Genomic DNA, 45,288 nt, shown 5'->3' with positions numbered 1-45,288 from the left:
ATAAGCCGGACTTCTATGCTGCTTATAACAATTGGGGAGCTACTTTAAGTGACTTGGCCAAAACAAAATCCGGAAGCGAGGCTGAAGAACTGTACGACAAAGCCTTTGAAAAATTTCAGCAAGCGATTAAGTATGGAGGGGGTTCCTATAATTTGGCATGTCTGTATGCCTTAAGAAATAGGAAGGAGGAAGCGCTGAAGTATTTGGATCATGCGCTCTCAAGAGGGAAAGTCTCGGTAAAATTGGTGGAGGAAGATAACGATTGGGATGCCTTTCGGGAAGATCCGGACTTTAAGCATCTTCTCTCTCAATATAAGGGAAAGTAGGGGGCGATGCTTGCTAGGACCACTACAGAGCAAAAAGAGTGTGAGGGGTAAGGCTACCTATATCGGATAATTCGTAGTCAACTTCTCCCTAAGCCCTTGCATAAAAAGAGTCGGTATATCTCTCCATTTGGAGAAATATACCGACTTATTACTTCTGCTCTGCCCTTTGAGTTCCGCACCCAAAGGGAGAGAGAGGTGCCCTATTAAAGAGCGATTTTCTTCACGATACGCTTGCCCTCTTGGCTTACTACTACGATGTAGTGTCCACGGTCGAGGTTGAGGGTGATCGCTTCGTGAGCGTTAGCTCCTACAAGCATCTTGCCTTCGAGATTGTAAATAAGTACCTGAGCACTATTGAGACCTGAGATGCTGAGCGCCTCGCCTTGGGCAGCGAAGAGCACGTTGTCGAGAGCTACCTCATCTACTGAGAGGAGGTCTTCTTCTACGATATTGGTAAATGCTTTCCAACCCGGAGCTTGGCTGTATGCATCTTTAGTGCCGAAGGGAACGTGTAGAGTTGCTTGCTCGATTTCTACGATATCAGAGAATGCCAAGTCGTCGAGTACGGGAGGTACCGTATTGAACGAGAATACGTTGGCAATAGACTGGCAGCCTCTGAATGCATTAGCCCCGATCTGTACGTTCGTAGGAATGTTGAGAGAGACAATAGCAGTACCTTGTAGTGCTTGCTCACCAATGAAGGTCACACCCTCTTTGGGGAGGTCGAAACTTGCCAATCGGAAACAACCCTTGAAGCAGAAGTTGCCGACACGCTTGAGTGCCTTGCAGTGGTCGATCTTGAGCTTAACGATGTTGGCAGCGCCATTGAACGCATAGTCTTCTAGCACTTCGAGAGACTCGGGGAGTACGAGTTCTTGAGGAACAAAGTTGAAGGCGAAGGCATATCTTTCGATCTTCTTAATGTCACTGGGAAGCTCGATAGGCTTAGCCGCTTGCCCTTGTTGTACAAATGAGGGGTAGTGCATCAAGGCACGGTCTGCCTTGCGGATGAGCATACCATCCACGGTTTCGAAGAAGTCGTTGCCGCCCTCAATCTTCTTGATGCTCATAGCAAAGGTGAATGCACCTGTGCGCACCTTTTCTACAGAAGTGGGGAGTGTGAATACCTCTTTGGGGTAAACAATAGCTACTTGTACCAGTTCCTTACCATCCTTAGAGTAGATAGCGTTGTCTACAGACTTGAAGTGTGGGTTGGCAGCATCTACTTCCAATTTCTTCAACTGTCCGCAGTACATAAAGGGAAGTACCCCGATAGTTTCTACTTGAGCAGAGATCGTTAGGCCTGTTAGCTTAGAGCCCGTGAAGGCATAGTCTGCAATGTGCTTAACATTGTTGGGTACCACTACATCGCCCACGGCATCCCACTTAACGAGCGTATTGCCTTCGATTACGGGGTCGTTGTCACCCCCTTGATGTTCCTCTTCGTAGCAAACCAAGTGTACAGTGAGGTCGCTCGTTACATTGTTGATACGAAGTTCTTTACCCTTTTCGGTTTGCTCTTCATCGTTAATAATCCAAGCACCTACCTTGTAGCCCGCATTGGGAGTGGCTGTGAAGATAAGGTCTTTGCCTCTTGCAATGGCTTCGCCACTAGCGACGGGTGTACCTTCTGAGGTACGAGCCATGAGTGAACCATTACCGCTTAGCTCCTTGTATTGGATAACTACAGAGCCTTCGTTGCGCTCGAAACGAACGAGGAAGTCGATAGTTTCTGTGGGAGTTACCGTCCAGGTTGTCTTACCCTTCATCTCCTCTTTTTCCACGTACTTGCCTTCGCTATTCTCAAAGAGCCAGTCGGTAACCTTGTATCCCTTGGTAGGGGTAGCCGTGAAAGTTACGCTCTTACCTGTGGGTACGAGATCACTACTCTTGAATTCTTTTCCGTCCATTACGGCGGTTACCGTACCACCGGCAGCGTTGGCAGACTTGAAGAATATACGGTTCCCCTCGGGGAGCTTGTTGCAATGCGCAACGATGTTGAGCGCTTCATTTACAGAGGGTATCTCAAGTATCTTTTGGGTTCCGGGGATGCCTTCCATCTTCTGACCATTTACCGTCCAGTGCGAAAACTCGTATTGAACGAAGTTGTAACGGCATTCCATCTTGAGCGTACTGCCCTCGGCTACTTCATCTCCGTTCTCCACGGTAACGGGGCCCAAGAGCCATGCTTCTATAAATCCGGCTTCTTGCGGATCTACTTTGAAGGTTACTCGATGCTTCTTTAGTTCTGAATCGGGAGCTCCTACCTGGATCTTTGCATTCTTATAATGCTCCCCTAATGCAGTTTTGACCGCTTCGTTGGCTACATAGATCGTCATTGAAGCGTTGTCGCTGGGGCCTCCGAGATTATTCCCTCCAAAGGCGGTAAACTGTGCGCTTTCGTGGATGTCCACAAGCTTGATACCGGCAATTTGGCTGAATGCCAAGAAGCCTACGCTTTCGAGTTTGGGTAGATAGATGCTTTCCAAAGCATCTGCAGAGAGGAAGCTGGTTTCCCCAACGCTTGTTACAGATTTACCAACGATTGTTTTTAGCGTCTTTAGGTTCTGACCTGCCCCATCGGCTATGCTTGTAGTTTCGTTGGGGAGGGTAATCTTAGCAAAATGGGGGAGTAGGATTACGGCTTTTGTTTTGTCTTTCGAAAGTACAACTCCATCCGAAACCATAAACCCGGCTTGAGGGTTGGTGATGGAGAACTCGGTAATGTTGGGGATGTTGTTGAACGGATTCTTTTCGATCTTCTCCAAAACTCCTCCCAAAACTACTTTTGTGAGCGAGGAGCAGCTGAAGAAAGCGTTTTTCCCGAGGCTCTTAATTGCAGGGAGCTCAAGCGTGGTGAGGCTCGCGTTGTCGCAAGAAGCAAAAGCATCTTCGCCGATTTCCTCTACTCGAGGCATCTTCATGGACTTAATACCCTTGCATTCCTTAAAAGCTTCTTTGCCTATCTTTTTTACGTTGTTGAAGTCGATAGAGGTAATTTCGTCGTTCGAAGAACGTAGGCCACTGCGCATACCGGCAGATTCCCAATCGTCATCGCCCCAATCTCCTCCGCTTTGGTAGAAACAGTTAGGGGCAATTTCCACCACCTCATCGGGCATTTTGATGTCTCCTGATGCCATTGGCCAGCTTATAAGCACGCCATCTTGAACGTTCTGAGCTTTGACGACGCTAAAGGTCGTGGCAAGCAAAGACAACAGGAAGAAAAGTGTAATTTTTTTCATCTGTAAATATTATAACGATTCAATTTTTGTCTGCACCTGCAGATGCTTATTCTTTATTCTTTAATTGGTGATAAGTTGGTTGATGATGAAGATCTATCGGAGTGACGATCTTTTTGTCGGTTTTGGTTGGGATATGGAACCAAAGAATACCAAATGTGTCCACAAAGAGAACTTTTGTCTCTTACTTCTGTACAAAATCTATGTAGTAGGCCACAAAGAGAAGAGAATTTGTTGTGAGAGACGGTGGTCTTCTCTCCTACTGCTCTTACTGACGATCTTTGTGTAGCTGTAGTCTTATTATTAGTCGTTTGCAAAACTTGTTGCTTATAAAGCGCTTCCGACAATCTCTTGTAGGTTTTCAAAAAGTGAAGCCCTAAAAGGTTGCTATATACACACTATCCACGCTTGGATATCCATCATTTCGGAAAGCAAAGGTATGTATTTGTTTTGGCTTTTCGGGAATCTCAGTCACGAAAAAGGTATTTGCAGATTCCAGTATCAAAAGCAATGGTATGGACAAATCCTACGCTCCACGAGTTTTAATTTTTTACGGCACGGTACTTCTATTCTGGGTAAAATTAAAATCGATTAGCTACCTTTGTCGCTAAAAGGAGAAGAGAAGTCCGTGCAGAACACCAAAGTTACTTAGGCTTCCCTCTCGCCATGATTATTTACAATGTAAAAAGCTATGACAAAGAAAAGTATCGCACGATGGATTGCTCTGCTTCTAACGAGTACAATCCTATCCCTAGCCTTCAGCACAACCCAAGCAGAGGCTCAAAAGAAAAAGGGAGCCATCCCGCAGGAGGTAAAAGGCTCGAAAGTCCCCAAACTACAACTCCTCAAACACCACAAATCCGAGGGGGATGTGGATCTCGTTGCTTTGAATAAATCGGGTAGTGTGGCTGCAACCTACTTCGGCGAGGACTATGGAACGCAGCGCAATGTAAAGAAACTCGTCTTTTGGAACACTTCTAAGTTAGCCCAAATCGCCGAATACAAGATTAATTGTCGTGACATATGCTTTGGGGAGGACGAGAATACACTTCTATTTGTAGATCCCTATGGTATCAAGGAGATGGACATCCGGACCGGAGAGATCAATCTTGTACTGGAGGGTGAGTTCCTAAAGGCAGCCTACAACCCACTAGATAACGATGTAATCTTTTATTCAGACGAGGTTGATGCTTATTACTATAACCGCGCAACAGACACCTCTGAGCATCTGCATACGGTGAGCAAAGGTGCCGGCGTAGATCCCTTCCGCTTCTATCGTTTTACCGAGAATCACTTGCAGATCTTGATGTGTCGCAACTATACGCTACAGATTGATCTTAGGGACTACACAACCAAGAAGGTCTACTTCTCAGAGGATAACAAATGTCGCGTGGATCTAGCTCTAAGTCCGGATGAGGAGTGGCTTCTAGAGGGAGGAATATTTTCTTACAACCGCTTATACAAGAATGCCGATTACATGGCCCGGGGTGAGGAGGCTGAGTTTCAAGGTCAGTTTGCCACAAACAATATCAATTTTGAAACGGTCAAATTCTTGGAAGGGGGCTATATCCTCTGTGGAACGGTCAATGGCCGCTCGGTAGAGATTTGGGATATGAAAAGCCTTAGGAAGGTGAGCTCTTTTGCTCAGAAAGGTAAACTCAGTTATGTTGGTGGTATTGCCTACCATCCGGAGAAAAGGCTCATCGTTGTAGGCTCCCTCTACGGGATTGTCTGCTTCTTTAGGTATTAATAAGCCATCGTCTTTTCTGATATTTCGCCCCGGTTGCCTTGGAATAAATCCGGGGCAACCGGGGCTCTTGGATATTATTACGTACCTTTGCAGGTACAAAAAATAGATTATCTGAGAAAGTGAAATAGAGAAGATGAGGAATCGGTTGCTTCTTGCCTTTTTACTCGCCTGCCTGCCTATGCTGGCGAAGGCACAGACAGATACCCTTATACACTCTTCACAGCAGTTGGGGGAAGTAGTGGTGACAGGTACCGGTACCGCTCATTATCTCAAGGATGCCCCTGTACAAACCGAAGTCATAACTCGTAGTATGTTGCGCAATTACTCGGGGCGCAGCATCAGCGATATTCTTACGGCTCTCAGCCCCGGCTTCGACATATCCTCTAGTGATATGGGAGGGCGTATTACCATGGGAGGGCTCAATAATTCCTACATTCTCATCCTGCTCAATGGGCGGAGATTGCATGGCGACCTTGGGGGGCAAAACGACCTTTCTCTTATCGACCCTCTGGATATAGAACGCATCGAAATTGTGCGCGGAGCCTCTTCTTCTCTCTACGGATCAGACGCCATCGCAGGGGTAATCAATGTGATAACGAGACGGAAAACCAAGCAGATCCCTCTGAGTATAGACAATACGACTCAAGTAGGAGCCTTTGGGGGATTGCGTCAGCACAACCGCCTACAACTGCAACTGGGGCAACTCCATTCCGATACAAAGTACTCGGGAGCACGCAGTGATGGTTGGCAAAATTCAACCCAAGAGTACTATCGTAATAAGCTCTATGAGAACTCCACTACAAAGACCGAGAGTGCATTCGACAATAATCGCATAAGTCAGGCTTTTTCGTTCACCCCCTCTCCTCATTGGAGCATTGCAGCAGATGGGATGTACTACCTTAAGCATATCTATCACGAGCCGGGGTTACCTCGCTTCCGCTCCTATAATCTCCGTTACCGCGACTTCTCTCTAGGGGCTTCGGCAGAGTATAAGCAAGAGGGAAAGTTCTCTCTCGCTTTCCTTGCAGACTATAGTCGCCACCGTTACTTCTACGACTACTACGATAATTATATCGACGAAATATTTGAGCATAAGATTATCGATGGGAAAGATACTCGAGTGCCCAAGCATATTGTCTACAGCCCCGGCTCCTCTTCCCTAGAGAGCGATCAAGGGCAATTCAATGCTGCACTAAAGACCATTATCCCCTTCAACGAGAAGCATCTTTTCTCAGCAGGGATAGAGTATCGTCTTGACGATTTATATGCCCCCAAGCGCATGGTCAAAGCGCGCGAGGCCAACTATACACTCTCTTCTTACGCTCAAGATGAGTGGAACATTCTCCCGAAGTTGAATGTAACAGCAGGGGCGAGATTGGTGCACCATGAGGCATTCGGTTGGCACCTTACACCCAAGGCTTCCCTTCTTTATAAAAGTGGAGACTGGAGATGGAGGGCGACTTATTCGTGGGGATTCAAGACTCCTACCATCAAAGAGCTATACTACTTCTATGAACGCCCCATCATGAGCAAGGTAAGGCTTTATATTGGGAATGAGCATCTCAAACCGCAGCGGTCTCAGTACGCTTCGGCAAGTGTGGAGTATCGACATGAGGGCTGGCAATTTTCGTTTACCCCTTCCGTAAATAATGTATGGGATATGATTGCTCTCGTTGCCGTGCCTATCCCGCCCGGTTATGCAGGTGACGAGGGGAACGACTACGACGGAGCCATGCAATACATCAATATGGAGCAGGCATTCATTGGTAATCTAGAGTTCTCGGCAGCATATACCTCCCCACGCGGATTCGCTCTCGGTGCAAGTTATAGTTATACCTTGGCACAAGCTCATTTGGTGGACGAAGAGGCAAGCAAAAATGCACAGAAACCCATTACGGAGGTGCGCAACATTGATGGCACAGCCAACCACCACGCCAATCTTTTTGCCAAATGGGGGCATACGTGGGGTAAGTACTCCCTAGGAGTCGGAATCTATGGCAAGGGGCAGACCGAGCGCTACTATAAAGAGTATGGCAATGCCCCGGGCTTTTTCCTTTGGAAGCTCTCTACGGATCATTCCTTTGCCCTCCCCGCAGGATTGCATTTGGAAGCTGCTTTGGGTATAGACAACTTACTTAACCATGTAGAGAGGCATCCCTATGGCTACAACTTTGGTACTACATCCCCGGGTCGTACTCTCTTCCTCTCCCTCAGCTTTGGGTACAAAACGGGAAAGAAATCTCAGAAAACAAAAGGCAACAGATAAAAGTATAACAATCAAATTAGTATCGACATGAAGATTCTAAAGGCTTTGGCTATAGCAACAATAGCCACTACCACTCTCCTTGTAGCCTCTTGCAAAAAGCAGGATCCGAAAGATCAGGAGATCGTAAAGTATGAGAAGAAGCATGACACTGCCGTTTTGCTCGTAACGTTCGGCTCTACTTTCGATGATCCCCATGCTACGTACAAGAAGCAGATTGCGGACTTCCAACAAGCATTCCCCGATGCCGATGTATTCTTCTCGTTTACCTCTCGTACTTGCATCAACCGTTGGCAAGCTGCTAAGAAGGAACAGTTCATTACTCCTGACCTCTGGTTCAAATCTTTCCTTCAGAAAGAATATAAGACAGTGCTAGTGCAGTCGCTTCACGTTATCCCCGGGGAAGAATTTACCCTCTTGCGCGATGGTTATGTAAAGCCTCACTACAACTTCCCCGCAGAGGAGCTCAAGCGTGATAAGGCTGTCCTAGGGAATGCTCTTCTCACTTCAGACGAAGACATCGAAAGTGTGGCAAAGATCTTGGTAGATGCATTTGCTACTCAGCTCAAAGCCGGTGATGCTGTTGCTTTCATGGGTCATGGTAATCCTGTTTCGGACTACGACCGCGCCAATGCTTCTTATGATAAGATCGAAAAGGCCATGAAGGCTTATGCTAAGACAACCTACAATAATGATAACGTATATGTGGGGACTGTAGACTATCCTGCTATGCTTGTAGACTATGTAATCAATCAGCTCAAGGCCTCTACATGCAAGACCAAGAAGATCCACCTACACCCCCTCATGTCTATTGCCGGAGACCATGCCAACAATGATATGTCTAGCACAGATACCGAAGAAGATGGCAAGAAGCTCCCTCTAGAGGAACAGAGCTGGCGCAATCAGATTGCAGCTCAGGGTTGGACCGTAGAGTGCCACCTCAAAGGCCTTGGCGATTACCCTGCCATTAACCAACTTTGGATCAAGCACCTCAAAGATGCTATCAAAAGCGCTAAAGAAGACTAATCTGTAGAAATCTCTCCTCGTCTCTAGAGAGGGGCAGCTCTTCGCCCTATCTCTTTGTACGAGAGGCGATATGGAGATACAAAAAGAGGTAGGATGCTCTCTTGGCATTCTACCTCTTTTCTTTTGGGAATAAGGGCCGCTGTGGGTTATACCCCTTTTGTAATCATGGTTCGGTCTAGGTCGTGGCGGAGATGCTCCAGAACGCGCTCGTAAGGGATGTTGAGAAGTTTCATTTCCTTAGCCACTGCGGGGAGAATTTCGTTGTAGAACCTCTTCTGACGCTCTTGCGTAACAATCTCAATAGCCCCCTCTCTTATGTAGTTGCCAACTCCGGGGCGGGACTCGATTAATCCGGCTGCAATCAAACGATCGTATGCTTTTACAATGGTATTCGGATTAACCTCTAGACGAGCTGCCATATCACGCACAGATGGGATACGAGTTCCCACCTTATAGATCCCCGAGAGTATCCCATTATGGATCCTCTCAATAACCTGAAGGAATATGGATTGTGGTTGCATCGGATTCATTAGATCTGCTTCTTCTTAAAGATATAATACCCCCCAATACACATAGCAATATCGACCAATAAGAACAGAACTGAGGCAAGGATATAGGGTGTGACACTCTCGTAAAGATCCTTTGTAATGTAGTTTTCGATGGAAATCTCTACGAGCAGGGGGAGCAACGTCAAGAAGATAAGGATAAAGCCTACACTCGCAGCGAGTGTGGCAATTACTTGATTTCGTATAAGGATCCTGAAGAAAAAAAGCCCCACAATAAGTACAGACACAAGAGATATAAAAAGGACATGTTGCCAGCTATCCAGAGGGGTATTTATACCTTCTCCTAGGAATGGGTTTATGTGGGTCAGAGCCGTAGGTATATCCGGAGAGAATACGACAAGGTAAGGGATAAGCGACACGATTGCAACAACCGCGGCTAGTAGAAACATCACTACCCCTTGCAACAATATGAGGATATACTTCTCCAGCGGAGATAGGGGCACGAGGTAAAAGTGCTGAATACGGCTATGATAAAGTGTGTTGGATACCCACGAAAGGAATACAAATAGGTAAAGGACACGTGCTATGGTAAAGTGAAAGAAGGAGGGATCCATGGAGGAAATTGCCTTTTCCCACTCTGTAAATGATCTAGAGAAGGCTAGTGGTACGAGTTCGATAAACCAGATTACGATCAAAAATATAACGGCAACAAGTCCGTGTTGCTTACGATTGATCGTCCAATCTCCCTTAAGCAAAAATAGTATGCGTCCAAGGCTATTATTCATCATAGGTAATTCTCTCTAAAGGATAGGATTATACTAGATTATTTGCTTGTAGTATAGCGCTTATTTTTTCCTTTTCTCGGGAGATCCCTTTGAGGAAAAGTTCCATGGAAAAGAGCCCTTCTTCCATGTCATCTCGGTGCTCAAATATTCCTACTTCCCCTGAGATGGATGGCTCTTCGTAGAGGGCTTCTGCTTTGTTATTGTCCGTAACCAACCCAAAAGAGAAGATCTCGGATAGCCTATATATAGAGGCATTAACCAAGATGCGTCCCCCCTCTAATATCACTACACTATCAATAAGCGTCTCAAGATCTCTCAGCTGGTGGGTACTTATTATCACGGTTTGTTGCTCCGATATATACTTGGCTATCAGTTTTCGGAACACCGACTTAGAAGGGGCATCCAGACTATTCGTAGGCTCATCCATTAGGAGTAGAGGAGTCTGTAGTGAGAGTGCAAGAGCGATGGCGGCCTTCTTTTTTTGTCCTTGAGATAGCGTTCTCAAACGTTGCCCCCAGTCCAAATTGAACTCCTTCATGGCTGCCTCTGCGATTTCTTGCGAGTAGTTGGGATAGAAAGGGGTGATTAACGAGAAGTAGGTTTTTACCTTAAGATCGGGCATAAAGATCTCCTCGGGGAGATAGTACACCTGCTCCAGTGCTTTACGCTTTCTCTTAGAAGGATCATCGCCATTGACCAAAAGATTACCCGATTGGTGGAGTAATTGGCCACACAAGAGCTTGAGAAGCGTCGTTTTCCCCTCTCCATTGCACCCAAGTAACCCTACAATAGAGCCTTTGGGGAGGTTAAGAGAGAGGTCTTCGAAGACGGGGTTGCCCTTTTTGTACTGGAAAGTAAGATGTTCAATTTTTATCATACAGACATTCTACAAATGCACTTTGGCATAACTAAAGTTCCTCCCGGCATATTGTCGCACTAGCTGCAAAGCCATTTGGCGACACTCTTCGTTTGTCTCTATGAGAGCTTCTAAGGAAACATTTGCATCTGCAATGCTAGGAAGATGCCCTAGTACATACGCGTTGATCTCGTGTATGGTAGTGAAGCCTATTTGCTCGTGGAGAAAGGCATCTACGGCTACTTCGTTGGCGGCATTGAGAGCACAAGGGGAGGCTTTCCCTGCCTCCATAGCGTGATAGGCTAAACTGAGATTGGGGAATCTCTCAAGGTCGGGGTGCTGAAAGGTCAGTTGGAGTTTGGTGAAGTCGAGCCTGGGAAATTTATTGTTCAAGCGTAGTTCTTCTCCCAGAGCAAAGCCAATGGGCAAGCGCATATCAGGCTGCCCAAGTTGGGCTTTTACGCTGCCATCCTCAAACTGCACCATCGAGTGGATAATGCTTTGCGGATGTATGAGTACCTCAATTTTTGAGGGGGGAACATTGAAAAACCAACAAGCCTCCATCATCTCAAAGCCCTTGTTCATGAGAGACGCTGAGTCTATTGTAACTTTGGCTCCCATGCTCCAATTCGGATGCTTTAGAGCGTCTTTGGGGGTTACTTTATCGAGTTGCTGGGTAGGAACGTGCAAGAATGGCCCTCCCGATGCTGTGAGAAGGATCTGTTCCAGAGGGTTCCGTTCCCCAAGCAAACACTGGTAGATTGCAGAATGCTCAGAATCGACAGGGAGAATATTCACGCCCTTGGCACGAGCTTTCTCTGTGACAATGGCACCGGCAACTACCATTGTTTCTTTATTGGCAAGGGCAATAGTTTTACCCGCATCAATGGCGCGACATGTAGGGAGGAGACCGGAGTACCCCACCAAAGCCATGAGTACTATATCGGTATCGGGGAAGGAAGCTACCTCGCAAAGAGCCTCTTTACCTGCGTGAACGGAGATGGGAAGATCTTGAAGAGCCGTGCGAACCTCGGAGTACCGATTTTCGTCTGCAATTACTACATGGCTGGGAAGGAATTCCCTAGCTTGCTGTATAAGCAAGTCCGCCTGCCTATTGGCGGTAAGCACGGAGACAGCAAAACCTTCGGGATGTGCCCTAATTACTTCGAGAGCCTGTGTGCCAATAGAGCCTGTGGAGCCGAATATTGCTATCTTTTTCTTCATATTCAAATTTAGATCAATCCGTCGGGGATAGTAAGACTTATAACTTGTTTTTCTACGTCAATATAGCGGACGAGCTCGTCCGCTATGGGGATCATGACCTCTTCATCGGAGTCTTTTCTCTCTACAATTAAGAGCAGATTGGCGGTATTATCGTCAATATCAATAACCCTGCCCACCGGTACATCGTCTGCATCCACAAGCGTATAACCGATAAAGTGCTGAGGTTGAAACTCAATATCTTCGCCTATCAAATCTGAGGGTACGTATACAGAACAACCATCGTATCGCTCAGCTTCCTCTCGGCTATCCACATCCTCAAACTTGACAAGTAGAGAAGACTCTGCTTTCCCTCGCATATCCTCAACCAAAAAAGGGACGGGGAGCCCATCTATCTCTAGATGTAAGAAAAGATCTCTATCCTCAGCAAGAGAAAACATACTCTCCTCATCAATGGAAGGGTAGAGGTTAATCTCTCCATGAATACCATGGGCACGTCCTAACCTCCCTACGAGGATAAGTTCTGGTGTGTCGCTCATTCTCCTATGCGACTGATGTGGGCACCTAAGTTATTAAGACGGAGATCAATTCGTTCGTACCCTCGGTCTATTTGGTCTATCCGATCTATTCTGCTTGTGCCTTCGGCACTCATTGCTGCAATCAGAAGGGCTATACCGGCGCGTATGTCGGGAGAAACCATCTGTGCAGAACGGAGAGCCACTCGACCTCCCAGTCCAATAACCGTAGCTCGGTGGGGATCGCACAAAATGATTTGTGCCCCCATATCAATGAGTTTATCAACAAAGAATAGGCGGCTCTCAAACATCTTTTGATGGATAAGAACGCTCCCACGAGCTTGGGTGGCAACTACCAAAAATACGCTCAAAAGGTCTGGTGTTAAGCCGGGCCAAGGTGCATCGGCAATGGTAAGTATAGAGCCATCCATATAGGTGTCAATCTCGTAGCCGTCATGTTCCGGTATAAATAGATCGTCGCCATGCTCTTCGATTGTGATACCTAAACGACGAAATGCCGAGGGTATGATACCGAGGTTGGGGATGCTAACGTCTTTAAGGGTAAGCGCACTATGGGTCATAGCTGCCATACCGATGAAGCTACCGACCTCTATCATGTCTGGCAGAAGTCTGTGTGTAGTTCCACGTAAGGAGCTCACCCCTTCTATGTGTAGGAGATTAGAACCTACTCCGGAAATCTTGGCACCCATGGCGTTGAGCATCTTGCAAAGTTGCTGCAAGTAGGGTTCGCAAGCTGCATTGAAAATCGTAGTCTCTCCCGGGGTAAGCACAGCCGTCATAATAACGTTGGCAGTACCCGTTACAGAGGCTTCGTCAAGGAGCATATAAGCCCCCTTTAGGTTGTCGCCATAGATCTCATAGCAATGCTTTTCTTCGTTATAGGTACACCGTGCACCTAGTGTTGCAATACCTGTAAAGTGGGTATCAAGACGTCGGCGACCAATCTTATCTCCTCCCGGTTTGGGGAATATGGCGAATCCGAAACGGCTAACAAGAGGACCAACAAGTAGGATAGATCCTCTAAGAGCACGGCTCTTGGCTTGGAACTGTTCGCTCCGAACAAAATCTAAATCAATAGAAGCCGCACGGAAAGAATATTCGCCGGGAGCCAACATATGTACCTCTACCCCCATACATTGGATAAGGTTGATTAGATTGTTGACATCCAAGATATTGGGGATGTTGCTGATGCGTACTTCTTGTTCGGTGAGTAGGGTAGCTGCAATTACTTGCAGAGCCTCGTTTTTTGCCCCTTGAGGGGTTAAACTACCACTAAGTTTGTACCCTCCTTCTATTACAAATGATGCCATATCCTTATTCGTGCTTTAGTTCGGAAAAACTTTGTTATTTGCGCTTTTTGTTTTTCTGTTTCGTCTGTTTGGAGGCAGAAGATGCGGGTAAATCAAGTTTATAGCGAGCTTCACTGTACACGAGGTTGCCGTTGGATAACTCAAAAAGATCCTTGAAAATTTGGTAGTCGTCCACGGTGTTTTTATTCCACTCCAAGTAATTGGTTTTCATTTGCTTGGCAATGCTGATGGCAAGAGCATCTCGCTCTTCCCCAAGAGGAAGCTCTATGGCTTTTTGGATTAAGCCCTGTATAATGTGCCCGTAGTGGCGATAGATGATATCGTTATCGGGGTAGGGTATCGTCTCAGGCTTGGAATAAAGAGAAGTGGGAGTAACTACTTCGTAGGGATAGTCTATATCTAGCTGGAACCCGGACATAATGGCAAGATGATCCCAAAGAGCCTTCTCGCCATCTTGAGCCAGACGATGATCCGGAGCGAGTTTTGCCATTATGCGGATGATAGACTCGGCGCACCACTGGCGTTCTGCTCGGTCTTCGAGAGTCAGACAGTGATTCACCATATTTTGGATATTACGCCCATACTCGGGCATCGCTATCTTTTGTTGTTTGCTATTATACTTCATTGCATTCTCTTTGATGGTGAGAAGTGTTTGTTCTCATATTGCTTTGCTCTACTCGTTTACTTCCTCCATAGCATGGGGTTATACGGGTTTTTCTAAGAGCTGATTCATCTTTTGTTTGTATGCCTCAACCCCAGGTTGATCGAAGGGATTGATCTGCATCATGTAACCACTGACACCTGCAGCCATTTCAAAAAAGAGGATAAGCATCCCAAGGTTATATTCGTCAAGCCGAGGTAATTTAATCCTGAAGAGAGGAACTCCCCCCTCACTATGGGCAATACAAGTCGCTTCTTCGGCTTGGCGATTAACCCAGTGAAGGGACCTGCCAGTGAGGTAGTCTAGCCCATCCTTAAAGTGCTCTTCTCCCTGGATAACAACATCGTTTTCAGGACTTTCTTCCACAGATACCATGGTTTCTATGATAGATCGCTCTCCATCTTGGATCCACTGCCCTAAAGAGTGGAGGTCAGTACTAAAAGTGGCTGTTGTGGAAAAAATGCCTTTTCCGTTCTTCCCCTCGCTCTCTGCAAAGAGCTGTTTCCACCACTCTTGAAGCGAATGCAGAGCGGAAGAAAATGTGGAAAAAATCTCTATTTTCTTTCCCTTTCTGTATTCTTCGATGCGCCATCCGGCATAGGAAAGCAGTGGCATTACTGCCTCGTCTTCTCCTCTAGAGATTGCTGAGGCAAGGTCTCTTGCTCCATGGAGCAACTTGCGGATATCAATGTCACAATAAGCTAGGGGAAGGAGGCCTACAGCACTGAGCACAGAATAGCGCCCACCTACTGAGGGAGGAATAGAAAACGACCGATATCCTTCTTGGGTGGCTATTGCTCGAAGAGAGCCGTGCTCGGGATCCGTTATTACGACAATATTATTTCGTGTTACCTCTTCGTCTCCCTTGGCATTCTCGACCAGGAGGTGCCTTAGTTGATGAAAGGCTATAGAAGGCTCTAATGTGCCCCCACTCTTCGATATATATATGATGCCAAAGCTTTTCCCCTTTAGATAGTTTTGTAGATGGGATAGATAGCAACTATCTAGGTGATGCCCTGCAAAAAGTAAAGAGGGAGTCTCCCCACAAAACGAGGGTGGAGTAAGGGCTTCTATCACAGCTTTGGCACCGAGATAGCTACCTCCAATACCAATACATACAACGCACTCTGTACGGGTATGTAAGTCTCGAGCTACCGTCTCTATCTCCTCTAAAAGGGCTGGTTCTGCAAAGGGGAGGTTCAGCCATCCTCTATATTCGCTACCCAGGCCTCCCCCCTCAAGGAGTTGATTGAGTGCAATCCGCGCCTCTTCTTGTGATTTAGGGGATATTGTTGCAAAATTCGTATCTGTGTAGAGGGGGAGCATATTTTGTTACCAACGATTATTTGAAGTGTTTAGAAAGCTCAAGTATCGCCTCTGTAGCATCTCTTTTTTCGTAGAGGATCTCATAGACCATATCGCAGATGGGAATATTTACTTGATAGCGTGCATTCACTTCGCGTACGCACTTTGCTCCAAAGTATCCCTCTGCAATCATTTCCATCTCTGTTTGTGCAGCTTTTACGCTATAACCTCGCCCAATCATATTCCCGAAAGTGCGGTTGCGGCTGAACTGAGAATAGGCCGTTACTAGCAAATCCCCGAGGTATACAGAGTCTGTAATTTCCCTATCAATTAGGTGCACCGCATTGACAAAGTTGTTCATTTCTGCTATGGCATTGGAGATGAGTACGGATTGGAAGTTATCTCCATATTGCAGTCCATTGCAAATGCCCGCAGCTATGGCGTAGATATTTTTGAGCACGGAGGCATATTGCACCCCCACGACGTCGTTTGTCGTAACGCAGTTTACAAAATCATTGCGGAGCACTTCTGCAAAAGCTTCTGCTTGCTTGAGGTTTTTACAAGCGACTGTGAGATACGAACGCCTATGTCTTGCAACTTCTTCTGCATGGCAAGGCCCTCCTACCACAGCTATAAGCTCTTTGGGGACATCAAACTCCTCCATCAAGTAGTCCGAGACAAGCATGTTTTCATCGGGTACAATACCCTTGATCGCATTGACGATCAATTTGTCTCGCATACTCGACTTACGTACTTTTTTGAGATAACTCTTCGCATAGGGCGAGGGGGTAACAAGTACGATTGTGTCACTGGCACGAAAGAAACTATTGATGTCCGACTCCGAGAAGAAAGTAATATTATCGGTATCGAACTCTGCCGCTGGTAGATAATTAGGGTTATGACCCAGCTTTAAGAAGCCTTTTACTTGTTCGCTACGGCGTACGTACCAATTGATATGGGGCTGCGATGTGAGTACAATTTTAGCCAAGGCAGTAGCCCAACTACCACTTCCTAAGATTCCAACTCTTCCTATAGGTTTCATCGCCTTTCTCTTTTCTATCTTTATCACCAACTAGTACTCAAGATGAGTATAAGAAGGCTTTATTTCCCTCGATTCTCTTATCAGTATTCCACCATCTTTGGGAGCATTATAGGATTGGGAGATTAACCGAACCTTCCCAGCTCCCTTCGATTCTTTCTCTATTCTTTACTCTGTGTCCACGCTGTCACCTCTTCGAGAGAGGGCATGGTCATACCGAGTTTGTATTTCTTATTTATGTCCATCATAGCCTGTAGAATACGCCCGGGCTTCTCTTCTGCATGCAAGGCCTCAACCGTAAGGTAACCTGCTTTCTGCAAGAGGGGGACAAAATCTTCGTTAACTCCTAGGGCAACGTAGGCAGCCGGTTTGTCTCGTTTTACTACAGCCTCCGGCTTCATTTGGGGGAAGAAGAGCACCTCTTGGATGCTTTCTTGCCCCGTTAAGAGCATAACAAGACGATCCATACCAATCCCCAGTCCTGCCGTAGGAGGCATCCCGTATTCAAGAGCACGGAGGAAGTCCTGATCTATAAACATGGCCTCGTCGTCTCCTTTCTCGGATAGAGCCAATTGGTCTTCGAAGCGTTTACGCTGATCGATGGGGTCGTTCAATTCGCTGTACGCGTTGGCAAGTTCTTTACCATTGACCATCAATTCAAAACGCTCTGTGAGCTCGGGATTGGTTCGGTGCTCCTTGGTGAGAGGGGACATTTCCTTGGGATAGTCCGTAATGAAGGTGGGTTGGATGTACTTCCCTTCGCACTTCTCCCCAAAAATCTCGTCGATGAGCTTGCCTTTTCCCATGCTAGGAGTTGTCTCAATACCGAGCTGTTTGCAAACTTCTCGCAATTGATCTTCGTCCATACCGCTGATGTCAATGCCGGTATGTTCCTTTATGGCCTCTAGGATAGGAATCCGCTTGAATGGGGGGCGGAAACTGATCTCGTGGTCTCCCACTTTTACCTCAGTTGTGCCTAATACCTCTTGAGCGATACGAGACAACATGCTCTCTGTAAAGTCCATGAGCCAGTTGTAATCCTTATAGGCTACATAGATCTCCATGCAGGTAAACTCGGGATTATGGGTACGATCCATCCCTTCGTTTCGGAAGTTCCTACTGAATTCGTACACCCCTTCGAAGCCCCCTACGATGAGCCGCTTTAGGTATAGTTCGTTGGCAATACGCAAGTAAAGGGGGATGTCAAGCGCATTGTGATGCGTAATAAAGGGGCGTGCTGCTGCTCCTCCCGGTATCGATTGCAATATAGGAGTCTCAACCTCTAGGTAGCCATGCTCGTTGAAGAAATTGCGCATGGACGTGAAGATTTTGTTGCGCTTTAGGAAGATGTCTCGCACTCCGTCATTGACCAAGAGGTCTACATAACGGCGGCGATAACGCTGCTCGGGATCGGTAAATCCGTCAAATACCTTGCCGTCCTTCTCCTTTACGATAGGCAGAGGACGTAACGACTTACTCAATACCGTGAGGCTCAAAGCGTGTACAGACACTTCGCCTGTTTGCGTCTTAAAGACATATCCCTCTACGCCGATAAAGTCCCCAATATCTAGGCACTTCTTAAATACGACATTGTAGAGATCAGTATTCTCTCCATCGGCGATACTATCTCGTGTGATATAGATTTGAATACGTCCGGTGCTATCGGCAAGCTCCACAAAAGATGCTTTGCCCATAATGCGACGTCCCATGATACGTCCGGCAAGGCGTACCCGTTGCTCTCTCAAGAGAGCCTCTCGTTCTTCATTCCCCTCCGGATACGAATTGATGATCTCTTGTGCGTAGGCAGTAACTTGATATTCTGCTGCAGGGTAGGGGTTAATGCCTAAGGAGCGTAATTCGTTCAGACTATTGCGACGCGCTATTTCTTGGTCGCTAAGTTCGAGCATGCTGAGGTCCATCTCTATATCTCTCGTTTATATCGGTAACTATTTATTGATTGACGACGTTGGTAAAAGTGTGTATGACACTTGCATTGCTCAATATCCTTTCTTCATAACTTACAACCGAGAGACACGATCCCTCTTAAGGAGTAGTAGTGCGAGCCTTTTTGCCAACATACGTCACCACAAAGATACGAAACTTATTCGCTTATAGCTGAGATTTGCTCAGAAAGGAAGCAACAACGTAGTGTTGGCTTGTAGAAAAAGATATTTCCAAAGGTATTAGTGGTAGCGGCGGACACTTTGCACCAAGTCGGAGACCTGCTGTTTGAGTTCCGTCAAAAAGTCTGATGCCGAGTATTCGCCACTTTCGATTTGTCGGAGTTTGTACTCCCACAATCCCGTTAGTTCTGCGCTTTTTAGCAGTGGGTCTTGTATTGTATCAATTAATTGAATCCCCGTCTCGGTGGCACGCAACGAAGACTTTTCTCTACGGATATAGTTGCGCTTGAAGAGGGTCTCAATGATGGAAGCTCGGGTGGAGGGGCGTCCAATACCATTCTGCTTAAGAGCCTCTCTCAATGTTTCGTCCTCGACTTGCTTTCCTGCCGTTTCCATGGCTCGTAGCAAAGTAGCCTCGGTATAATACTTAGGAGGCTCTGTTGTGCGCTCTCGGATAGAAGGTTCGTGGGGGCCGGTTTCTCCCTCTACAAAAGCGGGTAAGAGGCTCTCTTTTCCCTCTTGGGGCTCCCCTTCTTCCTCTTTATTCCCTTGGTTTGTCGCATCCTCCTTCCCCTTTTGAGATGAGAGAACGACACGCCAACCCGGATCCAAAATCTCTTTTCCGGTCGCTTTTAGTTCTATCCCTTCTACCTCCGCAAGAACCGTTGTTGTAGCCGTTTTGGCATCGGGATAAAATGCAGCAATAAAGCGTAGAGCGATAAGGTCGTAGATTCGATTTTCATTTAGCGTAAGTCCGGAGGGGAGGGGCACTCCCGTAGGAATGATAGCGTGATGATCGGTTACCTTTTTGTTGTCGAATACCTTTTTGCTTTTCTTGGGCGGCTTCCCTGAGGAAAGAATAGGGGTAACAAGATGCTCGTAAGGGCGTAACCCTTTGAGTATAGCTGGCACTTTGGGGTAAATATCCTCGGATAGATAGGTGGTATCTACACGGGGATAGGTCGTGAGTTTCTTCTCATATAGGCTTTGGATAGTCTGTAGAGTAGTCTCTGCAGTCATGCCAAAACGCTTATTGGCCTCTACTTGTAGGCTTGTAAGGTCGAAGAGTCTCGGGGGAAGTTCTTTCCCCTGCTGCTTGGTTACCTTTTTGATGGTAAGAGGAGCAGAACGGATGCTTTCAATAAGAGCTTCTACCTCCTCTTTGGTGGAGAAACTCTCTGCCGTCTGCCGAAATAAAGTCTCCTTATAGGTCGTCTGCAACTCAAAAGAGGTAGTGGGGACGAAGTGCTCGATTTGTCGTCCTCGCTCCACAATAAGAGCTAGGGTGGGCGTTTGTACTCGCCCAACAGAGAGAACCCTCCCGGGTTGTGGGAAGCGCATAGTGTAGAGGCGTGTCGCATTGATCCCGAGTAGCCAATCGCCAATTGCTCTTGCGAGGCCTGCCTCGTAGAGGCTTTTCATCTCTTCGTTGGTACGAAGTTGGGTAAACCCCTCTCGGATAGCCTCGTCTGTAAGGCTAGATACCCATAGCCTGTGAATGGGACATTTGCAAAGAGCTTTGGTGAGAACCCATTGCTGTATAAGCTCTCCCTCTTGCCCGGCATCCCCACAATTGATCACCTCATCGGCTTTTTCTACAAGCTGACGAATGACTTCGAATTGACGCTTATAGTCTTCGTTATCAATTAGTTTTATGCCAAAACGCTGAGGGATGAGAGGGAGGTCGCCGAGGCTCCATCGTTTCCAGAGAGGGAGGTAGTCATTGGGCTCTTTTAGGGTGCAGAGGTGCCCAAGAGTCCACGTAACACAATACCCATTGCCCTCAATAAACCCATTTTGAGGGTGATTAGCCCCCAATATACGAGCAATCTCGCGAGCCACGGAAGGTTTCTCGGCAATACAAACAATCATAGATAGATCGGCTCCTTTCTCTGGGTGATATTTTTTTCCTTTCTGGGCAGAAACCTCTTCTGTTTCTGGGTGGAAACATGTTGTGTTTCTGCCCTAAAAGGAAATTATTTCTCGCCACCAAATTCCATTAAATAGGCCTTGATAAAATCATCGATGTCGCCATCCATTACAGCATTTACATTGGAGGTCTGGAAGTTGGTACGATGGTCTTTTACGCGCCGATCGTCGAATACATAGCTTCGGATCTGCGAACCCCATTCAATTTTCTTCTTACCGGCCTCCACTTCTGCTTGGGCAGCTCGCCTCTTCTCTAGCTCTATGTCGTAGAGTTGAGAGCGGAGTAGGCGGAGTGCATTCTCTCTATTATCTAGCTGAGACCTACTCTCGGTATTCTCGATAACGATCTCTCGCTCTTCTCCCGTGTCGGGGTCCTTGAATTGGTAATGCAAGCGTACACCGGTCTCTACCTTGTTCACGTTTTGCCCCCCGGCTCCACTTGAGCGGAAAGTATCCCATGATAGGTTGGCAGGGTTGACTGCAATCTCTATACTATCGTCGACAAGGGGCACGACGAAAACGGAGGCGAACGAAGTCATTCGCTTCCCTTGGGCGTTGTAGGGAGAGACACGCACGAGGCGATGTACCCCATTTTCGCTTTTGAGGAATCCGTAGGCTAGGTCGCCCTCAATCTGCATTGTTACCGTTTTGATACCCGCTTCGTCTCCATCTTGCCAGTTGGTGATAGTCACTTTGTAGTCGTGGTTTTCTGCCCAACGTTGATATAAGCGGACTAGCATCGAAGCCCAATCTTGGCTTTCGGTACCTCCGGCTCCTGCATTGACCTTGAGTACTGCCCCTAGGCGATCTTCTTCTCTTCGGAGCATGTTGCGAAGCTCTACATTCTCAATCAGAGAGAGAGCTATTTGGTAGGCTTGGTCTACCTCCTCTTCTTCGGCAACTCCTTCTTTGTAGAAATCGAAGCTCAACTTCACCTCTTCTACGGCAGACTCTACAGATTCGTAGGCTTCTATCCAGCGACGAATCTCCTTGACCTTGCGCATTTGCGCCTCAGCTCTTTTATTGTCTTCCCAAAAGTCGGGAGCTTGGGTGATAAGTTCTTCTTCCTCTAGTTGGATACGTCTATTATCGACGTCAAAGATACCCCCTCAGCGCTTCCTTGCGCTCCAACAGATTATTCAGTTGGTCTATTGTAATCATCTTTTATATCATTAAAAACTCCTGCAAAGGTACTGATTCATTTCTCAAAGGGGCATACTTATCTTGACATGATGTACAACTGATGGGTAGAAAATGTCTGTGATGGGAGCAAAAAGAGTAACTTTGTGGCGTGTATGGAAGATATATTTGATATACGAGAAGAGAGTTGTCGCCCCGTTACCGACGAACAGATAGAGGAGGCTCTTCGCCCGATTAGTTTCCGTTCTTTCAGAGGACAGGATACGGTGGTGGAGAATCTCTCCGTATTTGTGCAGGCTGCAGCTATGCGTGGCGATAGTCTCGACCACGTCTTGTTGCATGGTCCCCCAGGCTTGGGTAAGACCACGCTCTCCAATATCATCGCAGCAGAGCTAGGTGTTGGCATTAAAATAACATCCGGCCCTGTACTCGACAAGCCGGGAGATTTGGCAGGATTGCTTACCTCGTTGGAGCCTCGTGGTGTCTTGTTTATTGACGAAATTCACCGACTAAGTCCGATTGTAGAGGAATATCTCTATTCGGCAATGGAGGACTACCGCATTGACATCATGATTGATAAGGGCCCCGGTGCTCGCTCTATTCAGATAGATCTCAACCCCTTTACTTTGGTAGGTGCGACGACGCGTAGTGGCTTGCTTACAGCTCCCTTGCGAGCGCGTTTTGGTATAAATCTACATCTTGAGTACTACGATACCAAGACGATTGCAGGCATTGTACTCCGGTCGGCTGGCATTTTGGGGGTTGCGTGTAGCGAAGAGGCTGCTGCTGAGATTGCGCGTAGGAGTAGGGGGACGCCACGTATCGCCAATGCCCTACTGCGTCGGGTGCGCGACTTTGCCCAAGTGAGGGGGAATGGTACTATTGACTCCGAGATTGCCGTCTTTTCACTAGAGGCTCTCAATATTGATAGTTGTGGTTTGGATAATATAGACCACAAACTATTGACGACCATCATAGATAAGTTTGGAGGAGGCCCTGTGGGGGTATCTACCATTGCTACGGCTATGAGCGAAGATGTAGGCACTATAGAGGAGGTTTATGAACCTTTTTTGATAAAGGAGGGTTTTATCAAACGTACTCCCAGAGGGCGAGAAGCTACAGCTCATGCCTATGAGCATTTGGGGCGTACCATCCTACCTCCATATAGCAACTCCCTTTTTACAGATTAAGTCTCCCTTAAGGGGGGAGAGAATAGATACAGTAAGAAACTATAAACCAATATAAACATATGAAGATAGATAAGTTAGATCGTCGCATTCTTGCCATTATTTCGGACAATGCTCGCATTCCGTTTCGTGATGTAGCAGAGCGATGTGGAGTATCTCGCGCAGCTATTCACCAACATGTACAGCGCATGGTGGAGCGAGGGGTAATTACGGGATCCGGATATCGCGTGAATCCCAAAGACTTAGGTTATACCACTTGTACTTACATTGGGGTGCGCCTAGAGCGTGCTGCTCTGTACCGCGAAGTGTTGCCTCAGATAGAAGCAATACCCGAAGTTGTGGAATGCCACTATACCACGGGACCTTACTCAATGCTGATCAAGCTATATGCCGTAGACAATTCGCACTTGATGCACATATTGAGTAATCGCATTCAGTCTATTGCCGGAGTTTCGTCTACAGAGACATTGATTTCTCTTGCAGAAGGTTTTGTGCGTAATATGCCTATCCCGGAAGAGGATACCACGGATTCGTATACTTCCTATAACGCGGAGTAATAGCCTATCCCTCAGTAGAGGGGATGCCAAAACCGATCCCTATGAAGGTCTTTTCCCTTCACGAGTTGAATAGCAGTATCCGTCGAGCTTTTGAACAAAACTTCGGAGGCCGATTTTGGGTTACTGCTGAGACTAGTGGGATCAAGTCTCCCCCTCAGGGGGGACACTTTTACTTTGAACTTCTTGAGAAAGGCGAGAGAGAAGGGCAGATCTTAGCCCGATCTCGTGCCGTGATGTGGCGTGCTTCCGTGGGCTCTTTGCTTACAAAGTTTGAATCTGCAACAGGTCAGACTTTTACGAACGGACTGCAGGTGCAGCTTTTGGTGGGCGTCCACTTCCATGAGCAGTTTGGTCTCTACCTTGATGTTTATGACCTAGACCCCACTTTTACGTTGGGGGATATGGCAAGAAAGCGTAGAGAGACGCTAGAGCGATTGCGACGCGAGGGATTGCTTGATTGCCAGAAGGCTCTGACTTTGGGGCGTCCTTTGCGGCATATTGCCGTTATCTCTTCGGCTTCGGCAGCTGGGTGGGGCGATTTCTATAGTCATATACAAGCTGCGAGAGAGCAGTGGCCTTTTCACCTCCAACTTTATCCTGCACTGATGCAAGGAGAGGGAACAACCACTTCCATTCTTTCGGCTCTCCGAGAGATTGCACAGAGTGGTATAGCGTATGATTGTGTTGTACTTATACGAGGAGGAGGGGCAGAGATCGATCTCATGGCTTTTGATAGCTATGAGCTTTGTGCCGCAATTGCTCGCTACCCCTTACCTATTATCGTGGGGATAGGGCACGAGCGTGATACAAGTGTTGCCGATAGGGTAGCTCACCATTCCCTAAAGACCCCCACAGCTGTCGCCGAGTTTCTCCTCAATAGCAGAGAGAGGGAATGGACCCTTCTGAGAAAGCTCTCTGAGCGATTGCAGCGATCTGTTGTACTGATGCAGGACTACCATTTGGTACTGTTGCAGCGCCTTGTGCATCACCTCCCTATAGCTATAAAAGAATCTACTCAACAGGAGTTTTTTAAGTTGCAACGTCAAGAGGCTACTTTGCAACGCACCGCTCTCATGCTCTTAGCACAAGAGAGACAGCGTATTGAGCACTGCAGCTACCTACTCAAAGCCACAATGCCCAAGTTGTTGCTCAGCTACCAAAGCGTATTAGAGCAAGAGCAACAGCACCTACAGCGCGTACTTCCTCTCATTCTGGAGAAGAAGAAAGAATCCCTAGAGCATTTGGCAAGGTTGGTGCAGCTTCTTAGTCCTCGCCAAACACTCAAGCGAGGGTATTCTATTGTACGAAAAGCGGATAAGAGTATCCTCTCTTCTCAGCAACTAACAAGGGGAGATACCCTTGAGATCTTCTTGTATGAAGGACGTGTGGGAGCGCAGGTTTCTTCTGTAGAACTTCCTCCCTCCGACTCCAATGACCCTGAAAACTCAACCTCTTTGTGATGAAATATATTGCTTCTATAGGTCTTTTTTTTGTCTTCTTATCCCTTGCATTGACGGGTTGCCATGATCAGTTTGACCATTTTACATCAGACCCGAATGCGCGCATTTCGTTCTCTCAAGACACCTTGCGTTTGGATACCTTATATTCTGAGCAACCCTCTTCTACGCGTACGCTATTGGTCTACAATAAAGGGAATAAGGCACTCAAAATAGATGAGATAAGGTTGCTTTATGGTGTAGAGCGGGGTTTTAGAATAAATGTAGATGGACGGTCCGGACAACGTTTTGAGGGGGTGACACTACCTGCAGGAGATAGTATTCATGTGTTTGTAGAAGCTACTCTGCAAAGGATGATTGATGATTTGCCCCAATTGATTACGGACTCAATCCTATTTCGCTTCAATGGGAAACAACAAGCATTACGAATAGAAAGTTGGTGTCATAATCTTGATCAATACGATCTGCTTCACATCCAAAAAGACTCTGTGATAACTGCTCAAAGGCCGCTTTATATCCGTGATAGTTTAGTGGTGGATGAGGGAGTAACCCTTACCTTGGAGGCAGGCGTACACTTACTATTGGGCGACAAAGCCCATATTAGTATCTACGGCTCTTTATGCGCCAATGGTACTCCGACGGAGAGAGTACTCATAGAGGGGTTGAGACGTGACTATTTAATCCCTTCTATCAACTATCGCCTCGTGCCTGGGCAGTGGAACTATGTACGTTTAGCTTGTGGTACAAAGGGGAATAAACTCCTCTATACAACCATCCGAAATGGTAGAGATGGGCTTATTTGTGATGCTACACACTCCGCAAGTGGGGAAGAAACTCTTTATGCCGAGGGGCTGATTATTACAAATATGAAAGGGCGAGCCCTTACCTTTGATAGAGCACGTGCACGTCTGTACAATTGTGAGCTTTCAAATACACTATCTACAACTCTTTTGGTTACAGGAGGTGTAACAGAATTGTTGCATTGTAGCTTGGTGAATTATTATGCTTGGGACAAAAGAGAGGGAAGTACCTTGGTATATAATCTGCCAGAGAGTGGTGGAGCAGAGCAGACCTCTTTCAAAGCGACTAATACCCTAGTGGATGGTGCACGTAGTGTGATACGTATCGCAGGGAGGGAGCCTGTGGGGGGAGAGATTGAACTGGCCGAGAAGGTAAGAGATCGAACTACATTTGACCATTGCTATTTGCGTACAGCCCTCCCTCAAAATAACGGCGTCGCCTACTTTGATTGTATAGAAGCCAAGCAACCTGCAGACGAGGTTTATGTGCATGTAGGGCGAAATCGGGAAAAAGATAAGATGGATTTTGTCTATTTCTTCCAGCCTTGGGCAGATGCTCCATGGGTACAGAAAGGAGTGAAAAGTGACCTATCTACAGATATACAAGGGCGTACAAGAGCTACACAACCGACCATCGGAGCTTATGAACCCTCTACGGAAAAGCGAAAGTAGATAGGAGGGAAAAAGACTTCTTACGGAAACGAAAAGGTCTCGATTTAGAAGGTTGCAATAACCTTTTAAACCGAGACCTCTTCTTTTAGAGTATTTCTGAAGCGAGATGGAGCTCAGGGGGAGGGCTACATCTATAGTAAAACCCGAGACCCTGAACTCCGATATTACGAGAATGCAGATAAGTACGCTTACAGACTTTCCCGAATGGGATTAGTGATCTTTATGGTAATGGTATAGGATATTTGCAAGAACTCTATACTTCCCTTTTTTTGTTGGTTGAGCATATACAATGATGGATAGTTGCTCATTTTTCCCTAGTTTGCCATTGAGAGCCGTATAGGTATATCCTATCTTTCCCTTAGAGTCGTTGAATTGTCCATTTGTGGTAAACCCATATCCTTCGGCGAACTCCTTTATAATTTTCTTCCCGGGTTCTGTGGAGAAGGGATTCTGATCTTCCCTGATATTCGTGAATAATTCTATATGGGCTTGGTGCTCATTTGCATAGTCATATTGAATAATCTCTATATATCGATTGTCAATAAAATCCTCTCCATCTTTGGTGACGGGAGCAAAGTAGTATCCAAATTCATCAGGTTTCTTTCCTATGAGGTCATTGATGTATCTCCATCCAAAGGGTTGGTTTGCGGCTTTTATGTCTTCAAATCGTTCTTTCATGAGAGCTCGGAGAGGAATGTAAAATGGAGGAGTTAGCTTATTATCTTTGTTCCCAATCATGCGAGCTGAGTAGTCCGTTTCGGGTTTGTAAACGAGTATTGATACTTTTTTTGTCTCCTTCCCGGCTCGTACAATAATGGTTGTAGAGCCTTCTGTGAGACCTTTGACCTCTCCTTTTTCATTTACGGAAGCGATGGCGTCATTGGAAGAGGTAAAGACAAGAGCAGTCCCCAAAGGGGTAACTTTTGCCTTAATGTTTCCAACTTCTCCTACTTTAATCTTGAGTTCAGTAGGCGAAACGCTTAATTTAATTTGAGGCTTCTCCTCCTGTTTACATGCTGATACCATCAGAGTAAGGACGGTAAGCGCCATAAAGGCTAACTTGTTTCTATTCATATGTTTTCTTGTTTTGGGTTCTTCTTAGAGGAGAAAAGGTAGTACAGCGGAGGTGCTGTACTTAGCCTTTTCTCTACCGAGGATTGTTTATTTCTTTAGTACAGTGATGCGTTGAGAGATACGTTGATTTGCAGTTTCTAGTACTACAATAAATACGCCTTCGCTTAACTGAGAGAGGTCTACACTCTCTTGAGGATGGTTTATCTGAACTAGGCGAGCTCCGTCCATGCTGTACACACTTAGTTGGGCAACCTCTTGTGCATTCTTTAGATAAAGTGTAGAGTTTGATCCAAGTTGTGTTGGGAATACTGCTGGAGTATTTGTGTCGATTCCTTCCGTTGCAAGCTCTGTTTCGTAAGAAACCTTCACTTCGTACTTGTCGCTGGTAGAACCTGTTGCATCTTGGTAGGTTGTAGCCTTTAGTCCTTTAGCTACTTCCACTCCGTTCTTCAACACCTTATATTCCTTTACCACAGGGAAGGTTACCGGTGATACCGCTTTTGCGAAGCATTCGAAATCTTCTTTCTTTTCAACATCAGGCGAGGAAGCGAAAACAACACGGATTGCATGATATGCTTCGGGAGGTGTAGAACCCCTATAATAATCTTCAGGAACAGGGTGCTGCATCCCATTAACGAGGAGGAATGCGTCTAGGTAGCGACGAATTTCGTTATCGCTATCCTTTACGTAAGCAATCCCGATGGGAGCATCATCGTTGGGAGATCCACAACCTACAAATAGATCCTGCATGGGGTCGAATTGGAAGGGCTTATCAAGAGTTACCGTTAGCCATTCGCCTTCTTTCCATGTATCGGGTACATCGAATACCTGCTCGTATAGCCTACCAACATTAGTGTCCTTTATTTTGTTATACTCAACACCATTGCGAATACAGATGCTATATTTCCCTTTTGCTTTTGTATCGGGGATGAGTCGTACGGCATAGATGCAAGGAGCTTTTTCTCCCACAAACTTGTCGCTGGGCATACGTTGTACCAATCTATATCTATCAGGAGTGTTCCAGCGACCTTTCATTTCGCACTTGGGGCGTGCATATGCGCCTAGTTGCATGTTTTTGGGATAACCGAAGAGGGAGATCTCTTGTAGATAAGAGGGAGCTTTCCAAGTCAAGTTAACACCATTAGAGCCATTTGCGCTTACTTCTACAGGCACGGTTTCGATGAGTTTCCCTAGATATAGACCGCGTTCGGCGATATCGGAATCTCCATACGTGTAGGCTTTGCCATTATTAAATCCATCATCGGGGATGGTAAGACCGTTGTAGTTGTAGCGAACTTGTACACCATATACAACACCTCCTTCTCGATTAGATCCATTGAGGGCTTCGGTGCGAGTTTCTGTAAAGGAAAGTTCGTCTGTCTCTCCGAGCTCCTTTACCAATACTCCATTTCTATATACACGGTACTGCAACTTCCATTCCGAGGGTAGGTTCTTTTTATCTACACCCTTCCAAGAAACTTGTATCTTTTCGTTGTCTGTGAGTTTAATGGTCAAACCACTAATACCTTCGAGAGGTTTCAAGTTTTCTCTCCAAGTCCCTGCCAGAGTTTCTGCATTACCTTTTGTTTTAGGATCAAGGTAAATATCCATTGAGGATAGAGGATTGCTGGGGTCTTTATAGTTATCCCAGTGGCGGCTGAGACGTCCATAATAGTTGGGGTAGTCACCACACTTAGAACGTCCTCCCGTGAGGGTCCCTACGACTAAGTGATTCTGATCGAAAATTGAAGAGCCTGATGATCCTCCTTCTGTATCCCCTTCGGTGAAGGTTACTAGGAAGTGGTCTCCTCGTCCTCCCAAAGCTCCGAAAACATCCCATGTGCTAATCTCGATGGGGCTATCAGAAACCGAAATCTTCTTAGCATCCCCAGAAGGGTGGTGGATCCCTACAATTCTTCCCTTGGGACGTGCTGTAATACGATCCCATCCATTATAGTAAACTCTATAGTTCTTGGGAACTTCAGTATTAGCAAGTAGAAGCATACCATCGCTCTTGGGTACCCCCTTTCCTTCGACAATAGGAAGGTAGCTCTTTACGGTACATCCAATGATAGACTTCCCTCGGCTTAACGCTTCTGCTCCGTTGCTGCAGGTTGACTTTTCATAGTTAAATCTGAAAACCCACTTGTCAAGATCCGCTTGTGAGGTTAGAGGTTTTTCATTATCCCCGGTGATACAGTGTGCTGCTGTAAGGATATAGGGAGCAAAGTCAAGGTTGGTGTTATTAAGAAGATTCCCTGAGCAACAACCCAAAGATACCTTACCATCTTCGGTTTCGTACATAACGATCTGTACTACCCCTGTCTTTTCGGTTTGCCATTCTGCTCCTTGCTTACAATTGATACCAATTTGGCAAAGAGGATTGCTATTATCTTCTCCGGGGTCGAAGAACTTCTTTGTGAGAGATCCTAGACCTACATGAGAGTAAACAATGTGACCTATACCATCAATTAATAGAGAGGGCATTTCATTCCTTCTCCCCGGTACGTATTCGAGGATTACTTCATTACCCTTGAGAGGCTCTGTAGAGAAGACTCCGTGTTTGGGATGGGTCTCGTTGGTGTAAGATCCAAGAAGGGCACTTTTGTTGGTGTTGTATATGAAAAGTTTCCCTCCATCGTTTGGAATAAAGAAGTCTTTGTAGGTAATAGAGAGAGCCTTAGCTCCTGGTGAAGAGATGGCTAGGCGATAAACCTCTTTACCGGATTCTAGAGTGGTGCGTTTAGCCTCCTTTGCAAAGTCGATAAAGGTTTCTACAACTTGCCCCACGCGTAGAGGCTTAAAGTGAATGGAATTCGTCCCCCATTCATTCAAGGTTTTCAGGTCTTGTGCATTAAAGTCTGGGGCTACTCGCACAATGTTAATGGCCTCGGCACCTCGAAGCTCTGACTTGGGTGCTGTAAAGCTGGGTGGCAATCCTCCAAAGGATTCCTGTGCATAAGCTTGATACGCTTGGGCTCCGATTAGAGGAGCTGCTAGTGCAAGCAGTACGGCCTTTTTACAATTGATTTTCATTTTGTCTGCTGTAATCTATGTAGAGATGTTTTAATTCTTCATAGAACAGAGGGAGAAGCCATGTCATTCTCTGTATGACAAGGAAGCTCCTCCCTCATAAAAACTATTTCATGAAACTATGCTTAGTGACGAACAATTAGACGTTTAGAAACATTGCCCACCAACACAACGTAGATGCCTTCAGCAAGCCCGGCTACATTGAGAGCAGCTCTACCAGAAGGATCTGCTATAGAAGAGAGAATGCGTACTCCATCTAATGTATATAGATCGATAGTAGCTTCCTTAGAAGCGCCTTCAACAAAGACTTCTCCTCTTGCAGGATTGGGGAAGAGTACAACATTTGCATCGTCTCGAGTCACTTGCTTGGTGAAAGTGCTTTCCCAAGTTTCTCCTTCATAGGGATCTTTAGTGCTTAGAAGCCATTCGAATTTAGCAACGACCTCTGTGTCTTTATCAAGGACAAATTCTTTAGTACCCTTAATATTCTCACCATTCGCTTTCAAAGATTGTAGCTCTCTTTCACCATCTGTTTCATTGGAGTCAATGTTGGCAATAACCTCTACTTTCAATCCTCGTGGAAGTCTTTCGAGATCTTGATTCAGTCTTTCTCCTTTAAGTTTTAGGACACCGTGGCCAATACGTTTCAGTTTTACCTTGCAGATATCATTTGTGAACGTGGCAACCACTTCACCATCTTTAGACACCCAGAAGGTTGAGTCTTTGAAGAGATCTTCCGTTGTAGCTCCTTCTTCGGCAGGAGTAAATCCTAGTGTCTTTAGTCCATATCCGGCATCAGGAGTAATTGTTACATCTACCCTTGTATCTGTGTAGGCTTGTATAGAGGTATTATTTTGATTGTTAAGCTTGATAGAACCTCCATTACCTTCTGTACGACACTTTATCGTGCGAAGGATGGCTCCCGGATAATTGGCATAGGTGCGGTGGTCAAGGATATTCCATTTCTTTTCCTTGGCTTGCTTTACATGCTCTGAAGTGCAAAGGTTTTGCTCTTCGGGGGCACGAGTCTGTACCGCGTAGAGAGAGCCAGCACTGATCGATTCTTTCTTATCAGTTAGAGACGCAATGAGTTTCTTCATGTTGTCTCCCTGAATGTTGTTTTTGTAGACGTTGACTTCAGAAAGTGCATTCAGACCCTTTAGATCTAATGAGGTGAGCTTATTATTACCCATCTCAAGAGTTTCTAGATTGGTGCAAGAAGAGAGGTCTACCGATGTAAGCTTATTGTCGTTTAGATAAAGATTTTTATGATTCTTCAGTTTTACAGAAGAGAGTTGATTCTCACTAGCGTAAACAGTGCTAAGGTCTCCGGAGCAGGCTGTGAGGTCTAGAGAGGTTAGTTCATTTTTCTGGACTTTAAGAGTTTCCAATGCAGGGCAACCAGTAACCTTGAAAGAGGTTAGCTTGTTGTTTTCGATTGAGAACTCGCTAAGATTTTCTAGACCTTTCAACTCAAACTCGCCTGAGAACTTATTGTTCCCTAGACCAACTTCGCTAAGAGACTTGGCACACTTAGAGAAATCTACAGCGGTAAGACTATTGTTTTCAAGATTGACTTGACTCAACTTTGGGAGGTCTTCCAACTTCAATGTAGAGATCTTGTTTCCATAGAGGTTTAGCACTTTAAGTGCGGGAAGTCCAACTGCGGTAAAGCTTGTAAGTCTTGAGTCTTTACGCTTGTTCTTGATCGAAATTACTTCAAGCTTGGGGCAAGAAGAGAAACTTACAGCATCGATAGGATTATACGAAAGTACAACACTCTCGAGAGCGGGCAGGTTCTTAAGATCAATCTTTGAGATGCCATTGTTATTAAGGTCGAGCTCTTTGAGTTTCGTCAAACCCGTAAGATCAAGTTCACTCAGAGAACTGAGCGTCAGAGAGGCTTTTTCAAGATTTGTAGCAGCAGTAAGATTGATTTTGACCAACTTACTCCCATTACATTGGATCTGCTTCAAGCTTGTACACCCTGTAAGATTAATCTCTCGTATATCAGTAGCAGAAGCTCCTAGATATGTGAGAGATTTCATCCCAGTAAGATTGAGTACACTCATCTTATTGGTTTCTACAATAAGTTCCTGTAGGCTTTCGGGGTTTTCGAAAGTAATAGAGTCAATAGCCGACAAATTACAATCGAACTGTGTGACGGGACCTGTAATGGTAATCCAGCTCTTTGTCACTTTCCAAGCTTCCCCTTTATCAAGCTTTACGAGTTCACACCCATCAATCTGTACGCCCTTCTCTCCAACCTTAGGAGTCATGACGAGATTAATCCTCTCATCACTATTAGGCTTTACTTGGGTTTTAAACCTGATGACTTGCTGTTTCTGTCCCTGTGCATTAGCATGGTTGGGCAAAAGCGCACCCATGAATGCCAGCAACGAAATAAGCGTAACAATTCTAAATTTCATAGCTTTTGTTAATTATGAGAATGATGTTCTATAACCAAATAATTAGGGAATGTAAACTTTCTGGGTCTTTCCGTTGGAAGAAACCAAATAGATACCCGTAGACAACTCTACACTGAAGGCTGTTTCATTGGTGCTGTGTACCAAGTAGCCGTTGATAGAGTAGAGGTTTACCTGATTAGCTTCGGGGTTTTGGATGCGAAGAACGCCTGCAGAGGGCATCAAAACAAGACTTTCGTTCTCTACTTCTTTGGTGCTTAGGCCTTCTAGTTTTACGATTTGACGGAATTTCTTCCATGCAGAGGCTTCCTGATACTTGGATAGACTAGCCCCGGGTACTTGCAACTGAGCTCCTTTTACGAGGTCTTCATCAAAGTTCACAGACTGCCCCTTTTCATTTTGCACTTTTGGAGGCATCTCTGCATAGACACGTATTATCCCCTTATCGCGCGTGGCGAGAGCAGGACACGTTGAAAATACGAAATCCCCTAGAGTCTTACAACCTTTCCCGATTTCTACATAGTTGAGGTTTTTACAATCTTGGAAAGCTCCTGTTGCAATAGTCTCAACAGCATCTGGCACTTTTACAGAATGGATATTGGAGCCGCTAAAGGCATATTCTCCAATGGATTTGAGGCTCTTTGGTAGTATAACCTCACGGGGACCCTTATTCCTGTAGGTTGATTCTATACCTCCATTTTCATAGAGTACGAGCATCGCCCTGTTTCCTATATGTTCTATTCCTTCAGGTAGGGTAATAGTCGCCAAATCTTTTGTAAAAAGGAGAGAAACTGCAGTATGAGTTTTTTTGTCTGCAAGGAGTCTTCCATCCATGAGTGCTTCATATGTAGCATTGCCCGGAGCCACTTCAAATTTTTTACAGCTTTCGAGGAGGCAGAAGGCAGAGCCACTGGCAATTTTATCTACGGAAGCAGGGATTTTCATGGATTCCAGATGCGTACAGAGATAGAATGCCGATGATTCGATCTCTTTGAGCCCCTCATTCAAGGTGATCTCTGTGAGGTACTCACAATACTCAAAAGCTCCCTGTGCTATCTTCTTCACTGTAGAGGGGAGGACCACTTTCTTCACGTTTTGTCTAAACGATGGGTATTTGATAACTACCGATTCATCTTTCGTGTATAGAGCTCCATCCCGATTCGAGAATGCCGAATTCCCCTCTGCTACAGTTATCTCTTTGATATTCCAACAGCCTGAGAATGCTCCTTCTCCTATTTTGGTAAGTCCTTTGCCAATTTTGATGGAGCCGAGTTTGATGGTTTCTTTGAAGCATCTGTCATCAAGTTCTTCTGTTGCATCGGGAATCTCTATCTTCAGAATTGACGCTCCCCAAAAAGCACCCTGTCCAATATATTGGATTGTCTTGGGAAGCTTGACACTTTGCAAATTGAACATGTTCGCAAATGCAACACGCCCAATGGCAACTACAGTATAGGTGCTGCCGCCGTGAGTAATAGTTTCCGGCACCTCCATGCTGTGTTGGTATACATTATCTATACCAGTAGCTGGTGCCACACCTACGGTCTTGTTTTCTTCACTAATGACGTAGTAGAAAAACTTACCTTCCTTGAACTTCTTCGAATAGTCAGGTTTTCTCCACGCATCATCGAATGTTGCACCCCTAGTGGCATTATAATTGCCACTGGTGTAGATTTCTTTTTGGGCAGCCGATGGTACGACTGTATTCCCAAAAGAATTCGTTGCTACTGCCGACATTACTGAAGCAATAGCAACAGAAATAAGGGTAGTTCTTTTCATCTTTTCTGTTTTAATGTTTAATATTGCGGTTTTATATCATATAGTCTTTACAAGCGGCTTTTTGCCGCTATCTTTATTTCCACTCACATGCGAAGATAGATACTTTTTCCAGAATGACAATCTTTTCTGGGCTCCGAAAGACTATTTTTTGGAGTGGATTATCTGCTCGATAATAAGGTTGTTTCATTTCGTACTATTCCCTGTACGTATTATACGATTTTGTGCGTACAGTGGGGTGATGAGCTGAAAAGAACACAAAAAGGCTACTACACAGAGAGATAACGAAAAATACCTTTACTGCTGACTCGTACTAAGTACTATGTCCTCAGCTTTTATTCTTCTGCTCTGTGTAGTAGTCTTTTATTTTAGTAGGGAGGCTCAGGGGAAAGCCTCCCTAGGGAAAGAGCTACCTTAGTATAGCCTTTCGGATAGTACGCAAAGAATCCTTTTCTACAACTACGAGGAGAATGTCTCCGGCAGTTCCTTCGAACAGTAGATGGTTAGTAGCACTAGAGAGGAGTGACCCTAAGAGGTTGTATAGAGAGATTTTTCCTTCGGCATCAATAGAGAGTCTGTTTTCTGTCGTGGATATCTTGATAAGCGGAGCAGAAATCTCCTTACAACTTGTAGGAGCCGGAGCCTCTTCGAGAGGCTTAATCTGTCTAAAGCTTTCTGAGTAAACAGCATTCGCTTTGTAGAGTTCGAGACTTTCTTGGGGAACGTACAGAGTGGCATTTTCGGGGAGTTGGTCGAATGACCCTTCGGTTTGGTAGGAGCCGATTCTGCCTTTTGGGGAAGCCGCCGGAGGTGTTATGGCTCTTATAATTACAGTCTCTAGCACGTTGTCTCCCTTGAATGCATTGTTCTTAATCGTTGTCACGGAGGCGGGTAGATCTACATAAGTCAAAGTGATACATTGAGAGAGAGCACTTGTGCCAACGACCTGAACGCCCTCTCCAATGAGAAGCTCTTCTAGGATAATATTGTTGTAGACAGCCCTGTCTGCTATCGCTGTTATTCCTGCCGGAAGAGATATATTCCTTCCCCCATTCCAGCCATTGGGGATAAATAGTAGGGCATTGCTTTCTTTCTCTATCAGTAGCCCATCTTTTATTACATACTTGCTGTTCTCTCCATCAAACCTTATGTCTCGCAACTTGAAGGCATTGTAGATACCACAAGGGTAGAAGGTATTTAGAGTGCTTGGTAAAACTAATTCGGTAATCTTTGCTCCACTGATAGCCGCTTCGTGCATTACCTCTAGTTGTTTGTTGAGGGTAATTGATGTTAGCTCTGTTGCCCAGACACCTCCTTCACCAATTTCTTTGACCCCTTCTGCAAGGACTAGGTTTCGCAAGGTCTGGTTGGAGAGCTTTTCCCCACCAATGGCTCCGTCTGCAATGTAAACCGTCTTCGATAGGGTAGGATCTTTGGTCATATCTAAAGATTCTTCCGCTCCTATGAATCGAATCAATGTATTGCTAGTGTGGTCGTAGATATAGCTCATCTTAGAGATGCCACTTTCTTCGGGTAGGGCTTCGATGTTTTTGAAAAGCTTCCATCCGTCTGCAGCCTGATATTGCGCAATTGCATCCTCAGGTACATAGAGTTTGCATTGGGCAACATTTACACCATTGAGTGCGTCTTCGCCCATTACTTCCGGCGGAAAAGCTCGGTAGGAGTATATCTCTTCAAGTCCTGTGCAATTGAAAAAGGCATTTGCATTGAATCGTGATAGCTCTCCCGGTATATAGAGTCTCTTGAGGCTTTTGCAGTTGTCAAATGCTCGGGGTGCCGTCCCAATTGTTGAGAATGGGATGACAAATTCTTCCGAAGATTTACCTCTTGGATATTGCTCCAAGTACCATTTGTCAAAGAGATAGCTATAGAGAACGCCCCCTATAGAGAAGTAGGTTTCATTCCCTTTCTCAACCTCTATATCGCTAAGTTGTCTGCAGTTGTAAAAAGCATATGCTCCAAGCTCTTCTAGAGTTTTGGGGAGAAGAATGCTCTTTAGCTTAGCACAGCCGCTAAAGGCTGAGCCTTCGATACGTTGTACCTTCTTTAGATCTACTTTCTCAAGGTTCTTGCATGCAAAAAAACTTTCCTCTCCGATGGACTCGAGTTTTTCGCTCCAAGAAACCTCTTGCAGATTATTACAATCTGCAAAAGCACCTGTATTGATTTGTTTGCAGAGTGGTGGAAGGATGATTTTCTGAAGGTCTCGATTCGCTTTGAAGGCTGCATCACCAATCGTCTCAATCAGGGCAAAAGTGGGATCCTTGCTAAGGTCGATAGTTTCTTCGCTTCCTGTCCACTTAACTAGGGTCTTTTTCCCTTCGTCAATTTGGTAGGACTCTTTTGGATAGCTCTGAGCTAGTAAGGTTAGAGGTGCTAGAAATAGAACCAATCCCAAAACAAAAGTACTTTTTCGCATAAGAGAATAGGATTTATTAGTGAATAAAAGGAATAAGCATTGTACGAGCAAAATCGCTGCAGTTCTCGCTAAGAGAAGAGGAGGAGAAATGAATTATTCTTTTGATAATCTAGTGAAATAATTTTCTGTTTTGCGGAGTAGTGTCCTGTCATTTAGAAAGTGTTTGTATGATGTTGCGAGACAAATGTATATATTATTGCTGATATGACAATGTAGTGGTAAGTAAATTTTTATTTTTTACTCGAATGGGAGGAGGAGAGAGTTGTGCGATAATCTTCAAAAATCTCTTTTAGTTGTATTCAGCAGTCTAGGTGTTCTTGGAGTGGATCAACAATTGCTTCTTGAGGGAAAAAGGCTGCCTTTGAGCGATGAAGAGAGTCTTCCATTAGAGAAAAACAGATACACTTGCTTCGTGGCTCCAGCGGATAAAAGTTCCTCTTATAAGGCGAAAGGGCAGGGAGTACGAACAGAAATAGTAGAGCGTCTCAGGAGAGAAAATAGAAAAAGAGCCTGCCCCGTATTGTGGGCAAGCTCTTTTGGTTTTGGATTATAGGCTTCTTTGTAGTCTAGTGATTATCTATCCCCTTTGCAACCATTGAGAGGGCAATATGGGTAGGTGGGCGTGCATTTCAGCCACGCTTAGCAAGGGCACATTGCCAATCCCATGCCGAACGGAGGGTTTCTTCTAGGCTCTTCTCTGCGTGCCAACCGAGCACCTCGTTAGATTTTCTAGCTTCCGCCCAAATGGCTTCTATATCGCCTTCTCGCCTATCCACATACCGATGAGGAACCTTTACGCCTGTGGCGGTCTCAAATTTTTCTATGAGTTCGATTACACTTACCCCTCTGCCGGTACCGATATTGAACATATCAAGCTGAGGGGCTTCCTTCGCTTGTAGCATCCGGTCTAGAGCTGCAATGTGGGCTTTTGCCAAGTCTACAACATTGATGTAGTCTCGAATGCAACTACCATCGGGGGTATTATAGTCAGTGCCAAATACACTGAGTACTTCACGGATGCCTGCCGCCGTTTGCGTTAGATAGGGAATAAGATTTTGAGGAACTCCGTTGGGTTCTTCTCCGATAAGAGCTGAGGGATGGGCTCCGATTGGGTTAAAGTAACGTAGCAAGGTAGCTCGAAAATCTGCTCCTGATAGGATGGTATCCCGAATAATTTCTTCGTTAATCTGCTTGGTATTTCCATAAGGCGAAGTTGCAGGAAGGATAGGGGCATCTTCACTTACGGGGAGCACATCGGGCTGCCCATACACCGTGCAACTCGAAGAAAAAACAAGAGCTTTGGTTGCAAACTCTTGCATGCACTCCAGCAGGGTGATGAGCGAGAGGATATTATTGCGGTAGTAGAGTAGGGGTTTTTGTACTGACTCCCCTACAGCCTTGCTCGCTGCAAAGTGGATAACGGCATCTATGGGGTGCTCCCTAAAGACTTGGCGCAAGGCCCCTTGGTCGCAGCAGTCAATTGCATAAAACTCGGGGCGTTTGCCCGTGATGGCTTCAACCCCATCGAGCACCTCACGACGAGAGTTGCTTAGGTTGTCTACTACTACTACCTTGTAGCCTGCCGAGATGAGTTCTACCGTTGTGTGGGAGCCAATATAGCCTGTTCCTCCCGTTACGAGAATGGTTCCTTTCATAGTGAATGATTGATAGTTTCGATGTATTGTAGTAATTCTTCTCTCCCTGTCGCTTTTTCTGATGAGGTGTAAAAGAAGGGGGGAAGTTCGTCCCACTCCTCAGACAATGTCTCTTGGTATCGCTTTATAGACTCTTGCAATTTGGGGCGAGAGAGCTTATCGATTTTTGTCATGACAATAGAGAGAGGTACCCCGGCTTCACCCATCTGCTGGATAAACTCTAGGTCTATTTTTTGTGGTTCCAGACGGCTATCAACCAATATAAATAGGTTGATAAGTTGCTTACGTCCCAAGATATATCCCTCAATCATACGGCGAAAGGCAAGGCGTTGCTCCTTATTGCGAGCGGCATAACCATAGCCCGGGAGGTCTACAAGATGCCAATCTTTATTGATCAAGAAATGGTTGATGAGTTGGGTTTTGCCTGGTTTTGAACTTGTCATTGCCAGCTTTGTGTGCCCCGTAAGCATATTGATAAGGGAAGATTTACCCACATTAGAGCGTCCGATGAAGGCATATTCCGGTAGTTTACTCTCGGGGCATTGATCCAATTGAGCACTACTTTTGACAAATTCGGCAGTCTTTATTATCATGAGCCTTAGCTGTTGTGTTTGTTAAATGACACAAGTTAAATACCTCCTTTTGAGGGAGGAAGTCACCTGCAAAGGTAGTCTCTTTCTACTAATTGATCGCCTCTCTCTCTACGAGAACCCTGGGGCTTTCGTAGGAATAACTAATCTCCTCGTTAAACGAGAGCTATCTATGGAGACAAAAAAGGGAGCTACACTACGTATGAGTGTGCTCCCCTATAATGAATCCGAATCTGACTAGAATTCTATCCGAATCCGGTTAGTTTTTCGCTAGAGTCTAGGTGGAATTCTATTTGATTCTGGGCAGGAAATTATTTGTTGTAGCGTGCTTTTAGGATGCGTACCATGTCTTCGCTCATTGAGTCAATATCGAATTGGGGTTTCCAATCCCACTCTTGGCGAGCGCAAGTATCGTCAAGTGAGTTGGGCCACGACTCTGCGATGCCTTGGCGGAGAGGGTCTACATCGTAGGTCATCTCGAAGTTCGGGATCTGACGCTTTACGGCAGCTGCGATCTGGCTAGGCTCGAAACTCATAGAGGCAATATTGAAAGAATTGCGATGAACGAGGCGCGTAGGATCGGCTTCCATTAGCTCGATGGCAGCACGGAGGGCATCGGGCATATACATCATATCCATGTAAGTTCCCTCTTTTATGGGGCAGACAAACTTACCCTCTTTTACGGCAGCGTAGTAGATATCTACAGCGTAATCCGTTGTACCACCTCCGGGGAGAGTAACGTTGGAGATAAGGCCGGGGAAGCGCACCGAGCGAGTATCTACACCGAAGCGCTTGAAGTAGTAGTCGCTAAGAAGCTCACCGGCTACTTTGGTCACCCCGTACATCGTCTTGGGGCGTTGTAGGGTATCTTGGGGTGTCTTGTCTTTGGGGGTATCATTACCAAAAGCTCCGATAGAGCTAGGAGTAAATACGGCACATCCTTTTTCACGAGCAATCTCAAGTACATTGAAGAGACCTCCAAGTCCGATATGCCATGCAAGTTGAGGTTTTGCCTCTGCTACTGCACTCAGTAGGGCTGCTAGGTTGTAAATCGTATCCACATGGTACTTATCTACCACCTCGCTAATCTGCTGGGCGTTGGTAATGTCCACCACTTCGGCAGGACCGGATTCTGCCAATACACCCTTGGGCTCTGCACCCGGGATATAGCCTGCAATTACATTTCCGGAGGGGTAGGTCTCCCTCAACTTCATAGTGAGCTCCGAGCCAATTTGCCCTGTTGAGCCGATGATGAGTATATTCTTCATTACTCCTAAATGGTTAACTATATATCTTCTGCAAAGGTAATTTTTTGCTATTTATTAGAGGTCATTCTCCACCTTTTATAGCGAGCAAATGGTTGCGTAATGGATTGGCATACATGAGTAGCATCTGTTGGCGCAGGTGGGGGCGCGCTTCTTGGGGGGTAGGGCACTTGTCTAGTTGAGTCCCTATGTATCGTTCAAATTCTCCTTGCTCCTTACTGCTGTAATGCCCCGCCGTATGGTGGTGCGTAGAGCCCCTCAGGAGATCATCTGCGATGTAATTAGCCGGATATAATCGGTAGTGGCGGTGTATCTCACGATCTATAAGTTCGGCAGCAAGAAGCAATTGATCTTTGGGGCTTTTGGGTAGTTCTACCCCGGAGATTAGCTCCCGAAGCGGTGTGCCAATAGTAACATGTATACGCCCCTTTTTGCCCATAAGCCCTTCGCGCATGTTCAGTACATCCTCACCGGGCGACTTGTGGTATTCGCCATTTTGCTGGCGAGCAAGTAGCTCCATCGCCTTGAGGTAGTCACAGGGGTCGTATTCGTAGCTAATGCTTACGGGTACAGTGTTTATGTTTACCAGTCTATCTATAATTGACCCCTCTCCTGCGATGGCAAGCATTTTGAGTAGTGCAGGTTGGGTGCGATCGTTGCTATCTTTTGCACGCCCCTCGCGTTGGGCAATCCACAATGAGGCTTTGTCTTGGGTAATACTGTGGAGGATATAGGCCGAGAGCGCCTGAGAGGAAGCAAGGAAGTCGCGGGGCGATTCGGCGCGTTTTACGGTTACGCTATCCATCAGCCTTACCACTTCTTTAATCCAAGGGCGAGCAAAGAGGTTGTCACCAATGGCAATACGGGGGAGGCGATACCCCTTATCGGCTAGTAGTACATTGAGTATCCCGGTATCTAAAATAATATCTCGGTGGTTACTCACAAAGGTGGCCGGAGTATCTCCTCCGAGGCGAGAAGTGCCCGATAGATCGCAGCTAAATGCCGTTTTTTGCAGGATATAACGAATGATATTGTAGCCGAATGCCAGTTTTATCTCCCGTATCGTTTGGGATTTTAGCATACCCTGTTTTAGAGCCTCGGCCTGGTTTGGGAGGACCTGATCGAGTAGGGAGCAAAACTCTTGATCGGCCAATAGTTGCTCTACGGCATCGTGTACTTCACTATCGAGATAGGGACGAATATCCCTCCATATTTCGGTTGAGGCGGTTGAGGTCATAGGAGGTGTAGTTTGTCGTTTATAATTGCTGTAAATATGTGGGATAGCTCAAGCCCGGCAGCTCGTATCTCTTGGGGGATAAAGCTCGCTTCGGTCATGCCGGGAGTAGTATTGACTTCTAGTAGGGTGGGCTTACCGTCGGCTTCGATAATATAATCTACACGGATAATCCCTTGGGCGTGCAATAGAAGGGCAATGCGTGAGGTAAGCTCTTGCAGTTCTTGGGTAAGCTTTTCTGAGATACGTGCAGGTGTAATCTCATCACTATTGCCGTGATATTTGGCATCGAAGTCGAAGAACTCTCCTTTCTTTATTACCACTTCTGTAAGGGGGAGAGGATGGGGTGTGTTGTTTACAATGTAGCAACCGGACGTCACTTCTGTACCTTCGATCAGTCGTTCTACAAGTACCTCCGGAGCTTCTTCGAAGGCTTTTTGTATAGCCACGGCAAGTTGGTCCATAGAGGTTACTTTGGTTGTAGCTATGCTAGACCCCCCGGCGTTGGGCTTTACAAATACGGGTAGAGGGATGCGCTTGGCTACCTCTTCTACTTGGTAGGGAATGTCTGAGAATAATCTCTCGGAGGCAGCTATGCGAATACCAAAGGCAGAGAGATAGTGGTTGCAGGTGAATTTGTCAAAGGTGAGAGATTCGCACAAAACTCCCCCCGTATTGTAGGGAATCTCGAGCATATCGAAGTACCCTTGCAGTAACCCATTCTCGCCGGGAGTCCCATGTATGGTAATGAAAGCGTAATCGAAACGGCACTCTTTATCCCCCATGGAGAAGGAAAAATGGTTGCGGTCTATGGGTAGCCAAGTATCCTCCACTTGCACTTCCCAGAGATCTCGGGATAGGCGAACGAGGTAGGGAGAGAAGAGGGTACGATCTATATCTTTTATAATGGTGGCTGCACTACGGAGCGATACCTCCCGCTCTCCGGAGTACCCACCGGCAACAATGGCTATACGTGGTTTTTGGGTCTTCATATACACTACACTATATAAGTGGGATAGGGGTAAGTTTGATATTTATAAAAGGGAAAGAGCATAATCTCTCCACTCCGAGATGAGTTGCTCCATGTCTCGAGGGATCGGGGCTTCGAAGCGCATAAACTCTCCGGTTAAGGGGTGGGTAAAACCCAATGTACGTGCGTGGAGGGCTTGTCTGGGGCAGAGCTCGAGCATATGGCGCGCAAACGACAAGTAGCTACTAGAGGGGCGCCCTCGGAGTATCTCGCTACCTCCATATTTTTCGTCCCCAAAGAGTGGGTGGTTGATGCTCTTCATATGGGCACGGATTTGGTGGGTTCTCCCTGTCTCTAGCCGGCACTCAATGTAGGATACGAAGGCAAAAGTCTCAAGTACCCGATAGTGTGTAATGGCATTTTTCCCCTCATCGCTATTGGGAGGGAAAACGCTCATACGCGTCCTGTCTCGCGGATCTCTACCGATATTGCCCTCTATTCTTCCTTCGCTTTCTTTGAAGGCTCCCCATACAAGAGCTCGGTAGCTCCGCTCCGAGGTCTTTTCGAAAAACTGCTTTCCTAGGGCTGTCTTTGCCTCGGGTCGCTTCGCTACAACAAGAAGTCCGCTTGTGTCTTTATCGATACGATGTACAAGCCCAACATTGGGGTCGTTTGCATCGTATTTAGGATCGTCTCGGAAGTAGTAAGCCAAGGCATTTACTAGGGTGCCCGTATAGTTGCCGTTGCCGGGGTGTACTACCATGCCCGCCGGTTTATTTACTACAAGTAGGTCATTATCTTCGTAAACAACCTCTAGAGGGATATCTTCGGCAACGATGCCTCGCTCGTGTGGAGGGCGAGCAAGTCGCAGGGTAATAACATCCCCAGGGCGTACCTTGTAGTTGCTTTTGATGGGCGTCTCTCCCACAAAGAGATAACCTGCCTCTGCCGCAAGCTGGATGCGATGCCGGGAGCTGTGCTCTAACTTGTCGACTAGGAATTTATCGATACGGAGGGGCGTTTGTCCCTTATCCACAACGATGCGAAAATGTTCGTAGAGAGCCCCCCCTTCCTCATCGCCCTCTTCGTCAAGAGGTGAGAGGGTATCTAGGTCCTCCTCTTCATTCTCCCAATTCAAAGCCATGTTACCACCATTCTTCGGGTTCGTCATCTTTTATCGGGGCGACTTCACGTGTGTCAATCTCCGATTGAGGGGTTGCAGAATCATCATCCCCACTTGGAATAGCAAATAGAGATTCTTCTATAGCAAGGCTATCTGCACTAAAGCTCAATGCATCGCTTGTAACCAAAAGGGTAAGATGAGCCTTGAGGGTAACTTTAGTGCCAGGGGGTATTAATTGACCTTTTTCATTGGCGATCCCTACCACAAGTCCGTTGTATTTGCCATCCACTCGCTTAAGTCCTATATTGGTGAACCCTAACCCTTCTAATAGGGCATTGGCATGACGGGCAGATTGCCCTTCTACCTCCGGTATGGCTATTGTACGAGGATAAAAAGCATTGATGGTTAGGAAGATGATACGACGTGGCTTTACACGAGAACCGGATTCGGGGAGAGTCTCAAAGACAGTCCCGGGTTTCATGTCTTCTACATAGTTGGAGTCCACAACTTCGTAGTTCAGTCCGGCATCGTCGAGTTTCTCTACAGCCTCCTCAAAGGATAGCCCTTTTAGCTCGGGTACGGTCACCGCTTTTCCGTGCCGAGTGTATAGATGCATCAGCAGAAATACGACAAAAAGTACCAGTATGGAAATGACAACCATAGCTACTATAGAGCTTATTATAGGGTGTTTCCGAATGAATGTCCAGTTTCTCCAATTCATATATTTCTTCGATTGGGGTGTAGAGTACCACAGCCTTGCTTCCTTATCTGCTCTTGAGAATGAATGAGACAAATGGGAGGCTTGGGTACTTTCCGGCGTCAAAGATACAGCAAAAGAGGCACACAACGGCGGATTTTACCTGATTATCTGGAGTGCAGATTCCAGTATCAAGTGCAACGGTGTGACAAAAGTAGTGCTAAGACTTCATTTGGGGATTTAAAGTCCAAACTTTTCCTAGGTCTGTTGTTTAGCAGGATCCTGATATTCCGTATTTGTTTGTCATCAACATCTTT

Annotated in this window: 33 protein-coding genes and 1 pseudogene; 8 read left to right on the top strand and 26 right to left on the bottom strand. The window is 46.1% G+C overall.

Annotation, left to right across the window (positions count from 1 at the left end; all coding sequences use genetic code 11):
- On the top strand, nucleotides 1-326 hold a 326-nt coding region (locus tag POREN0001_RS09450; RefSeq protein WP_004334709.1), incomplete at its 5' end, for a TPR end-of-group domain-containing protein.
- A gap of 203 nt (nucleotides 327-529) precedes the next feature.
- Here the strand turns inward: POREN0001_RS09450 and POREN0001_RS07565 are convergent.
- Nucleotides 530-3,568, bottom strand: a complete 3,039-nt coding sequence (locus tag POREN0001_RS07565) for a leucine-rich repeat protein (RefSeq protein WP_040581379.1) — start codon at nucleotides 3,566-3,568, stop codon at nucleotides 530-532.
- Nucleotides 3,569-4,256: 688 nt separating this feature from the next.
- Between POREN0001_RS07565 and POREN0001_RS07560 the strand changes: the two genes are divergently transcribed.
- The 3 genes from POREN0001_RS07560 (at nucleotide 4,257) to POREN0001_RS07550 (ending at nucleotide 8,604) form a co-directional block, all read left to right on the top strand.
- On the top strand, nucleotides 4,257-5,315 hold the full coding sequence (locus tag POREN0001_RS07560; protein WP_004334704.1) for a WD40 repeat domain-containing protein: 1,059 nt from the start codon (nucleotides 4,257-4,259) through the stop codon (nucleotides 5,313-5,315).
- 133 nt (nucleotides 5,316-5,448) lie between these two features.
- Nucleotides 5,449-7,581, top strand: a complete 2,133-nt coding sequence (locus POREN0001_RS07555) for a TonB-dependent receptor plug domain-containing protein (protein ID WP_004334731.1) — start codon at nucleotides 5,449-5,451, stop codon at nucleotides 7,579-7,581.
- A gap of 27 nt (nucleotides 7,582-7,608) precedes the next feature.
- Entirely contained in the window at nucleotides 7,609-8,604 is a 996-nt protein-coding gene (locus POREN0001_RS07550) for a sirohydrochlorin cobaltochelatase (RefSeq protein WP_004334663.1), read from the top strand.
- A gap of 146 nt (nucleotides 8,605-8,750) precedes the next feature.
- Here POREN0001_RS07550 and POREN0001_RS07545 read toward each other — a convergent pair whose 3' ends face one another.
- The 12 genes from POREN0001_RS07545 to prfB form a co-directional block, all read right to left on the bottom strand.
- Nucleotides 8,751-9,134 carry a GntR family transcriptional regulator gene (locus POREN0001_RS07545; RefSeq protein WP_004334699.1) on the bottom strand — a complete coding sequence of 128 codons (384 nt, stop codon included), beginning with the start codon at nucleotides 9,132-9,134 and terminating at the stop codon, nucleotides 8,751-8,753.
- A complete protein-coding gene (locus POREN0001_RS07540; protein ID WP_004334691.1) occupies nucleotides 9,134-9,898 on the bottom strand; it encodes a hypothetical protein in 765 nt (254 codons plus the stop codon). The genes POREN0001_RS07545 and POREN0001_RS07540 overlap by 1 nt, the downstream gene beginning before the upstream one ends.
- Before the next feature lie 25 nt (nucleotides 9,899-9,923).
- The gene (locus POREN0001_RS07535; protein ID WP_004334679.1) at nucleotides 9,924-10,772 is read right to left on the bottom strand and encodes an ABC transporter ATP-binding protein; all 849 of its coding nucleotides are present in this window, start codon (nucleotides 10,770-10,772) and stop codon (nucleotides 9,924-9,926) included.
- A gap of 9 nt (nucleotides 10,773-10,781) precedes the next feature.
- Nucleotides 10,782-11,975, bottom strand: coding sequence for a 1-deoxy-D-xylulose-5-phosphate reductoisomerase (locus POREN0001_RS07530; RefSeq protein ID WP_004334696.1), 1,194 nt, complete (start codon nucleotides 11,973-11,975; stop codon nucleotides 10,782-10,784).
- An 8-nt stretch (nucleotides 11,976-11,983) separates the two neighbouring features.
- Nucleotides 11,984-12,511: a ribosome maturation factor RimM gene (gene rimM / locus POREN0001_RS07525; protein WP_004334668.1), complete on the bottom strand. Its 528-nt coding sequence runs from the start codon at nucleotides 12,509-12,511 to the stop codon at nucleotides 11,984-11,986.
- Entirely contained in the window at nucleotides 12,508-13,818 is a 1,311-nt protein-coding gene (gene murA, locus POREN0001_RS07520) for a UDP-N-acetylglucosamine 1-carboxyvinyltransferase (protein WP_004334700.1), read from the bottom strand. The genes rimM and murA overlap by 4 nt, the downstream gene beginning before the upstream one ends.
- A 34-nt stretch (nucleotides 13,819-13,852) precedes the next feature.
- Nucleotides 13,853-14,443, bottom strand: coding sequence for a DUF4290 domain-containing protein (locus POREN0001_RS07515; protein WP_004334662.1), 591 nt, complete (start codon nucleotides 14,441-14,443; stop codon nucleotides 13,853-13,855).
- Between the two features lie 78 nt (nucleotides 14,444-14,521).
- On the bottom strand, nucleotides 14,522-15,805 hold the full coding sequence (locus tag POREN0001_RS07510) for a glucose-6-phosphate isomerase (RefSeq protein WP_004334694.1): 1,284 nt from the start codon (nucleotides 15,803-15,805) through the stop codon (nucleotides 14,522-14,524).
- 16 nt (nucleotides 15,806-15,821) lie between these two features.
- Nucleotides 15,822-16,826 (bottom strand): NAD(P)H-dependent glycerol-3-phosphate dehydrogenase, encoded by a 1,005-nt coding sequence (locus POREN0001_RS07505; RefSeq protein WP_004334675.1) that lies wholly within the window; start codon nucleotides 16,824-16,826, stop codon nucleotides 15,822-15,824.
- Nucleotides 16,827-16,984: 158 nt separating this feature from the next.
- Nucleotides 16,985-18,742 (bottom strand): lysine--tRNA ligase, encoded by a 1,758-nt coding sequence (gene lysS, locus POREN0001_RS07500; protein ID WP_040581371.1) that lies wholly within the window; start codon nucleotides 18,740-18,742, stop codon nucleotides 16,985-16,987.
- A gap of 264 nt (nucleotides 18,743-19,006) precedes the next feature.
- Complete coding sequence (locus POREN0001_RS07495; protein WP_004334692.1) at nucleotides 19,007-20,818, bottom strand: DNA topoisomerase 3; 1,812 nt, start codon at nucleotides 20,816-20,818, stop codon at nucleotides 19,007-19,009.
- Nucleotides 20,819-20,922: 104 nt separating this feature from the next.
- Nucleotides 20,923-22,036, bottom strand: a protein-coding gene (prfB, locus tag POREN0001_RS07490; RefSeq protein ID WP_115321194.1) for a peptide chain release factor 2 whose coding sequence is annotated in 2 segments (ribosomal slippage) — nucleotides 20,923-21,972 and nucleotides 21,974-22,036 — 1,113 coding nt in all. Because the reading frame shifts where the segments join, the coding sequence is not laid out codon by codon here.
- 134 nt (nucleotides 22,037-22,170) lie between these two features.
- On the opposite strand from prfB, the gene ruvB reads away from it, so the two are divergent.
- The 4 genes from ruvB to POREN0001_RS09135 are packed head-to-tail and all read left to right on the top strand — an operon-like array spanning nucleotide 22,171 to nucleotide 26,688.
- Complete coding sequence (gene ruvB, locus POREN0001_RS07485) at nucleotides 22,171-23,205, top strand: Holliday junction branch migration DNA helicase RuvB (RefSeq protein ID WP_004334725.1); 1,035 nt, start codon at nucleotides 22,171-22,173, stop codon at nucleotides 23,203-23,205.
- 59 nt (nucleotides 23,206-23,264) lie between these two features.
- Nucleotides 23,265-23,759 carry an Lrp/AsnC family transcriptional regulator gene (locus tag POREN0001_RS07480; protein WP_004334707.1) on the top strand — a complete coding sequence of 165 codons (495 nt, stop codon included), beginning with the start codon at nucleotides 23,265-23,267 and terminating at the stop codon, nucleotides 23,757-23,759.
- 23 nt (nucleotides 23,760-23,782) lie between these two features.
- On the top strand, nucleotides 23,783-25,219 hold the full coding sequence (gene xseA, locus POREN0001_RS07475; RefSeq protein ID WP_004334673.1) for an exodeoxyribonuclease VII large subunit: 1,437 nt from the start codon (nucleotides 23,783-23,785) through the stop codon (nucleotides 25,217-25,219).
- Nucleotides 25,219-26,688, top strand: coding sequence for a hypothetical protein (locus tag POREN0001_RS09135; RefSeq protein ID WP_004334716.1), 1,470 nt, complete (start codon nucleotides 25,219-25,221; stop codon nucleotides 26,686-26,688). Before xseA ends, POREN0001_RS09135 begins: the two co-directional genes overlap by 1 nt.
- A gap of 210 nt (nucleotides 26,689-26,898) precedes the next feature.
- Here the strand turns inward: POREN0001_RS09135 and POREN0001_RS07465 are convergent, their stop codons facing one another.
- From POREN0001_RS07465 to POREN0001_RS09690, 13 genes and pseudogenes are all read right to left on the bottom strand, one after another.
- Nucleotides 26,899-27,762, bottom strand: a complete 864-nt coding sequence (locus POREN0001_RS07465; RefSeq protein WP_004334695.1) for an Ig-like domain-containing protein — start codon at nucleotides 27,760-27,762, stop codon at nucleotides 26,899-26,901.
- Nucleotides 27,763-27,849: 87 nt separating this feature from the next.
- Nucleotides 27,850-30,798, bottom strand: a complete 2,949-nt coding sequence (locus POREN0001_RS07460; RefSeq protein WP_004334728.1) for a T9SS type A sorting domain-containing protein — start codon at nucleotides 30,796-30,798, stop codon at nucleotides 27,850-27,852.
- Nucleotides 30,799-30,920: 122 nt separating this feature from the next.
- Nucleotides 30,921-33,224: a leucine-rich repeat domain-containing protein gene (locus POREN0001_RS07455; protein ID WP_040581367.1), complete on the bottom strand. Its 2,304-nt coding sequence runs from the start codon at nucleotides 33,222-33,224 to the stop codon at nucleotides 30,921-30,923.
- Between the two features lie 42 nt (nucleotides 33,225-33,266).
- Nucleotides 33,267-35,000: a leucine-rich repeat domain-containing protein gene (locus POREN0001_RS07450; protein WP_004334705.1), complete on the bottom strand. Its 1,734-nt coding sequence runs from the start codon at nucleotides 34,998-35,000 to the stop codon at nucleotides 33,267-33,269.
- A gap of 406 nt (nucleotides 35,001-35,406) precedes the next feature.
- Complete coding sequence (locus tag POREN0001_RS07445) at nucleotides 35,407-37,437, bottom strand: leucine-rich repeat domain-containing protein (RefSeq protein WP_004334690.1); 2,031 nt, start codon at nucleotides 37,435-37,437, stop codon at nucleotides 35,407-35,409.
- 629 nt (nucleotides 37,438-38,066) lie between these two features.
- On the bottom strand, nucleotides 38,067-39,092 hold the full coding sequence (gene galE, locus POREN0001_RS07440) for a UDP-glucose 4-epimerase GalE (RefSeq protein ID WP_004334701.1): 1,026 nt from the start codon (nucleotides 39,090-39,092) through the stop codon (nucleotides 38,067-38,069).
- Nucleotides 39,089-39,685, bottom strand: a complete 597-nt coding sequence (gene yihA, locus POREN0001_RS07435) for a ribosome biogenesis GTP-binding protein YihA/YsxC (RefSeq protein ID WP_004334686.1) — start codon at nucleotides 39,683-39,685, stop codon at nucleotides 39,089-39,091. Before yihA ends, galE begins: the two co-directional genes overlap by 4 nt.
- A 308-nt stretch (nucleotides 39,686-39,993) precedes the next feature.
- A complete protein-coding gene (locus POREN0001_RS07425; RefSeq protein ID WP_004334670.1) occupies nucleotides 39,994-40,950 on the bottom strand; it encodes an NAD-dependent epimerase/dehydratase family protein in 957 nt (318 codons plus the stop codon).
- Nucleotides 40,951-41,011: 61 nt separating this feature from the next.
- On the bottom strand, nucleotides 41,012-42,184 hold the full coding sequence (locus tag POREN0001_RS07420) for a 1-acyl-sn-glycerol-3-phosphate acyltransferase (protein ID WP_004334698.1): 1,173 nt from the start codon (nucleotides 42,182-42,184) through the stop codon (nucleotides 41,012-41,014).
- Nucleotides 42,181-43,173 (bottom strand): D-alanine--D-alanine ligase, encoded by a 993-nt coding sequence (locus POREN0001_RS07415; protein WP_004334682.1) that lies wholly within the window; start codon nucleotides 43,171-43,173, stop codon nucleotides 42,181-42,183. The genes POREN0001_RS07420 and POREN0001_RS07415 overlap by 4 nt, the downstream gene beginning before the upstream one ends.
- 42 nt (nucleotides 43,174-43,215) lie before the next feature.
- The gene (locus tag POREN0001_RS07410; protein ID WP_004334719.1) at nucleotides 43,216-44,295 is read right to left on the bottom strand and encodes an RluA family pseudouridine synthase; all 1,080 of its coding nucleotides are present in this window, start codon (nucleotides 44,293-44,295) and stop codon (nucleotides 43,216-43,218) included.
- Nucleotide 44,296: 1 nt separating this feature from the next.
- A complete protein-coding gene (locus POREN0001_RS07405) occupies nucleotides 44,297-44,935 on the bottom strand; it encodes a PASTA domain-containing protein (RefSeq protein ID WP_052296710.1) in 639 nt (212 codons plus the stop codon).
- A 227-nt stretch (nucleotides 44,936-45,162) separates the two neighbouring features.
- A pseudogene (locus POREN0001_RS09690) lies at nucleotides 45,163-45,288 on the bottom strand (IS30 family transposase); the annotation flags it as partial.

Source organism: Porphyromonas endodontalis ATCC 35406, from assembly GCF_000174815.1.
Lineage (GTDB): Bacteria > Bacteroidota > Bacteroidia > Bacteroidales > Porphyromonadaceae > Porphyromonas > Porphyromonas endodontalis.
This window is presented reverse-complemented; position numbering and strand designations above follow the sequence as displayed.

Excerpts from the sequence above, each read along its gene's own strand:
- POREN0001_RS07565 (WP_040581379.1), bottom strand. The coding sequence starts at position 3,568 with ATGAAAAAAATTACACTTTTCTTCCTGTTGTCTTTGCTTGCCACGACC.
- POREN0001_RS07560 (WP_004334704.1), top strand. The coding sequence starts at position 4,257 with ATGACAAAGAAAAGTATCGCACGATGGATTGCTCTGCTTCTAACGAGT.
- POREN0001_RS07555 (WP_004334731.1), top strand. The coding sequence starts at position 5,449 with ATGAGGAATCGGTTGCTTCTTGCCTTTTTACTCGCCTGCCTGCCTATG.
- POREN0001_RS07550 (WP_004334663.1), top strand. The coding sequence starts at position 7,609 with ATGAAGATTCTAAAGGCTTTGGCTATAGCAACAATAGCCACTACCACT.
- POREN0001_RS07545 (WP_004334699.1), bottom strand. The coding sequence starts at position 9,134 with ATGAATCCGATGCAACCACAATCCATATTCCTTCAGGTTATTGAGAGG.
- POREN0001_RS07540 (WP_004334691.1), bottom strand. The coding sequence starts at position 9,898 with ATGATGAATAATAGCCTTGGACGCATACTATTTTTGCTTAAGGGAGAT.
- POREN0001_RS07535 (WP_004334679.1), bottom strand. The coding sequence starts at position 10,772 with ATGATAAAAATTGAACATCTTACTTTCCAGTACAAAAAGGGCAACCCC.
- POREN0001_RS07530 (WP_004334696.1), bottom strand. The coding sequence starts at position 11,975 with ATGAAGAAAAAGATAGCAATATTCGGCTCCACAGGCTCTATTGGCACA.
- rimM (WP_004334668.1), bottom strand. The coding sequence starts at position 12,511 with ATGAGCGACACACCAGAACTTATCCTCGTAGGGAGGTTAGGACGTGCC.
- murA (WP_004334700.1), bottom strand. The coding sequence starts at position 13,818 with ATGGCATCATTTGTAATAGAAGGAGGGTACAAACTTAGTGGTAGTTTA.
- POREN0001_RS07515 (WP_004334662.1), bottom strand. The coding sequence starts at position 14,443 with ATGAAGTATAATAGCAAACAACAAAAGATAGCGATGCCCGAGTATGGG.
- POREN0001_RS07510 (WP_004334694.1), bottom strand. The coding sequence starts at position 15,805 with ATGCTCCCCCTCTACACAGATACGAATTTTGCAACAATATCCCCTAAA.
- POREN0001_RS07505 (WP_004334675.1), bottom strand. The coding sequence starts at position 16,826 with ATGAAACCTATAGGAAGAGTTGGAATCTTAGGAAGTGGTAGTTGGGCT.
- lysS (WP_040581371.1), bottom strand. The coding sequence starts at position 18,742 with ATGGACCTCAGCATGCTCGAACTTAGCGACCAAGAAATAGCGCGTCGC.
- POREN0001_RS07495 (WP_004334692.1), bottom strand. The coding sequence starts at position 20,818 with ATGATTGTTTGTATTGCCGAGAAACCTTCCGTGGCTCGCGAGATTGCT.
- ruvB (WP_004334725.1), top strand. The coding sequence starts at position 22,171 with ATGGAAGATATATTTGATATACGAGAAGAGAGTTGTCGCCCCGTTACC.
- POREN0001_RS07480 (WP_004334707.1), top strand. The coding sequence starts at position 23,265 with ATGAAGATAGATAAGTTAGATCGTCGCATTCTTGCCATTATTTCGGAC.
- xseA (WP_004334673.1), top strand. The coding sequence starts at position 23,783 with ATGCCAAAACCGATCCCTATGAAGGTCTTTTCCCTTCACGAGTTGAAT.
- POREN0001_RS09135 (WP_004334716.1), top strand. The coding sequence starts at position 25,219 with ATGAAATATATTGCTTCTATAGGTCTTTTTTTTGTCTTCTTATCCCTT.
- POREN0001_RS07465 (WP_004334695.1), bottom strand. The coding sequence starts at position 27,762 with ATGAATAGAAACAAGTTAGCCTTTATGGCGCTTACCGTCCTTACTCTG.
- POREN0001_RS07460 (WP_004334728.1), bottom strand. The coding sequence starts at position 30,798 with ATGAAAATCAATTGTAAAAAGGCCGTACTGCTTGCACTAGCAGCTCCT.
- POREN0001_RS07455 (WP_040581367.1), bottom strand. The coding sequence starts at position 33,224 with ATGAAATTTAGAATTGTTACGCTTATTTCGTTGCTGGCATTCATGGGT.
- POREN0001_RS07450 (WP_004334705.1), bottom strand. The coding sequence starts at position 35,000 with ATGAAAAGAACTACCCTTATTTCTGTTGCTATTGCTTCAGTAATGTCG.
- POREN0001_RS07445 (WP_004334690.1), bottom strand. The coding sequence starts at position 37,437 with ATGCGAAAAAGTACTTTTGTTTTGGGATTGGTTCTATTTCTAGCACCT.
- galE (WP_004334701.1), bottom strand. The coding sequence starts at position 39,092 with ATGAAAGGAACCATTCTCGTAACGGGAGGAACAGGCTATATTGGCTCC.
- yihA (WP_004334686.1), bottom strand. The coding sequence starts at position 39,685 with ATGATAATAAAGACTGCCGAATTTGTCAAAAGTAGTGCTCAATTGGAT.
- POREN0001_RS07425 (WP_004334670.1), bottom strand. The coding sequence starts at position 40,950 with ATGAAGAATATACTCATCATCGGCTCAACAGGGCAAATTGGCTCGGAG.
- POREN0001_RS07420 (WP_004334698.1), bottom strand. The coding sequence starts at position 42,184 with ATGACCTCAACCGCCTCAACCGAAATATGGAGGGATATTCGTCCCTAT.
- POREN0001_RS07415 (WP_004334682.1), bottom strand. The coding sequence starts at position 43,173 with ATGAAGACCCAAAAACCACGTATAGCCATTGTTGCCGGTGGGTACTCC.
- POREN0001_RS07410 (WP_004334719.1), bottom strand. The coding sequence starts at position 44,295 with ATGGCTTTGAATTGGGAGAATGAAGAGGAGGACCTAGATACCCTCTCA.
- POREN0001_RS07405 (WP_052296710.1), bottom strand. The coding sequence starts at position 44,935 with ATGGTTGTCATTTCCATACTGGTACTTTTTGTCGTATTTCTGCTGATG.